The 49,327-nt window shown below is 65.0% G+C and carries 53 protein-coding genes and 2 pseudogenes; 32 read left to right on the top strand and 23 right to left on the bottom strand.

The genetic code is table 11. The annotated features are described in order from the left end of the window. A pseudogene (locus BRW65_RS27300) lies at positions 1 to 538 on the bottom strand (hypothetical protein); the annotation flags it as partial. 122 nt (positions 539 to 660) lie between these two features. Between BRW65_RS27300 and BRW65_RS33010 the strand changes: the two are divergent. After that, positions 661 to 888: a hypothetical protein gene (locus tag BRW65_RS33010; protein ID WP_432206460.1), complete on the top strand. Its 228-nt coding sequence runs from the start codon at positions 661 to 663 to the stop codon at positions 886 to 888. An 80-nt stretch (positions 889 to 968) separates the two neighbouring features. Here the strand turns inward: BRW65_RS33010 and BRW65_RS27290 are convergent, their stop codons facing one another. The 3 genes from BRW65_RS27290 to BRW65_RS27280 are packed head-to-tail and all read right to left on the bottom strand — an operon-like array spanning position 969 to position 3,111. Next, on the bottom strand, positions 969 to 1,808 hold the full coding sequence (locus BRW65_RS27290; protein WP_073880046.1) for a phosphoadenosine phosphosulfate reductase family protein: 840 nt from the start codon (positions 1,806 to 1,808) through the stop codon (positions 969 to 971). Next, positions 1,805 to 2,224 carry a hypothetical protein gene (locus BRW65_RS27285; RefSeq protein WP_073880044.1) on the bottom strand — a complete coding sequence of 140 codons (420 nt, stop codon included), beginning with the start codon at positions 2,222 to 2,224 and terminating at the stop codon, positions 1,805 to 1,807. The genes BRW65_RS27290 and BRW65_RS27285 overlap by 4 nt, the downstream gene beginning before the upstream one ends. Then, positions 2,224 to 3,111: a hypothetical protein gene (locus BRW65_RS27280; RefSeq protein ID WP_073880043.1), complete on the bottom strand. Its 888-nt coding sequence runs from the start codon at positions 3,109 to 3,111 to the stop codon at positions 2,224 to 2,226. Before BRW65_RS27280 ends, BRW65_RS27285 begins: the two co-directional genes overlap by 1 nt. 225 nt (positions 3,112 to 3,336) lie before the next feature. Here BRW65_RS27280 and BRW65_RS27275 point away from each other — a divergent pair, with 225 nt between their 5' ends. Genes BRW65_RS27275 through BRW65_RS27260 form a run of 4 tightly spaced genes read left to right on the top strand, consistent with a single transcriptional unit; the run spans position 3,337 to position 6,099 of the window. Then, the gene (locus BRW65_RS27275) at positions 3,337 to 3,984 is read left to right on the top strand and encodes a hypothetical protein (RefSeq protein ID WP_073880041.1); all 648 of its coding nucleotides are present in this window, start codon (positions 3,337 to 3,339) and stop codon (positions 3,982 to 3,984) included. A 55-nt stretch (positions 3,985 to 4,039) separates the two neighbouring features. After that, positions 4,040 to 4,507 carry a hypothetical protein gene (locus tag BRW65_RS27270; RefSeq protein WP_073880039.1) on the top strand — a complete coding sequence of 156 codons (468 nt, stop codon included), beginning with the start codon at positions 4,040 to 4,042 and terminating at the stop codon, positions 4,505 to 4,507. Beyond that, on the top strand, positions 4,504 to 5,370 hold the full coding sequence (locus tag BRW65_RS27265) for an RAMP superfamily CRISPR-associated protein (RefSeq protein ID WP_073880037.1): 867 nt from the start codon (positions 4,504 to 4,506) through the stop codon (positions 5,368 to 5,370). The genes BRW65_RS27270 and BRW65_RS27265 overlap by 4 nt, the downstream gene beginning before the upstream one ends. Before the next feature lie 9 nt (positions 5,371 to 5,379). Further along, the gene (locus BRW65_RS27260; RefSeq protein WP_073880035.1) at positions 5,380 to 6,099 is read left to right on the top strand and encodes a hypothetical protein; all 720 of its coding nucleotides are present in this window, start codon (positions 5,380 to 5,382) and stop codon (positions 6,097 to 6,099) included. Positions 6,100 to 6,752: 653 nt separating this feature from the next. On the opposite strand, the gene BRW65_RS27255 is transcribed toward BRW65_RS27260, so the two are convergent. The 3 genes from BRW65_RS27255 to BRW65_RS27245 all read right to left on the bottom strand — a co-directional run bounded on the left by BRW65_RS27255 (position 6,753) and on the right by BRW65_RS27245 (position 9,064). Beyond that, complete coding sequence (locus tag BRW65_RS27255) at positions 6,753 to 7,214, bottom strand: hypothetical protein (protein WP_139273260.1); 462 nt, start codon at positions 7,212 to 7,214, stop codon at positions 6,753 to 6,755. 259 nt (positions 7,215 to 7,473) lie between these two features. Continuing rightward, positions 7,474 to 7,713 (bottom strand): hypothetical protein, encoded by a 240-nt coding sequence (locus tag BRW65_RS27250; protein ID WP_073880070.1) that lies wholly within the window; start codon positions 7,711 to 7,713, stop codon positions 7,474 to 7,476. A gap of 352 nt (positions 7,714 to 8,065) precedes the next feature. Then, complete coding sequence (locus BRW65_RS27245) at positions 8,066 to 9,064, bottom strand: hypothetical protein (protein WP_139273258.1); 999 nt, start codon at positions 9,062 to 9,064, stop codon at positions 8,066 to 8,068. Positions 9,065 to 9,228: 164 nt separating this feature from the next. On the opposite strand from BRW65_RS27245, the gene BRW65_RS27240 reads away from it, so the two are divergent. The 3 genes and pseudogenes from BRW65_RS27240 to BRW65_RS32525 form a co-directional block, all read left to right on the top strand. Beyond that, positions 9,229 to 10,224 (top strand): hypothetical protein, encoded by a 996-nt coding sequence (locus BRW65_RS27240; protein WP_139273256.1) that lies wholly within the window; start codon positions 9,229 to 9,231, stop codon positions 10,222 to 10,224. A gap of 611 nt (positions 10,225 to 10,835) precedes the next feature. After that, positions 10,836 to 12,128: a hypothetical protein gene (locus BRW65_RS27235; protein WP_073880027.1), complete on the top strand. Its 1,293-nt coding sequence runs from the start codon at positions 10,836 to 10,838 to the stop codon at positions 12,126 to 12,128. A gap of 72 nt (positions 12,129 to 12,200) precedes the next feature. Continuing rightward, positions 12,201 to 12,449: pseudogene (locus BRW65_RS32525) on the top strand (YiaA/YiaB family inner membrane protein); the annotation flags it as partial. Here the strand turns inward: BRW65_RS32525 and BRW65_RS27225 are convergent. Together BRW65_RS27225 and BRW65_RS27220 are read right to left on the bottom strand one after the other, a co-directional pair. Further along, positions 12,421 to 12,849, bottom strand: a complete 429-nt coding sequence (locus tag BRW65_RS27225; RefSeq protein WP_073880025.1) for a type II toxin-antitoxin system VapC family toxin — start codon at positions 12,847 to 12,849, stop codon at positions 12,421 to 12,423. The pseudogene BRW65_RS32525 and the gene BRW65_RS27225 sit on opposite strands and share 29 nt — an antisense overlap. Positions 12,850 to 12,853: 4 nt before the next feature. Then, positions 12,854 to 13,126: a type II toxin-antitoxin system Phd/YefM family antitoxin gene (locus BRW65_RS27220; protein WP_073880068.1), complete on the bottom strand. Its 273-nt coding sequence runs from the start codon at positions 13,124 to 13,126 to the stop codon at positions 12,854 to 12,856. A gap of 69 nt (positions 13,127 to 13,195) precedes the next feature. On the opposite strand from BRW65_RS27220, the gene BRW65_RS27215 reads away from it, so the two are divergent. The 5 genes from BRW65_RS27215 (at position 13,196) to BRW65_RS27195 (ending at position 16,515) form a co-directional block, all read left to right on the top strand. Beyond that, on the top strand, positions 13,196 to 13,378 hold the full coding sequence (locus tag BRW65_RS27215; RefSeq protein ID WP_073880023.1) for a hypothetical protein: 183 nt from the start codon (positions 13,196 to 13,198) through the stop codon (positions 13,376 to 13,378). An 83-nt stretch (positions 13,379 to 13,461) separates the two neighbouring features. Next, positions 13,462 to 14,349 carry an NHL repeat-containing protein gene (locus tag BRW65_RS27210; RefSeq protein ID WP_167374105.1) on the top strand — a complete coding sequence of 296 codons (888 nt, stop codon included), beginning with the start codon at positions 13,462 to 13,464 and terminating at the stop codon, positions 14,347 to 14,349. Then, positions 14,342 to 14,785: a hypothetical protein gene (locus BRW65_RS27205; protein WP_073880019.1), complete on the top strand. Its 444-nt coding sequence runs from the start codon at positions 14,342 to 14,344 to the stop codon at positions 14,783 to 14,785. The genes BRW65_RS27210 and BRW65_RS27205 overlap by 8 nt, the downstream gene beginning before the upstream one ends. Before the next feature lie 184 nt (positions 14,786 to 14,969). Continuing rightward, positions 14,970 to 15,239, top strand: a complete 270-nt coding sequence (locus tag BRW65_RS27200; RefSeq protein ID WP_167374104.1) for a helix-turn-helix domain-containing protein — start codon at positions 14,970 to 14,972, stop codon at positions 15,237 to 15,239. A 10-nt stretch (positions 15,240 to 15,249) separates the two neighbouring features. After that, positions 15,250 to 16,515, top strand: a complete 1,266-nt coding sequence (locus BRW65_RS27195) for a type II toxin-antitoxin system HipA family toxin (protein WP_167374103.1) — start codon at positions 15,250 to 15,252, stop codon at positions 16,513 to 16,515. A 24-nt stretch (positions 16,516 to 16,539) separates the two neighbouring features. Here the strand turns inward: BRW65_RS27195 and BRW65_RS27190 are convergent, their stop codons facing one another. The 3 genes from BRW65_RS27190 to BRW65_RS27180 are packed head-to-tail and all read right to left on the bottom strand — an operon-like array spanning position 16,540 to position 18,666. Beyond that, positions 16,540 to 17,151, bottom strand: coding sequence for a hypothetical protein (locus BRW65_RS27190; protein ID WP_073880013.1), 612 nt, complete (start codon positions 17,149 to 17,151; stop codon positions 16,540 to 16,542). Positions 17,152 to 17,163: 12 nt separating this feature from the next. Then, positions 17,164 to 17,826, bottom strand: a complete 663-nt coding sequence (locus BRW65_RS27185; RefSeq protein WP_073880011.1) for a hypothetical protein — start codon at positions 17,824 to 17,826, stop codon at positions 17,164 to 17,166. 57 nt (positions 17,827 to 17,883) lie between these two features. Beyond that, on the bottom strand, positions 17,884 to 18,666 hold the full coding sequence (locus tag BRW65_RS27180) for a sensor domain-containing protein (protein ID WP_073880009.1): 783 nt from the start codon (positions 18,664 to 18,666) through the stop codon (positions 17,884 to 17,886). Positions 18,667 to 18,902: 236 nt separating this feature from the next. Here BRW65_RS27180 and BRW65_RS27175 point away from each other — a divergent pair, with 236 nt between their 5' ends. From BRW65_RS27175 to BRW65_RS27140, 8 genes are all read left to right on the top strand, one after another. Next, a complete protein-coding gene (locus BRW65_RS27175) occupies positions 18,903 to 19,922 on the top strand; it encodes a sensor domain-containing protein (RefSeq protein ID WP_073880007.1) in 1,020 nt (339 codons plus the stop codon). A gap of 94 nt (positions 19,923 to 20,016) precedes the next feature. Further along, a complete protein-coding gene (locus BRW65_RS27170; protein ID WP_167374102.1) occupies positions 20,017 to 20,718 on the top strand; it encodes a sensor domain-containing protein in 702 nt (233 codons plus the stop codon). Between the two features lie 88 nt (positions 20,719 to 20,806). Next, positions 20,807 to 21,214 (top strand): hypothetical protein, encoded by a 408-nt coding sequence (locus BRW65_RS27165; RefSeq protein WP_073880005.1) that lies wholly within the window; start codon positions 20,807 to 20,809, stop codon positions 21,212 to 21,214. Next, complete coding sequence (locus tag BRW65_RS27160) at positions 21,211 to 22,488, top strand: DUF7373 family lipoprotein (protein ID WP_244168235.1); 1,278 nt, start codon at positions 21,211 to 21,213, stop codon at positions 22,486 to 22,488. The genes BRW65_RS27165 and BRW65_RS27160 overlap by 4 nt, the downstream gene beginning before the upstream one ends. Further along, positions 22,485 to 23,696, top strand: coding sequence for a DUF7373 family lipoprotein (locus BRW65_RS27155; protein ID WP_073880003.1), 1,212 nt, complete (start codon positions 22,485 to 22,487; stop codon positions 23,694 to 23,696). Before BRW65_RS27160 ends, BRW65_RS27155 begins: the two co-directional genes overlap by 4 nt. Before the next feature lie 8 nt (positions 23,697 to 23,704). Continuing rightward, positions 23,705 to 25,735, top strand: coding sequence for a serine/threonine-protein kinase (locus BRW65_RS27150; RefSeq protein WP_073880001.1), 2,031 nt, complete (start codon positions 23,705 to 23,707; stop codon positions 25,733 to 25,735). A 104-nt stretch (positions 25,736 to 25,839) separates the two neighbouring features. Next, a complete protein-coding gene (locus BRW65_RS27145) occupies positions 25,840 to 26,634 on the top strand; it encodes an SseB family protein (protein WP_244168234.1) in 795 nt (264 codons plus the stop codon). 3 nt (positions 26,635 to 26,637) lie between these two features. Then, positions 26,638 to 27,249, top strand: a complete 612-nt coding sequence (locus BRW65_RS27140) for a hypothetical protein (protein ID WP_244168233.1) — start codon at positions 26,638 to 26,640, stop codon at positions 27,247 to 27,249. 67 nt (positions 27,250 to 27,316) lie between these two features. On the opposite strand, the gene BRW65_RS27135 is transcribed toward BRW65_RS27140, so the two are convergent. Continuing rightward, positions 27,317 to 28,405 carry an FHA domain-containing protein gene (locus BRW65_RS27135; protein WP_208611937.1) on the bottom strand — a complete coding sequence of 363 codons (1,089 nt, stop codon included), beginning with the start codon at positions 28,403 to 28,405 and terminating at the stop codon, positions 27,317 to 27,319. Positions 28,406 to 28,779: 374 nt separating this feature from the next. On the opposite strand from BRW65_RS27135, the gene BRW65_RS27130 reads away from it, so the two are divergent. Beyond that, positions 28,780 to 29,358, top strand: a complete 579-nt coding sequence (locus tag BRW65_RS27130; RefSeq protein WP_244168232.1) for a DUF4333 domain-containing protein — start codon at positions 28,780 to 28,782, stop codon at positions 29,356 to 29,358. A gap of 633 nt (positions 29,359 to 29,991) precedes the next feature. Here the strand turns inward: BRW65_RS27130 and BRW65_RS33005 are convergent. Together BRW65_RS33005 and BRW65_RS27125 are read right to left on the bottom strand one after the other, a co-directional pair. Then, entirely contained in the window at positions 29,992 to 30,192 is a 201-nt protein-coding gene (locus BRW65_RS33005) for a restriction endonuclease (RefSeq protein WP_432206459.1), read from the bottom strand. A 45-nt stretch (positions 30,193 to 30,237) separates the two neighbouring features. Next, on the bottom strand, positions 30,238 to 31,056 hold the full coding sequence (locus BRW65_RS27125; protein ID WP_244168231.1) for a hypothetical protein: 819 nt from the start codon (positions 31,054 to 31,056) through the stop codon (positions 30,238 to 30,240). 263 nt (positions 31,057 to 31,319) lie between these two features. Here BRW65_RS27125 and BRW65_RS31915 point away from each other — a divergent pair, with 263 nt between their 5' ends. Beyond that, a complete protein-coding gene (locus BRW65_RS31915; RefSeq protein WP_167374101.1) occupies positions 31,320 to 31,460 on the top strand; it encodes a hypothetical protein in 141 nt (46 codons plus the stop codon). Here the strand turns inward: BRW65_RS31915 and BRW65_RS27115 are convergent. Then, complete coding sequence (locus BRW65_RS27115; protein ID WP_279627704.1) at positions 31,457 to 32,023, bottom strand: sensor domain-containing protein; 567 nt, start codon at positions 32,021 to 32,023, stop codon at positions 31,457 to 31,459. The two genes, BRW65_RS31915 and BRW65_RS27115, sit on opposite strands and share 4 nt — an antisense overlap. A 7-nt stretch (positions 32,024 to 32,030) precedes the next feature. Between BRW65_RS27115 and BRW65_RS32520 the strand changes: the two genes are divergently transcribed. After that, positions 32,031 to 32,291, top strand: a complete 261-nt coding sequence (locus BRW65_RS32520) for a hypothetical protein (RefSeq protein ID WP_244168238.1) — start codon at positions 32,031 to 32,033, stop codon at positions 32,289 to 32,291. A gap of 316 nt (positions 32,292 to 32,607) precedes the next feature. Here the strand turns inward: BRW65_RS32520 and BRW65_RS27110 are convergent, their stop codons facing one another. Next, positions 32,608 to 34,029, bottom strand: coding sequence for a peptidase (locus BRW65_RS27110; RefSeq protein ID WP_073880054.1), 1,422 nt, complete (start codon positions 34,027 to 34,029; stop codon positions 32,608 to 32,610). Positions 34,030 to 34,183: 154 nt separating this feature from the next. Here BRW65_RS27110 and BRW65_RS27105 point away from each other — a divergent pair, with 154 nt between their 5' ends. From BRW65_RS27105 to BRW65_RS27095, 3 genes are read left to right on the top strand one after another with little or no spacing between them, the layout of a single operon-like run. Beyond that, a complete protein-coding gene (locus tag BRW65_RS27105; protein ID WP_073879993.1) occupies positions 34,184 to 34,771 on the top strand; it encodes a helix-turn-helix domain-containing protein in 588 nt (195 codons plus the stop codon). Further along, on the top strand, positions 34,768 to 35,400 hold the full coding sequence (locus BRW65_RS27100) for an RES family NAD+ phosphorylase (protein WP_073879991.1): 633 nt from the start codon (positions 34,768 to 34,770) through the stop codon (positions 35,398 to 35,400). Before BRW65_RS27105 ends, BRW65_RS27100 begins: the two co-directional genes overlap by 4 nt. A gap of 2 nt (positions 35,401 to 35,402) precedes the next feature. Then, positions 35,403 to 37,259: a hypothetical protein gene (locus BRW65_RS27095; RefSeq protein ID WP_073879989.1), complete on the top strand. Its 1,857-nt coding sequence runs from the start codon at positions 35,403 to 35,405 to the stop codon at positions 37,257 to 37,259. A 300-nt stretch (positions 37,260 to 37,559) separates the two neighbouring features. On the opposite strand, the gene BRW65_RS27090 is transcribed toward BRW65_RS27095, so the two are convergent. From BRW65_RS27090 to BRW65_RS32515, 4 genes are all read right to left on the bottom strand, one after another. Beyond that, positions 37,560 to 37,835, bottom strand: a complete 276-nt coding sequence (locus tag BRW65_RS27090; protein WP_073879987.1) for a hypothetical protein — start codon at positions 37,833 to 37,835, stop codon at positions 37,560 to 37,562. Positions 37,836 to 38,054: 219 nt separating this feature from the next. Continuing rightward, positions 38,055 to 39,515, bottom strand: coding sequence for an IS607 family element RNA-guided endonuclease TnpB (gene tnpB / locus BRW65_RS27085; protein ID WP_073879985.1), 1,461 nt, complete (start codon positions 39,513 to 39,515; stop codon positions 38,055 to 38,057). After that, the gene (locus tag BRW65_RS27080) at positions 39,508 to 40,092 is read right to left on the bottom strand and encodes an IS607 family transposase (protein WP_073879983.1); all 585 of its coding nucleotides are present in this window, start codon (positions 40,090 to 40,092) and stop codon (positions 39,508 to 39,510) included. Before BRW65_RS27080 ends, tnpB begins: the two co-directional genes overlap by 8 nt. A 241-nt stretch (positions 40,093 to 40,333) precedes the next feature. Further along, the gene (locus BRW65_RS32515) at positions 40,334 to 41,251 is read right to left on the bottom strand and encodes a DUF4333 domain-containing protein (RefSeq protein ID WP_244168230.1); all 918 of its coding nucleotides are present in this window, start codon (positions 41,249 to 41,251) and stop codon (positions 40,334 to 40,336) included. Between the two features lie 54 nt (positions 41,252 to 41,305). Here BRW65_RS32515 and BRW65_RS31070 point away from each other — a divergent pair, with 54 nt between their 5' ends. Continuing rightward, entirely contained in the window at positions 41,306 to 41,902 is a 597-nt protein-coding gene (locus tag BRW65_RS31070; protein WP_139273250.1) for a hypothetical protein, read from the top strand. Between the two features lie 105 nt (positions 41,903 to 42,007). Here the strand turns inward: BRW65_RS31070 and BRW65_RS32510 are convergent, their stop codons facing one another. Further along, positions 42,008 to 44,092, bottom strand: coding sequence for a serine/threonine-protein kinase PknH/PknJ (locus tag BRW65_RS32510; protein ID WP_244168229.1), 2,085 nt, complete (start codon positions 44,090 to 44,092; stop codon positions 42,008 to 42,010). 189 nt (positions 44,093 to 44,281) lie between these two features. Beyond that, on the bottom strand, positions 44,282 to 44,764 hold the full coding sequence (locus BRW65_RS27055) for a hypothetical protein (RefSeq protein WP_073879981.1): 483 nt from the start codon (positions 44,762 to 44,764) through the stop codon (positions 44,282 to 44,284). Between the two features lie 130 nt (positions 44,765 to 44,894). Between BRW65_RS27055 and BRW65_RS27050 the strand changes: the two genes are divergently transcribed. The 4 genes from BRW65_RS27050 (at position 44,895) to BRW65_RS27040 (ending at position 48,875) form a co-directional block, all read left to right on the top strand. Further along, a complete protein-coding gene (locus tag BRW65_RS27050) occupies positions 44,895 to 46,454 on the top strand; it encodes a hypothetical protein (protein WP_073879979.1) in 1,560 nt (519 codons plus the stop codon). Between the two features lie 110 nt (positions 46,455 to 46,564). Continuing rightward, entirely contained in the window at positions 46,565 to 46,978 is a 414-nt protein-coding gene (locus BRW65_RS27045; RefSeq protein ID WP_244168228.1) for a DIP1984 family protein, read from the top strand. Positions 46,979 to 48,022: 1,044 nt separating this feature from the next. After that, positions 48,023 to 48,172: a hypothetical protein gene (locus tag BRW65_RS31910; protein WP_167374100.1), complete on the top strand. Its 150-nt coding sequence runs from the start codon at positions 48,023 to 48,025 to the stop codon at positions 48,170 to 48,172. A 244-nt stretch (positions 48,173 to 48,416) separates the two neighbouring features. After that, positions 48,417 to 48,875 (top strand): hypothetical protein, encoded by a 459-nt coding sequence (locus tag BRW65_RS27040; RefSeq protein WP_139273249.1) that lies wholly within the window; start codon positions 48,417 to 48,419, stop codon positions 48,873 to 48,875. The last annotated feature ends 452 nt before the right edge of the window (positions 48,876 to 49,327 follow it).

Here is a 49,327-nt window from a genome sequence, read left to right as displayed (position 1 = left end):
CATCCACACCGAGTAACCGAGCGGTCTCCTCCTTGAGCAGGCCCGCCGCCAGCCGGCGCACGGTGAGGTCACCGCGCTGCTCACCGCGGTACACCTCAACGACGCAGCCGTGCCGGCTCAACTGCCCGGCGGCCCGCCCCACGGCCACATGCTGCAGCGACAGCGGGTAGGCCGCCAGATCCCGCAGAGTGCGCGCGTCGGGATGGGCGTCTTCAAATTCGGCCTGGTCGACCACAGCCCTCAGCACCACGGTGCCTTCAGCCGGCGCCGCGGCGATAATGCGCGCGGCCTCGCCGGCGACAAACTCCTCCATCGCGATCAGCTCGTCGACGAGCTCGGGACCGACCTCCAAGGCACCAGTCTCCCGCGAACGGTATTTGCGCAGATCGACACGCAGCACCGGCACGAGGTCCTCAACGCGCAGACTCAACGCGTTGCGACGAGCGATCAAGTCTGACCACAGGTACGGCGGCTCGTCGATGTCGTCCTCCCGGATGCAGACAGCGGCGGGCGACACACCCGCCAAATCCACTTTCATGATTCCCTCTCCCCTCCGGAGATCTCGGGCCGGCCCCTTGCTGGCCTGCCCTTCCACGCCGATGCTACCAACGCCATGCGACGCTGGCGGTTATCCACCTCGCGCCTACTGCAGACTGGATGATGACTGGCATGCTCAACCCAGGCACGCCAACGGAGAGGAGGACGCGGGTGAAGAGGGACCGCCTGAACAGCTCAGTCTTCTTCGCAGTGATGGCTGCGCTACTTCTGGCACTCTTCGTGGTAAACGTCATCCATGGCACGTGGCTGGGCTTGATCAGTACCGGAGGCCTGGCCGTGTTGATGGGGTACCGGGCATGGTCGGACAAGCGCCGCACGAACCAGCAATAGACCCACAACGCAACACCGACCGGTGCTCAACCCAGTGGACTTCCCCCCGCGGCGCCAATAGCGCAGTCCGACAGCGGCTTTCACGTCCATTCAGTCAGCCGCGGTAGGGCACGACTGAGCCGGTCATATAGATCTGGCCAGCCTTTTTGCAGCCAGGCGATGTGTCCGTTGGACAGCTTGGAGGCGTCGATGATCGAGTCGACGCGGATTTGCTGTTCAGGGACTCCGAGTTCGGCGAGCTTGCGGTAGAGCGGGTTGGGCTCGATGTCGCGGCCGGCCAGGTACTCGAAGACATGCGAGCGTTGCCAGTCCCAGATCGGGCCATAGGTAACGGTGCCGTCCGCTCGGCGCACCACTCCGCCAAATTGCGCGCGTACATCTGACTGCGAACTGTGCTGTCGAGCCCGCGTTTCGGCACCCAGCCCGCGCCGGTACAGCATCCGTCGGCCGCGGGACTCCTCAGCGCGCACTCCCCACAGCGATCCGCGGCCGTAGCGGCGGTGCGCCTCGGCCGCGGGCCCGGTGATCATGATGTCGGCGAGCTGTCCGCGCAACCGACGATCGACTGCGTGATGGTCGAAGCCACCGCCGGCGATCAGCACCGTCAGCAAATCTGGGTCAGCGGTGATCACGTGGTAGTTCAGCTGCCATTCCTGCGCCAGGTCCTCCAGATAACGCAGCGTCTCGGGGAACTGCAGCCCGCTGTCGAAGAACACCACTGGGATGTGCGGGTCGACCTGTCGAGCGAGGTCGACTACGACGGTGGAATCCTTACCGCCGCTCCATGATACGAACCCGTCGTGCTCGTCGAGGTGTTCGGCGATGCGGTCGAGCAGATGCTGGTGGCCCTGGGCGCCGCGCCGGCGGGCGGCGATGCCGCGTAGCGTGTGTAGGTCTAGTCCGGCTGGCGTCGTTGTCATCGTGTGTCGCTGAGTGTGACGGTGCACCTCGGGAACAGCCGAGCGAGGTATTCGCGGACGTAGTCGATGCCCTCTGGGCCCTCGAGGATCGATTCCTCGCTGGTGGTGTCGTCCCACCACCACCACTGTCCGTTGCGCTTGAATCCAAACGGCGGCGGCACGTTTGAGTCGATGTGGGTGCGGGCGAAGGTCCGGGCCGCGCCGACGACGAACCACCAGTCGTTCCCGCCGAAGGTGATGGTGCCGTCGGCGTCGGCGACGTCGGATAGTCTGCGCGGCAGCCTTACTCGGGCCAGGCACGGTTCGATGGCCGGCTTCCGCGGCCGGGTGAGCGAGCGGTAGTGGCCGTTCTGGCCGGGCTCGTCGGATCCAATGTCGGATCGGTTGGGGTGCACGATCCATTCGGTGGGGGTCATCACCGCTCCCTCAGTTGCAAGACGACGCGTTCGTTGAAGCCTCCGGAGCGGGTTGCATAGGCGACGTGTTCGGCGGACGCCACGTCGAACTGCATTCCTCTCGGGAGGATGTGGGTGGTGTCTTCCACGCTGTCGGAGCGGCCCAAATACATCCCGCGGCTCGTCACAACCTCGAAGACCACATGTCGGGAGCTGTCGTGGCCCGGTGTCTCATGCAGGTTGTGTCGAGTGAGGGTGAACTGGTCGAACGCGACGCTCGCACCCGGCCGCAGGCTTGGCGGCAGGTCGGAGGGCTTGGTGATGTCGCCATGGTTGTCGGGCAGCTTCACTGCGACATAGACGCGGTGGGTGCGGTCGTTGAGGCGTTCATAGGACTGGATGGCCCGGTCGAGGCGCTGCACCTTCGCCCGATCGGTGTCCGCTAGTTGTTGGACGTCACCCGCCGAGTGGTGCAGCTTTTCGTTGATGCGCCGCCACTCGGTGGGGTCTTCGCTGGTCAGCATGCTCGCGATCGCGGCCTGCTGTGATGCCGGCGCCGCGGCCATCACCTGGTTTTTGACCGCCGAGCGGAGTTTGCGCTGGCGCCCGCTCAGGCTTTCCCGGAACTCCTCGCGGGCCGGCAGCTCGCCGCGCAGGCGCACGGACTCGATATGGCTCCTATCTCGAGGCGTGGCGCGATCACGGTCGCGGGCCGCCCGGGTCAGTGAGGTGTCCGTGTCGCGCAGTTCGTCGGTGATCTGGTTGGCAAGGCGCTGGAAAGCGCGCTCCGTCATCGCGTCCTCGGCCACCTCGCGGGCCGCCTTCACGTCGCGCGCGGAAATGACGCCGCCTTCGACGTCCATGACGACGGGTTGTTCCCGGTTCGGTCTGGCGGTCTTGGCACCCACGCGGTTCAAACTTCCCTAGCTCGACGATCACCCGCAGTGTATGGGCCAACCTGGACACCAAGCGGGATTGCTGCCGGCGCCGGGCCGAGGAAAAGAGGGAGGCGGCCCCGGACGGACTGAGTAACAGCCTTCCGGAGCCGCCTCAGGTGAAACCCTCACCCGACCCCTGTGTGCGTTTCGTGTCGGTCACGATACCAACCGATCCGGCCGTATCGTGGCGCCTGCATGCTTTCTGATCCCGCCGCCGCGGCATGGGTTGCTGCCGGTCGACCCGCCGTGGACGCGCCTTCGCCGGTAGATGGTCGCTGCGGCCGGTGCGGCGAGGAGGGGCCGACCGTGCTGAGCTCACGCATCATTTCTGAGAAGTTCACCGGTTTCGACGCCTGGCCGTTCGGATCGCGCCGGCTCTGTGTGCCATGCGCCTGGGCCTACAGCGCTCCTCCCACCACACAACTGGCTTTACTGGTCACTGCGACGACCGTGACGGAGTACTCCACCGGTGCCGCATTGGCTGACGCGCTCTCTGCTGGCGCCTTGCCGACCTCTCAAGCCGCGATCCTGCCGACCGCTCGACGCCGCCACATCCTGCCGACCGCCCAATGGGGACATCTCGCCACCGATGGTCTCGTCGTGCCCTGGGATGCCGGGGCGGCCACCCGGCTGACCGACCTGATCTGGCTGCGCACCACCGTGGGCGCGACCTGGACCCAGCTGAGCCATCCGGCGCCTCCCTCGCGGTTACTGAGCGCTCAGCCGGCCACCCATTGGCGGCGCATCCTGGCTGCCTGGACGGCACTGCAGACGTGGCGCACCATCCCGCCCCTGTGGGCAGCAGCTCGCGCCCTCACCACCATGCCGACGCCTCAGCCCTAGCCCGCGCGCCGAGCGATCACCACCCGATGGCAGCCTGGCCCTTTACGCTTCACCCATGACGGCAGCTCCCACCCCCACCCAGGCGTGGCGTGCCCTGGTCCCCGAACTGCCCCCTTTCGACGAACCCGCCCCGGACGCCGACACGAAAGAACCAGCCCGGACCAGTCCCGCCGACACCGCTGAACGGCTGCTGCTGCTACTGCACTACAGCATCGACTGGGAAAGAAGCTGGCTCGCCGACCCGCGATACCGCAAAACCTACTGGGACGAGCTGCTGCCCGGTCGAGTTCGCCGTGCCGCCTACCGCGCCGACACCCTGGATCGCTGGTGGTCTGATGTGTCCATACAGCTCGAGGTCTGCGCGCCCCGGCAGCGGGATCGACGCCTCGAGCTAGCCATGCTGCTACGCCAACCGTCGCTACCCGTCATCGCCGTGCTACGTGACAGTCTGCCGGCACTGCTGCTGCGGGTGCGCATCATCGCCGAAGCTGTTGCCGAACAACGGAAAGCGGCCCGCGGGTGAGCTTGATCAGCGTTCACTTCGACATCGACGTCTTGGCCCGCTCCTCGATCGTGCACCGCGAGGACTACAGCGCCATCGGCACCGACAACTTCGCCTTGTTCCGACGAGAAAAGATCCTCACCCCCACCGGTGAAGTGATACTTGTCCCGATCGTGTCGGGCAGCGGTTTCCGCGGAATCTTGCGCCGCATCGGAGAGTCATTGACCGCCGCCGTGCTCAACTACGAAGACACCGCCCTGCCCATCCCGGCAGCACACCTACTCACCAACGGCGGCCGGCTGGCCAAATCCGCGCGACCCCTTACCGACGAGCAAGAACGCCGCCTCAAGGCTCTACTGCCCCAGATCGCGGTATTCGGCGGGGCGGCGTCGGGCCGCATTATGTCGGGGCTACTGGACGTCGGCAAGGTGCTGCCCGAGATCGCCGAACTCTCCCACATCCTGCCCCGCCCACCGCGATCCAAAGCCTTGCCTGCCGTGCTTGGCGTCGCCGAAGAATCGTTTAGCCACCTTTCCGATCACCGCACGACCACCGCCCGGCCTCCCACCACGGACTCGGATGAAAACAGCAGTCCGCTCGGACGATTCGGGGTCGAGACGCTGCCGGCGGGAACCCGACTGCAGACCTGGGTTCGACTCACCAACGCCACCCCCATCCAAGCAGCATTCCTGCTTTCCGTCCTGGACGAATTCGCCACCCGAGGACACCTCGGCGGCCGTATCGCCGCCGGCCACGGCCAGGTCACCGCCACCGTCACCGGCACCACGCTTCGCGGAAATCTGCCCGGCGACACTATTGACTGGGTAGCGGACCTGACCGCTCACCGCGACGAGGCGATCGCCACGCTATCGCAACTGAGTTGACACACACGCATGATTGCTCTGCAGATCACCGCCACCACACCACACGGTGTCGTGCTGTCCCGACCCTGGGGCGTGGCTTTGGATGGATTGCTCGCCTCAGTACTGTGGCACCGCCGTAAGTGGGCCGCCCGAACAGCCGGGGAAGAGTTCACCTATCAGCACACCAAAGACCCTGAGACGCTTGCCCTTCCACTCGCCAAATGCGGCGATCCCACCTCTGACGCCGACTGGCACTGGATGGCCACCTTCGCCGACCTCCACCCCCATCACGTCACCGACCCCGATATGCGCTGGCGCACCTCACGCACGAATCGGGGCCGGCTTCAGCAGCTGACCCCCGTCATTGGAAGCCAAGCAGTTTCCGACGCCCAGGGCCGCTATCAGAAGCGCATCGTCCCTGTCATGGCGCATCCCGCCGCGACCTTGACCTGGCGCGCCGTCGGCGACGCCGACCTCATCCGTGAGCTGCTCACCGATCTGTTCTCGATCGGCAAGCACCGCGGGGTCGGAGAAGGACTCGTCACACGATGGGAAGTTACCGAAACCCCTGATGTCTCAAGCTGGGCGGCCGGCCACGAACACGAGCCTGGCGTACTGGGCCGCACAGCACCGGTGCGCTGCCTCACCCACACCCCCGGTGTCCAGACAGGACAGCTGGGCACTGCGGCCGTCCGGCCCCCGTACCTGCATCCGGCGAGCCGCGCCAACGCCTACCAACCAGCCCGCTAGCAGGCTCGCATCACGGCCACGAATGGACATTATGCGCTTGTATGGTCCGAGACCAATAACACGTTAGCGGGACGCTTGAACCCGGCGGCGTGGGCAGTGGAAAGCCTTGCTCGACAAGGGCTAACGCCGCACGAAACGCCGCCTGCCACTCGAGATATTTCAGATCTATCCCTTCGTGCACGGCGTCATTTCGCCTGTCCACTAGATCAGTTTTGAAACCCTCCGGAGGGCCCTGCCCCAATTCCCTCAGCAGTACAGCCTTCCCTCCAAGTCCCTGATGGCTTCGGTCGCGGAGGAGCCTTGCTCGCTCCCCCGATTCGGTTCCCACTAGCAAATCGTCAACCAGCTTGGTCGCAGCCAGCTCTGCTGCAGTGGCTGCATCGATGACCGAGCGGCGGTACTGATCGGCGTTTTGCAGGGCGCGCGCGTCCCGCAACAGAGTCCATGCCAGTGGCGGCTCAATGTGTGCGAGCGCCAAGCAATCCTGCAGGATCGTTGCGGTCACACCGAGGACTCGCTCAGGGCCCTGAACAACAGTGCCGCCGGCCCTCAACGGCTTCCTTTCCCCGCTTTCGTCGACCGTCCATATCGACGTCCGCGTATTCGGGTTTAACCAATCGCTGGCCTCGTGCCCGACTTGTGCGAGGCGTTGGTTAGTTGCGACCTCGAAGCCATGTCCTGACGTTCTCCCACCAGGTATCAACGGTGTTGAGAATCTCCAACGCTAGAAGGTCCTGCCCCCACTCCGAACGTATCGCGGGCTCCACGAGCTCCGGCCCGGCCTGAATGCTGAAGGCAAGACGTTTGATGGCAACACCTTTGAAGCCCAGCGTATGGTCCTTGTAGTGGATTCCCCATTCTTCATCGGGCGTGGGTAGCGTTGCCGCCCAATCACGCGGAGGCGCCAGATAATCCGCAAGCCCGCTCTCAGCGTCGGGCGTCCGTGGCAGACGTACAGTCGCGGCGAAGACGCCGTCCTCTGTAACGAACGACGTCGAGTAGCTTGACCTGGCGGCAAGCAAGTCCACTTCGGCTAGAATTGGCCGGTCCAGGTCGTACCACCATTCCAGATGCACGCCGTGCTCCGATGCGGCCATTTCATCTTCTTCAGACACTCGACCACGGTACCTACGAAGCCATGCGCGCACTGAGCGTCGAGTTCGCCTTCATACTGATGATTGGACCCACGGCGAGCGCTTCGCGTGGAGATGTACGCGCCGCGTTGGCAGCCGCGTGCAAGACCCGATGGCTTTGGCGGGCAATCGTGACGTCGGTTCGCGAATTCTGGTGCCGCTGCGGTTGCCGCCGGTTTGACTCTGTTGGTCAATATTGACAGCAGGCTCGTCAGCACCGCCACGAACGGATTCTGATCCCTCACCAGCCCATGTCGCGCGACACTTCTGCTTGGGCCGCCGCGACCTCGTCAGCAGTCGCCGCGGTCACATCCGCATCGGCCGCCCATTCGAACCGGGTCAAAAGATCAGCCAGCGCCTGCTTTTGCGCCGGATGCGTGATCGGCACGGTGTTCAGATCGGTATGGGCCAACCAGTCGAACAGGACGATCGCGTCGGCACGCCACAAACGCAGGCTGACCGTAGGCAGCTCTTCCTCCATGCCGGCCATCGTGCCACGGCTTCTGAGATCGCCTATCTGACGAGCACACCCTCAAGCCTGCCAGGCTGGGTGTCTAGGTGAACCGGTCGACCAGCTAGTCGAAAGCGCGCCGCCTCGAGAGTGGATCCCGCGAGGAGTCCTGCGTCGAAGGCTTGTCTGTCACGGGACCTGTTCGCACGCTGAAGCCGGGGTGGAGAAGGGCCTATCTGATGGGCCCAGGCGTGGCGCGGAAATCGTTGAAAGAGTGCGACTTCGAGCACTTCCAGCCGTCTCGAGGTGATGCAGCAACAGCCCCGGTGAGAATCGGGCCGGGTGCGGGGCCGGCTATCACGATGAATGGGGAGGACCCGGGTCAGGAACGGTGGCAGGTTGAGATGAGGGCTTGCTGTTCGTCGAGCAGCTCGCTGATCGTGCTCAGATATACGGATTGGTCGCTGTGGATAACATCATTTGAGCGTCCGGCTATTTCCTCGTTGTTGATAGCTTGTCGCTGCGCCACCGCCTGCACGGATAGGTCGGCGATCCGGTGAAGGCGGCGAGCAATATCGGGGGTGGATGCTTGTTGTGCGTAGGTTTGCAGCTGGTTGGACCAATCCCGGTAGCTTGCCAGATCCACGTCGGTCGCTGTCAGCTGCGCTGTGAGCACGCTACTGGTTTTGAAGTTGAAGTTGGCGACCGAGTCAACGGTCCGGCAGTCCGGGTTGGGGCGATCCGATAGGTATGCGATTGTCACAGTGGCGATTCCAGCCACGATGAACAGCGGGATCGACATCTTTAGTCGCTGCGGCGGCGCAGCATAGTCGACGTCTACCGGCGTGTTGTCAGCTTCTGCGCTGGCGCGCAACGATTCCACGTGCGTGGTCAGCTGATCCTTGCGGTACCCAAGCCACGCGTAGTAGGCCGCAAAGTACAGAGCGAACCCGACGAAGAACACTCCGCGCCGAATATCGTTGGCCAGAAAGGACAAGACTCCGGCGAGGCTGAGGAAGGCCGGCGTCAGCCATATCAACGCTCTCGATCCGCGCAGGGCCCGACGCGTGTGTGCCAGCCGCAAAGTGCCCACCTTGACGGCAGCCACCAGCACGCGCGGTTCAGAAGGGTTCTCTCCGCGGCGCAATGCCCTGCTGATTTGGGCCCGCTGCTGGCGGCTAAGTCCAGTGAGGGCTGCAGAATAAGCCTGGCGGAACGGGCGCTGGACGAAAAATAGGCACGCTGATATGAGCAGAGCGAACCCAGCCACGGTGAGCGGTCCCCACAACCATCCGGTGACGACGAAAAAATGCGGGTACAGCAACGCCGCGACTGCGCCAAGAGTGATCGCGCCGAACGCGGCGTTCGCCAGCCAGCTCACCCACCAGGGCGCAACAACGATTCGAGCCCACACAGGTTCTAAGTGTCCCAGAAGGGAGGCGACGACGTCACCGCCCAGGGCACCAGCCTCGTGTCGACGGGCTGCAAAGCGGTCTAGGGTTACGCAGAGTTGCGATATTGGGATGTAAAGGTGAGGCACGCAGGGTGCTTGGCTATGTGATCAGTGCAGTGTCGCGGCGTGTCACGCGCCGGCTCCCGGCGCAGGTGAAGCGGTTATGTGTGGCGGCCGTGGCATGGCTAGCCTTGGTCGTGGCTGCGTGCACGCCTCCTGATCGCAGCGCCGAGGTGCGCCACCTTCAGGCGGAGATCGCCACAATGCCGGGCGTTGATGACGTTAATCCACTATATACCAACGATTTTGAGAACGGCGCGCAGTTGAGCCTGGTAGTCGCGATGCCGAAGGCAAGCGAGGAACAGATCGCGGCGGTGGCCTCACGTATCACCCGCATCGAAGGCGGGGATTTCAACGGCTGCCGTCAGTCCACCACCTTCGTCGTTGGCGACCGACTCGAGGTAAAACGTGGCGCAGAGCTCAACCCCGCCCAGATCGCCGGTGACACACATCGCTTGCGGGAACTCAGGACGCGTGTGCCGCAGGCGTCGATCCTGTGGTCACGTGACGGTGCCACGGTGCGCCTTGAAGTATCGGATATCGACCACACCAGCGATGTCTTGAGCGCAGTGTTGGCCACTGTGCAGCCCGAACCGATGACCGTCTATGTCCGTTCGGCCGAGCCGACCAAGTTCCCCACCTGGGAAGTCGGTATTCCAATCACCGTCGAGCAGCGCGCAAACATCGACGCCCTGATATCGCGGCTGGCGCTGCCGATCTATTACGTGCGCGTCGACGACGCCAGAATCACTGCACTCTCGGTTTACATCACAGACCCTGCTACGGCCTACCGCGACCTCAAATCAGTCATTTCCACCATCGCGCCCACCAAACAGCACCCGCTGCAACTGCAATGGCACCTCATGGTAGAGCCCGATAATTTCCACCAGTTCACCGGAGATCTTCAAGTGCCTGACTGCCGCGACGACAGTGGATCGCCGAAACCCCAACCCCCTCAGGGCAATCAGACGGCTGATGCGGCTGAATTGCAGCGGCAACTAGCCAGCGACTTTCACGACTGTAGATAGGCACCAGCGTGTCGTCTCATGAGGTTGGTTCACACGCCGGAGGGTCGTTGTGACCGATCCTGACTTCGACGGGCCACACCCCGCGGCCCCCGGGCGCACCATAGGGGCGGTTTTCTGGCACGTCGTGGGCCGCCTCGCGGTCGGCGCCCTTGGCCTGATGTTCATCGCACTATTGTTCGGGGCAGGCTTAGTCGCCTACCAAGAGCTGGCTGGGCCGCACTGCGACGGACACCGGATGGGCCCGGCCGACACCTGCTCGGTGCTGACCTCCCGCGGGTACCGGTCGGTAAGAACGATCGAGAAGTTGAACCCGGCAGGCACCGATCCAGCGGTGCTGACGGCGCCGGTGAACTGGCATGCAACACAGGACAATATCCACCAGGGCGTGTACTCGCCGGCGGGCATGCGGGATTTTCACCGCACGACCGGCTACGCCATGTTGGGGGCGCGTTACTCATCGCACTGGCATTGGGCTCGTGGGCCTACAAGGCCGTCAAAGCTAGGTCAGCGGCACCACGACAGCTCTGACGAGCGCTATCACGACGAGCGAGGCCTTGGGCTGAGGTCGGGCGCTGCGGCAATAATGAGTAGGCGTAAGTCATGCTTGAGTCATGCCGAAGAAATCGCTAGGGGCACAAGCCCAGCCAGGAACCGGCTCCGGTGAGCGCGTCCTCGGAACGTGGCAAGCCGCCGGGCTGAGCATGGCGGTGATTGTGTCTGCGGCGCAGTACGGACTGGGAGCGCTTCTTGGGGCGGCGGTCGTGGTCCCGGTGATCTACGCCTTGGCGCGGCTGCGCCGCTATGCTCCCCATGCGCGCAGCACCGCCGAATTGGTGGGCGCCACCCTGGGCCCGAAGGCAGGGACCGCAGCCGGCATCGTCCAGCTGCTCGCCTATGTGGTGCTGGCAGCGAAGTTCGCCACCGCCCTCGGATCGCTGCTGCTGCTGCAGTTTTCATCCGGCGAGGACCCGGTCGAGATTTTTTCGTGGTTACCGGTCGCCGCGGCGGGGGCGGCGATTGTCGTTGGTGCCATTGTCTGTTGGGCGTCGACTCGGGTCATCGCGTCGCTGGTGGCGCTGCTGGTGATCGCGGGGTTGCTCATCTCCGTCTACCTTGCGGTGGCAGTCACTGCGCGCGTCGCGGCGGGCAGTGACCCCGTTGTCATCGGGACGGCCGCAACGCCGGGCCAGCTGTCTGGCCAGTTGGTCGGCTTCGGTCTGGGGATGGTGGGCGTTGAACTCATCACGGTCCGGGCCGCGCGTATAGCCAGGCCGGGGCGATCGATGTCGCTGGCGGTCGCGGTGGTGGCTGTGGCTGCGGTGGTGTTGTGGGTGGGTGATCACCGGGGTGTGGCGGGCCCGTGGCGCTGGAGTGCCAGACTCCTGGGCGAAGCGGTGCCGGAGTTCTATGCCGAGGCGGGTCGGACGTGGATGACTATCGCCGGCGTCGTTGTGGGGGTGGCCGCTGCGTTGGCCTCAGGGTGGGCGGTGGTGCGCGTCGCCGCGGACCTGGCGGTAACACGCCAGGCGAGGCCGAACACCATCGCACGAGTGGTGGTGATGGCGCTTGTCGCGGTGACGGCTGCCGTCTTGTCGGCCCACGGCGCGCGCTGGATCGCCACAGTCATCCTCGGCGCGGCCTTCCTGCTGTTGATGGCGCTGTATGTCTTTGTTACCGAAGCCAATTCACGCGTTCCCGGTGATAGCGTAGTGGCGTGGTGGGTGCGGCTGGTGATGCCCGCGGTGGCCGTGGTGGCAGTGGTCAAACCGGTCGCCGACGCCCAATTCGCGTCGCTGCAGTTGGCGACGGTGATCGCCGCGGCGCTGGGGGTGTGCGCCGCGGCAGCGGCCGCAGCGGCGCTACTGTACCCGGCCCGGGGTTGGCACGCCGACGACGAAATCTGAGTAGTGTTGTCCCGGCCAACGGTGTAGTGCCGCAGTCTTATTGGCATGACCGTTTCCTAACGGCACACGTGAAAGACGACCGCGGCCTTCCTCGTTCGGGCCGCCGTCGCGTTCGCGATCAGCTTCGTGGCCGCGCTCGGCGGAATCTATTTCCTGCCGCTTGACCCGCGGCCGCGATTGTTCCTCGGTGTCACGTTCCTCTTTCTGGTGTCGAGCGTGTTTACTTTGGCCAAGGTGGTCCGCGATCAGCAGGGTGTCGCGACGATGTTCCCGCGGCGGATCGGCACGCCGGCTAAGAGATACCAGCCCCTCCAGCGCTGATCCCTGGGGCAACAGCCTGTATTCCCAGCTTGTGGGTAGCCTCAGCCAGGGCCTGGTCGTAGGTGACGAACGCCTCAAGTGAGGCCAGCGACCCTGCGATGCTCGCGGTGGCGAGGTGTATCGCATCGAGTGAGCGCAGCGCGGGATCTTGGAAGGCCGCTGCAGTGCTGCGCACCACTGGGTCGATCTCGAACCGGTCGAGCCGGTCCAGCACGGCAGGCAGCGCCGCCAATGCGTCGAGCTGCCCGACTCGGATAATCACTCGCGGTAGCTCTACTTCGGCCACCGCGGAAGTGATCCAACGTATTTCGCTTCGCGCGTCGAGCCAATCGGCTAGGTCTTCGGACTCCGGCTCGAGGCGGACCAGTTTCACCAGGGCTGAGGTATCGAGGTAGATCATGGCGTCAGAAGCGTTCTTCGTCGCGCATGCCGCGCACCAGGGCGCCGGCATCGGGACCGTCCCCGGCCGCAGTCGTGGGTCGTGGTGCGGGGCCGCGCATGGTCGCGGGGCGGACCCGGCCGGCGGCGACCAGCTCGTCGAGCGGGCCGGCGGATGTAGGCACGATCCGGGCGATCGCCGCGCCGCGCTCGGTTACGGTGATTTCTTCGCCGGACTTGACTCTGGCCAAGACTTTTGAGGTCTCCTGGTTGAGTGTGCGGATGGAGATTTCATTCACCCAACTAATGTAGAACATAACGTTCTACATGTGCTAGCTTTGTTCACGTCGAAGACCGAAAGGTAAGACATGGCCGGAGCGTATTGCCGCTACTGCGACCACCGCTGCTTCGTATACCGGGAGGTGATCGTCGGCGGCGAAATTGCCTGGGCCGGGCACATGGCCACCTGCAGCAAGGGCGCCGCCCACGACAAGCGCAGCCTGGGCGTCGATTTCAGCGAGGCCCACAACCCGTACGCGACCACAGCATGACGACCGCGACCCGCCGTCCCGCTGAGGGATCCGTGCGCCCGCCTCGGCGGCTCCGCGGCGTTGTCGTCCTCGCGGTCACCGGCGTGGTGGCGCTGGTGGGCTGTAGCCATGAAAGCGCACCGCCGCAACACCATCCGACGACCACACCCTCCGCACACGCGATGCCCAATCCATCGCAGACGCCGCCCCGCACCCATCAGCAAAGCGATCTGCCATTCACCGGCCTGAAAGATCCGACCGCCGTCGCAGTGGACACAGCGGGCAGCGTCTACGTCACCGACGCGGGTAACCACCGGGTTCTGAAACTTGCGGCCGGCTCCGGCGACCAAACGGAGCTATCCTTCAGCGGTCTGCAAAACCTCACCGGTGTCGCGGTCGATGCGACGGGCAACGTCTACGTGAGCGAGTTCAGCGACGGCTACCCGGGGATCGGCAGCGTGGTCAAACTCGCGTCCGGCGCCAATAGCCAAATCGCCGTGCCGCTAGCCGATCTCGCCGATCCCCAAGGTATTGCGGTGGACTCGGCAGGCGGTATCTATGTCGCTGACCGACGCAACAAGCAGGTGGTGAGCCTGCCGGCAGGCTCGGCGAGTCAAAGCGTGTTGCCCTTCAGCGGGCTGGAATCGCCAGGTGGTGTTGCCGTCGACGCGGCGGGCAACGTTTATGTCACGGACTCTGGCGCCAGTCGCAGCAGGGTGCTCAAGTTGCCGGCGGGCTCGACGAAGCAAATCGAGCTGCCGTTCACCGGTCTCAATCAGCCGCATGGGGTCGCCGTCGACCACCAGGGTGCTGTGTACCTTGCCGACTACAACAATCGCCAGGCCCTTGAGCTCGCGGCGGGTTCGACGAGCCAAGCCGAGCTCCCCTGCAAGGGCCTGAGCGCCCCAGCAGGCTTGGCGGTGGACTCCGGTGGCAACGTCTACATCGCCGATTCGATGCGGGCGCGCGTCGTCAAACTCGCGAATGGCTAAGCGGTTCAACGGCGATCCGGTACGTCGATTCGGTTTGGTTGTGTTCGGGGTGGTTTGGATGCTCAGCGGCGCGTTGATGGCGTTCAACCCGCCGCCACATGACTTTCGTCGCGCTGCAGCGCTGCCTGCCGTGGGTTGGATCACGATGGTGTTCGGCGGCTACGTCGGGTTCAAAGCTCTGCACAGTTCGGGGTCTACCGATCGCCGCGGGCCGCGACACGCCAGCGGCGAAGAGACCAGCGTGCGCGACTCGGCCAAGTTCGTGGTCATCTTCCCGCTGCTCCTGGCGTGTGGCATCTGGGCTGTCTTGGACGGCTGTCATCGGGGGCTGCTTTCGTTGGTGGGGCTCGGCTTCGCGAGTCTTGCGATGAGCCTCTTGGGGTTGCCGCTCGCTGTTTCGCTGTCGAAGTGGCTCTTGCGGCGAGGTCGCCGCTGAGCGCGGCGCCCGCTTCCTTCGCCACGCCGGGCCAAAGGCTCCCGGATTTGATTCTTACCCGAGTTGGGCTCGGCCGTTGATGCGGACTGCCCCTGCTTCGCTCCGGTCATGTCATCGTTCGACGACATGTCATTAATGTATCTGGTCGATGACATTTTCTTCATGTCCGCGTACGATGACATGCGTGTATGAGATCCGCGAGCCTCGGCGGCTTGGCCGCGCGCTGCGCGAGGAACGCCGCAAGCAAGGACTCACACAGAGTGAACTTGCAAGCCGCGCACAGGTGTCGCGCGGCTGGTTGGTTCGGCTTGAGGCCGGGCATGGATCAGCGGAGATGGATACGGTGTTCCGTGTCATCGCGGCGCTGGGCCTGACGGTGACGTTGGCCCGCAGCCAGGACACGCCTGAGGACCGCGCGGCGCAGTCGGCATTCGAGTCGATCTTCGATGACTGATCAACTGACTGTGCTGTTGCGGGGCCAGGTCGTCGGTGATTGGTCTCGAAACCGTTTGGGCCAGTATAGCTTTGCTTATCGCGAAAGCTACCGCAGCACCGGCCGGGTCCCGCTGTCGCCAGCGCTACCGATCAGCGACATCCGCTTCGGACATCAGGCTATTGCGGCCTACGTCGAAGGCCTGCTTCCGGAAAGCCCAGCGGTACGGGCGGCGTGGGCCGCGGAACTGCAGACCGGCGACACTGCATTCGACCTGCTTGCGGCGATGGGCCGGGACTGCGTCGGCGCCGTCCAGTTCGTCGACGAAGACGCACTCGATGCACTGAGCCAGCGGCCAGTCGATTACCGGCGAGTCAGCGACGCCAAGATCGGCAAACGCCTTGCCGCGCTGCGGGCCACCGGCGCGTCCTGGACTCTGCCCGACGAGCACTGGAGCCTGCCGGGTGCCCAGGAGAAATTCACCCTGGCCCGGCTGGCAGGGCGTTGGCATGAGGTGCACGGAGCCGGCGCATCCACCCACATCGTGAAACCGGGCGTCACCCGACTCATGCACCAAGCGGTACTGGAATACGCCACCATGCAGGTCGCTGCACAGCTCGGGTTGACCGTGGCCGCAACAGAACTGGTTGACTTCGCTGGCGAAACGGCGATCGTTATCAGTCGGTTCGACCGCTACCTCGATCAGGCCAACGGGGTGCATCGCCTCCACCAGGTCGACTTCTGCCAAGCGATGGGGCGGATGCCGGCAAACAAGTACGAAGAGCGCAACGGGCCACGCACCGCGGAGCTGGCCGCGATGCTGCGGCGTGAATCTTCACGCCCCGAGCAGGATGTTGTTCGCTTCTCCGACGCGGTGCTGTTCAACTACATCGTCGGGGCTCCCGACGCGCACGCAAAGAATTTCGCGCTGCTCTATTCACCTCGAGGTGAGGCCCGCATGGCTCCGTTGTACGACTTGTCTTCGGCGCTGGCCTACGAGCCACGTGCAGGCGGTTACGACCTGTCCTCTGTCGCAATGTCGATCGGTGGGCGCCGCAAGTTCGGGCAGGTGCTCAAGAAGAACTTTGAACGTCACGCCGTGGAGATGAAGCTTGATTGCACCGAACGGCTCGCCCGCGTCGCAGACATGGCGGCCGCAGCACCGGATGCGTTCCGGTCCGTCCTGGCCGGGATCGACCGTCCCGCCGCTCGTGAGGTGGCCGATCGGCTGCTTCCGCGCCTGGAGCGTCACACCCAGGACATCACAGGTCGCGTCGCGACCAGCAAACATCGCTGACGTTTAGGCAGCGGTTCGTTGGTGTCAGTCGATCGCTGTGTCGGTGGGGGTCGATGTGAAGCTCTTGGTGGTGCTGGTGCCGTCGCTGTGGTTGCTGGTGACGGTGCAGCGGGTGCTGGCGGTGTCGACGGCGCAGGTGCCGGACCAGACGCTGCTGGTGTAGGTCAGGCTGCTGCCTGCGGGCAGCGGGATGAACCCGGCGGCACCGGTGGGTTCGCGGGTGACGCCGTCGGGTCCTACGCGCTGGGTGCTGAGGAACTCTTCGCGTGTGGTCTTCGAAAAGCCACTTGGGGCCGTGGTCGTGATCCGCACGAGGTTGTTGCCTTCGGCGGAGCCATGTAGCTCGCCTAGGCATTCGATGTAGGCGAACATGCCGCGGGAGATGACCACGATGCGGCACAGTTGGCCGCTGGGCGAGGTGAACTGTGCGCCGCCGCCGCCGTAGGTGTTGAAGGTCTGGAAGGGTTTCGGGTCGACGGCGTGGTAGCCGGTGTAGTTGGGTGGGTCTGCGGCAGCGGGAGGGGCTGTTAGGCCGGCGAGCGCGGTGGCCACGCCGGCGCAGAGTATGGCGCCCCGCAAGCCGATCAGGTTGCTGTTGTTGTTGCGCGGTTCGCGCTCGGTGATCTGTTTAGCCACAACATCGTCCAATCAGTAGGTCTGGCTGCCTTGGGGCAGGATCCGGAAGCCGTGTGCGCCGGCGTGATCGAGGTTCTGGATTTCGCAGGTGATCGAGTCGTCGGTGACGACGGCGCAGATTGATGTGTTGAGGTCGTCGTCGCCGGGGTGTCCTCCGGGGACGACGATCTTCTGCCCAGGATTGAGTAGGTGGTAGCTGGCGGGGTCGACGGTTCTTTTCTCGGTCGGGCCGGCGTGGTAGGTCTCTTGCTCGTTGAGGTCGGTGTGGCTGAATAGGGAGAAGACTTCAGTGTGCCCTGGGGGCGCGGGTCCCCGGGTGATCGGCGTCAAGGTGTCTTTGTCGTAGGGCCACTCGGATACCTTTGCGTAGTTCACCCCAGATGCCACGCCGGGAAGTGGGCCCCAGCAGTCGATCGCGGCGGCGTACTGGAACGAGTGTGGGCCGTCATAGATTCGGCAGCGGATTCCGGCGCGGGTGCTGAACTGAATTCCGTTCCAGCCGTAGGTCGAATAGGTGTGGTAGTCGTCGGTGTTGACAGACCGGTAGTCGTTGAAATTGATCGGCGGGGGTGGCGGCGGGGCGGCGCAACATGCCGGCTTTTGGTGGCATGCCACGCTCGCGGCGCCGATGAGTATCGCTGAGACGGGGACGGCAAGCGCGCGCACTGCCGGCACCTCCTCTCTTTGTCATGTGACCCATCAAGTCGACGATGGACTGGCGGGCTCGCTGGGTCAGGCCTGCGAGATGGCGCCGGTGGTCTTGGCGACGATGTCGCTGGCTTGGCTGGTGGTGTCGAAGCCGCACCACAGGGTGTCGACGATGACGTTGTTGGCCAGCCCCAGGGCGCGTTGGCAGGTGAAACCTTCACCGCTGGCTTGGGTTTGGGTGTTGGTCAGGGTGGTGTCGGTGGCACGCAGCTCGCCGAAGTTCCATGTCACCGGAGCGTGGCTGTGCAGGACGACGGTGAGCGAGTGGTTTGCGCAGCCCGACCAGCGTGTTTTGGCCTGGCTGAAGAATTGTTGGGCTGAGTCGGCGTCGCGGAAGCTGATGAGGGCCTGGACCAGTGCGTGGCGGGCGCTCCCCGGTGTGGTTGCGTCGTCGAGGATTTGGCCTTGCATGGCGGTCCAGTTGGTGCCTTGGTAGGCGTTGGCTTCGGCTGGGAAGTAGGTGTCGAGGCAAGCCGGGTTGGAGATGGTGTCCTCGTCGTGCCACATGTGCGTGATCGGTGTGCGCACGGCCATGCCTGTGGTGTGCGCAGCGCTGTTGATGTCGTTTTCGCTGAGCAACAGGTCTGGCAGGTGTTGGGGCAGGATTGCCGGCGGTTGCCAGCGGCCGAGGTCTGCGGCGGCTGCGGGGCGGCCGGTGGTGGTAGCGGTGCAGCCGGTGAGCAGCAGGCATAGGGCGGTGGCGGCGAGGATTGCCCAGCGGCCGGTGGCGGTCAGCCGCGATGTACGGATGCTGTGTTTTGGTGCGCTGTTTTCTGGCGTCTTCGCGGGTGGTCTTGAGGCGCTCATTCGGGCGGTCTCCTTGCCTGGGCCTGGTGGATACGGATGCAGACGCTACCAACAAAACCACAGTGGTGCAATGTTTTGAAACATTGCGCTATGTTTTCCGCTGTGGTCTAATCCAAAGCATGCATGACAGCGCGGCAGCGTCCGAGGGCTTCACCCCTCGGCTTGGACACACCCCGGCCGCGACAAAGCGACCCACTTCACACCCCGCAACCTCGCCTATCCCCGAAGGACAGCAAATGCCCCACCACGCGAACCCGCCGCTCAGCACCGCCCAGACCGCCCCGCCATCGGGCAATGCCGCGATGCGCAACGGCTGCCAGCCTGCTGCGATGCCGCCCATGGGCCCCGGGCCCGGCGAGGAAGCCACCGTGGTGCTGCCGCGGCGGCCACTCGGATTCGCAGGCGGCCCTCCCCCGGTCCGGCCCCTGCCGCCAGCGCCGCCCTGGGGAGCCGGCCCGGGCTACCCTGCTGCGATCGCGGCGCCGCGCCACCAGCGGTTCCCCCTGTGGGCCCGGATCGGCGCCGCCGCCGCGGTCATAGTCGCCACAGTGGCCGCCGGAATCGTGATCAACGTCGCCAGCAGCCCCGATGACATGGGCAGCGTGGCAGTGACTCGCTCCCCCCGCCCGTCCTCGACGCAGGCCAGCCCGAGCCCAACGCCGCAAGCGGCGGCAACGGTGCCGTTGTCGGCGCTTCCCGGGCTGCTGCTGGATGTGGCGACCATCAGCAGCATCGAGGGCGCGACGAACATCGCGCCAACACCGGACGCCGGTAGCGACGACGTGGCCTACAGCGGCGTGAATACCGACCGGCCCGAATGCGGCGAGATCCAAATCCCCGCGCTCGAGTCCGAACTTGAGGGCACCGGTTGGGTAGGGATACGCACCCAGTCGCTGCAGGACCCGAAAGTCGTTGAGCACCTGGACAACAGCGCCGCGATCTACTTCACGACCGCCACGGCGGCCAGCGACTTCGTGGCCAAGCAGGCTGCGGCCTGGCCGAAATGCAACGGCGCCACCTTGCGCCTGCTCGAGCGGGGTCAACCAGACAGCATCTGGATGGCCAGCACGGTCGCCAACCGTGACGGCATGCTCAGCATCGTCAACACCCAGGAAGGTGCGGGGGGCTGGCAGTGCCAACGGGCCATGACCGCCCGCAACAACATCGTCATCGATGTGCGCAGCTGCGGTAATAACCGCACCGATCAAGGCCTCAAGATCGCGACCCGGATGGCCGATCGTGTCAACCCCCGCTGACCAGACCCACCGTTGCTACTCGCGTGAGAAGAGAGAAGCGCCCATGGCTTGGATGCGCTTGGCACCCAATGTCGTTCGGCCGATCCTGGTGCTGGTGTCCTCGGCGTTGATCACGCTGGTGGCCGGTTGCGCTGATGTCGTCAGCGGCACGGTGCGCGCGGCGCCGGACCTCAAACCGCGCCCGCTGGTCGGCGAAGTCATCAAGCAGGCGATGCTGACCGATGCTGAGTTGTCCCACGTGTTCGGTCAATCGTTCAAACTCGATGACAGTATGCCGCCGAAGTTCGGCGGCCCAGCAGAGATGTACTGGGACTGGCCAGGCGCTTCACGCAGCGATTGCGCCTCGCTGGCGCACATCCTGATGGGCGAGGCCTACCGTAATGCGCAGGTGGTCAACGTTGCTCACGAACAGTGGTGGGCCGCCGATGTCGGCGAATTTCCCACGGTGATCGATCTCGTCGAGGGTGTGGTCGCGTTACCGAACACGGCGGCGGCCAATGCGTTGTTTGAGAAATTCGGTTCGCAGTGGTCGCGATGCGCCGGTCAGCGCCTCGACAGCGGCCTGGGATTTCAGAGTGAGATCACCGAGGTGCACGCCGGTGCTTCAGTCGTGGAAGCCACCGTGGAAGAGGTAGACCGGCACACGAAACTGCGGCGGGTGCGCGCGCTCGGTGCGCGGGGCAATTGCCTGGTGGAGGTCGAGGCGGTCTATTTCCGCGACGCGGCGCCCGCGCCGGGCAAGGACGCCAGCGATGTGGCAAGGGCGATGATGGGCAAAATCAGCGATCGAAGCTGACGCCCTGGTAGTAGCGGCTACCATTCTCCCCATCGTTGCCGGCGCACACAGGCCGGCCGCGGGACCTGAGAAAAGGAGGGATCGGGACGTGCGCGACGAATCGGCGGCTGAGCCGATGGCGACGCTGCTCAACAGCGCGCGCGCCCGCCAGCTGGATGCCGCGGCGCGGACCCGCCTGCACCGCGTCGCGCGCGAGGCCGCACTGTTGTATCCAGACAACCCCGACTTACAGCAGTGTGCGGTCGACGCGGCGCTCGACTATCTCAACGACAATGCTGACCTGGACGCTGACGGTGCCGAATGGCACCGCATTCGCGACCAGGAGAAGCGACTCGGTGCCCGAGTGCGCCAACTCGCGGTGATGGCGGTGGCCGACAAGGCTGTCTCAGAACGTCGGGCGGCCAGCGCCATCTTCATCGACCGCATGGCGTTGCGGCGCTGGTCGGGCAAACGGCCCAACAGGCGCCGGAGCGGATCAGCGAAAGCCTCCCGGTGAAGATCCGACACACAAACATCGTCGCCGCACGCCGGGGCTTATCGCCGCTGCTGCTCAGCCTCGCCGTGGTGGTCGCCGTGGGCAGCGGCTGCTCGAACCAGGTGACGGGGGTAGCCGTCAAGTCCGGCGGCCCGGCGCCCGCGGCGGCCAACACGGCCCTGCTCGACCCCGGTAACTATCCGCGCCGGCCCCGGCCCCCCTTGGGCAACGTCGCCGATGACGCCGCCGGGCGCCGCGTCGAGGCCCAGCGGATGGCCGACATGGTGGCCGGACCGTGGCAGATCGACGCCACGTTGATCAGCCCGACGAACGCCGAAATCGCGCCCACCACAGCGGTTCCCGAGCCCACACGGCTGTCGGCGCTGGTGCGTGGGGATTCGATCGCCGCGATCGCCGCCGCGCATCATTTCGTGGCCGGTTTCGTCAGTGGGCGCGCCACCCCGCCACCGCCACAGGGGCAGGCCGGCGCTGACAAGCCCAAGATCCTGGACAACGGGGTGTTTCGCTTCCCCAGCCCCCAAGACGCGGCGGATGCGGCCGCGGCGATGGCCGCCGCCGATGTGGGCACCATCCGCCCGGGCAATATCCCAGCGACCCGGCTGGCGATCCCCAACTATCCCAACACGCAGGCCTACGTGGCCCCGCTGTCAGGAGGTTTTGAAGCCTCAGCGTTCAGCGCGCACGGCCCGTACGTGTTTTTCCAGTTCGCCGGATCCAAGGAAAGCTCCGCGGCGGTCGCCGACATGATCGCCAAAACACTGGATTTGCAAGGCCCGGCCGCTGACCACTTTCAAGCCACCCCGGTCGATCAGCTAGCCAGCTTGCCGGCCGACCCGACCAGTCTGCTGGCCCGCACCGTGCCGGCCACCGACCGCAACGTCAACCAGGGTGGGGTCTACTCCGCGCACGGCTCACTACATTTCCGATCCGACCCGGTGGCCACCCAGGCGATGTACAACGACGCCGGCATCACCCACGTCGCCGTCGACCGCACCACCATCTACGAGGCCGTCGATACCACCGGCGCCCAGCGCGCCGCTGATGGGCTCGCCCGCATCGACGTGCCATTCCTGGGCTATCACTCCGCCCCCGGCATCAACGGTCTACCCTCGGCGCGCTGCTTTGACCGCGGCCCCGACATCACCGACCTGGGGGCGGTGCGGTTTTTGTGCATCGCCACCGCGGCGCGCTACGCGTTCAAAGCCACTGCGGCTCAAGAGGTTGAGGCCCATCAGATCATAGCTGCCCAATACCTGATGCTGACCGCGCCATGACCGGGCGCATCCGTTCGTGGGGGCGCGCCGCGGCCGTCGGGATCGCGGCGCTGACGGTGGCATGCAGTACCACGATCGCCGGGAGCGCGGTCAAAGCCCCCGGGGAGGCCAGCCCCGACGGTGTGAATCTGGCGTTGCTGGATGCTGGGAACTTCCCCACCACCCCCCGCGCCCCGTTGGGGGTGGCCGGCGACGCGCTGCGCGGCGGCTGGGCCGAAGGGCGCCGTCTGGCCAGCGTGGTGGTGGGCCCGTGGGAGGTCGACGCCGACCTGATCGACTATGCGCAAATCGAATCCGGCGTGGTCAAAGACGTCGATGCGGTCAACGCGCTGCTCGGGGCCCCCCTGGGGGAGGCACTTAACGGCCACAACTTGCTGGCCGGGTTTTCCAGCGCCCGTCACACCGACAAGGGCCCCTACAAGGACCTGCTGACAACCGTGTTGGAACTGGCCAGCCCGGCTGATGCGAGCGCCACGATCACCGAGATGGCAGCCAAAGGCGCTGCCCTGACGATGCCCTTTGACACCAAACCCATCCCGACGCAACCGTTTTCGATCCCCCGATACCCCGCTACGACGGCACTGACCTACCAGTGGACAGCGCAATACCCCGACCCCGGCCCGCGGTTCTCGGTGACCGCGTTGACCGCACACGGCCAATACGTGCTGGCGCAAACAGCGACGTCGACCGACAAACCCGATACGGCTGCCGGGTTGATCGCCACCACACTGGATTTGCAGCAGCCCCTGGTCGACAAATTCAAGCCGACCCCGCCGGATCAGATGGCTCAACTGCCGCTGGACCCCGATGGGTTGATGGCCCACACGGTGGCCCCCCGCCAAGAAAACGAGTCGATCAGCGACGGGATCTATGACGCCCATGGCGCGCTGCACCTGGCCACCGGCGACCCCGTCCACTTGGCGGCGCTGTTCAAATCCGCTGGCGTGCAACAGGTCTCCTACGTCCTTGAAACCCGCGTCTACCAAACCCCCGACACGGCCTCCGCGGCGCGCCTCGTCGCCGATGAGACCGGGCCCAACCAGGTCGGCGGGATCAGCGGCATGCCCAAGGCGAAATGCTTCAACGAAACCCTGGGCTACTGGTGCGTGGCCCGCGCCGACCGCTACGCCTTCGAGATGCAGAACGAACAAGAGCACGCTCTGCACCAGATGATGGCCGCCCAATACCGCATGCTGACAGGGAAATGAGCCGCTGAATGCCCCTTGATGTAGGAACGATCATCGCCGGCTACCGCATCGAAGGCGTGCTGGGCCAGGGCGGAATGGGCACGGTGTATCTGGCACGCCACCCGACGCTGCCCCGCAGCGAGGCGCTGAAAATCTTGTCCGGCGAACTGTCCGGAGACCGCCAATTCAGGGAGCGCTTCATCCGCGAAGCCAACCTGGCCGCGAGCCTGGACCACCCGAACATCGTGCGGGTCTACAACCGAGGCGAAACCGACGGGCACCTGTGGATCGCCATGGAATACGTCAAAGGAACCGCCGCCAACGATTTGGACCGCGCCAACCTCACCCCGGCCCGTATCGTGCGCATCATCACCGACGTCGCCGCCGCACTCGACTACGCCCACTCGCAGCACGTCTTACACCGCGATATCAAACCCGGCAACTTCCTCGTCGCAGCGCCCGGCAGTGAGCGTGAACGAGTGTTATTGGCGGACTTCGGCATTGCGCGCGCTCTCGACGATGCCACCTCCCTGACCGCGACGGGCTCGATGGTCGGCACCGCGGCCTACGCCGCGCCGGAGACCATCGAAGGCCGACCCGCCGATCACCGCACCGACATTTACTCGCTGGGGTGTGCCCTGTTTCGGCTGCTGACCAGCCGCACCCCGTATGAGGACCCCTCCAACAAGTCCCTTGAGGCCATATTGGTCGGACACCTGATGCGGCCTGTTCCGCACCCCAGCGACATCAACCCCACGCTGCCACCGCAGATCGACGAGGTGATGGCTCGCGCGCTGGCCAAAAATCCTGCTGATCGTTTCCAGACCGCTGGCGAACTGGCTGCGGCGACTACCGCGGCGCTGACTAACAATCCGGCACCGCCAACCATCACCGGGCCTCGTCCCTCCCAGCCGACCAATCCCACCCTGACCTACCCACCCACCGGACCTTCCCTACCGGCGGGCTCCGCACCGGTGTGGCCGGCCTATGATTCCCGCGCAGCATCCGCGAATGGGGCGGCGCCGCAGCCGTTCATGGGCGCGCCGCCCCCCTCAACCCCGACCGGTCGCCCAACCGAGCCCGGTCCTAAACCCAAGCACCACAGCCGCACCCGGCTGATCGTGGGAGCAACCATCGTGGTTGCCGCGTTGGTCGCAGCGACAATGGTGGGCATTCACCTGTTCGGCACCACCAGCACCGGATTGGGCCCATACCAACCGCAGACCCTGAACACCAAGTTCGGCACCTTCAAACTCGAGCACCGCCCGATGGCCATCGCCGCGCTCGGAGCTGGCGACCCCGATGCCGTGCTCTCACTCGGCGCCCCTGTAGTGGTGATGAACGCGCCCGGCGCGACCACACCGAGCTGGCTGCAGCCGCTCATCCATTCCACCCCACCGGTATTCGCCGCCGCCGACACCGCCGCCATCACCGCTGCCAAACCCGACCTCATCATCGACACCGACAACATCGACCAGACCACCTACAACTCGCTGGCCGCGATCGCCCCCACGCTGACCCAACCCGCCGACAACACCCAAGACTGGACCTGGCAGGCCCAACTGAACTGGATCGCCACCGCGCTGGGCCGCACCGACACCGCCAAAACCTTGGTCGACAAGGCGCAGTCCGAGCAGAACCAGATCCGCTCAGAGCATCGAAGTTTCGGCGGCAAATCCATCGTCGCGGTCAACTACACCGGGACCAACACCACCGCGGCGGCGGTCCCATCATCGCCGAGCAGCTACCTGGAAAGCATCGGCTTCACCTACAACACCCACTACAAACGCGCCCCCGGCGGCCCACCAACCGTCCCGTTCAACATCGACGACGTCGACTACATCGCTCAGCGCAGCGACGTCATGCTGCTGCTGCGCACCGACCCGGGCGCCGGCGGCGGCGGATACGGCGGCCTGCCCGCCAAATACAGCAGTTTCGGCGGCACGCTCGTCATCGTCGATGACCCCGCCACCATCGCCGCCCTCAACGCCGGCGGTCCAGCAGCCACCACCTATCTCAACACCGCGCTGGTCACCAAACTTGGCAACCAAATCCACTAAACCGCCAACGAGACACCGCGCGCCGCGTTCAGGCTGCAGCGCACGCGCGTTTAAGAACCAGGCCATCGTTGAATCACGCTATCTGTGCAGTCAGGGGAATCCGTATGGCAATGGCAACCGAGGACAACGGAAACCGCGCAACCCTGGTCGACAATGTGGCGCTGCGACAAGCCGTCGCCGCCTTCGCCGCACAACCCAACCAGCGCGGGGCGCTCGAGGTGCTCCGTTTGTGCATGTTCGGTGAGGTGCTTTTCGACATCACCGGATCCGATGCGTTTACCGGCCAAACACCGTTCGCGGCCGGGTCTCGCCTCCAAATCCGCGGCGGCACAGGCCCTCACGGCAAAGGGTCGGCGCTGTTCGCTTATACCCGTCATGAGGAGATCGCCCGCCTGCACCCGCCGGGTACGCGCACGCAGTCATTGGTGCAGTCGGCTACCGGGGCCCTGCAGCTGGCTCAAAGCCAAGGCAACGACTGGCTCTATATCGACCCCGCCGGCCCCACCTGTGCATTGTCGGCCGCCGAAATCGATTTCGCCTTGCGCAATCCGAATAACGAGCCGCTCAAACGGGCGCTGGCCGATCACGCTGCCGGCAAGATCGACAGGCACACCGTCGTCGACGTGGTGCGCCAGAACGGACCGTTGGCGATCGCCGCCGACGATTCCCAAGGCGACGGGCACATCGCCGTTCGCAACACCACACATCCCGACGGCAGCTCCAGCATCTTCGGCTTCACCAGCGGCCCAGAAGTTCTGGCTTGGAGCCCCGCTGATGCGGCAGGGCCCCTCACGGTCGAAGAAGTGGTGAACATGGCTCGCGCGCAAGGCCACAGCGGGATCGTCATCAACCCGGCCGGCCCATACCTGTGGGTCTCGCTGGCCGAAATAACCCAATAAAAAATGAAGAACGCCAACATCTTTCACGCGCCGAGAACCCGATTCAAGGATGTTGCTGCGAAACGATCGTTCATATTGATCGGGCTGGCGCTTGCCTGGCCGGCGTTGGTCGGTCTGCCCCTGCATGCGACCGCAGCGCCCGATGACATTGATGCACTGATCGACGACAGCGGGCCACTGCCCAAACAGACCCGCGACCTCACGGCACTACCTGATCTGCTGTTCACCACCCCTAGTGGCCTGCTATGCAAAAAGACCGTGGTCAAGGTGATGCACGACGTGACGTGCGCGGGTGATCTGCCCGGGGCGCCGGCGGGGACCCGGGTGGTGACACTGCCCACGGTCTACGCCCAGGCCAACGGGCCGGCGCGGTTTCTGCCCACCCCGCCCGAACGATTCTTCGGCGACACCACGGGCCAGGCACCGGTCCTGCTGCCAGCGGGGCACAAAATCGTGTTCTGGGCGTTCTCGAACACCCAGTCGCTGGTCTGCGGGGTGCCGCGATCGGCGGATCTGGTGTGCAGGCTCAACGCGCCGAAGGCCATCGGTGCCGACAACAGCGGTCCACAAACCCACGGCTTCGTGATCGCGGCTCCCCATAGTCACGTCTTCTGACGACAGCCAAGACGCGCGCGGCTCCCCGTCAGCGGAGCCATCGATCGTTCGCTCACATCGTGATCGGTTATTTGTCTATCAGGTCGGCGATGAGGAGCTCGATTGCGTCGGCGACATCGGGCGTTACGGGGCGTTCGGCTTCGGCGTCTTCAAGGGCTGAGGCGGGCAGCCCGGAGCCGATGGCCGCCTCTTCCAGGCTCAGCTCCGCCCGGTGGCGGGCCCCGTAAAGCCGCTGCCCCAACGTCGCCGACGGCGAGGCGGCGGCGCGCATCATCACATCGTTGTAGGTGCGCCGCACACGGCTCAACGTCTTCATGGCCGCAGCGCCCCCTGTGGGCTGGCGCGCCGCAGTCAACGCCAAGCCCTCGAGCCTTTGCAGATCAGCCAGGATCGCAGTGGTTTTGGCGGTGAAGTCCGGGGCGTTCGGTTCAGGCAAGTCCGCGATGGTCACGCTGACGGCTTGCAGGGCGAGCTCGACCGTGCGCGAAATAGTCGGCGCGTGAATGGAGTCGGTCAACACCTCGGTCGCCTCGTCGCTACCAGCCTCAGGGACGGCCGCTGCTGCTAGCTCGCCCTCGCGTCGCTGCGCCTCGATGTACCCGGCGGGCAAGTCCAAGGCCTTTTCTAGTTTCGCCAGCGTGCTTGGATGCGGCCAGCTGCGACCTAGCTCGAAATTGATGAGGGCGGACTGGTTGTAGATCCCGTCGTTGTCCAGGCCCCGCTGGGAGATCTTCAACTGCTCACGACGCGCACGGACCGCTTGGCCAGCGCGCAGACGCCCCGCCGCGTCGATTTGCTCGGCGCGCGATGGGTGCTCGGTTTGAGCTGACCTCGGTGCCTGGGTCGCCTCATCCTGAGCCACATCGGTGGTAAGGGTCACGGCCACCCCATCTGGGGCCCCGAGGTGCAGGGTCGTGGTAGCGGTAATGGGTACCGGGGTGCGGCGTTTTCCGTCGACGAACATTCCGTTGGTGCTGACATCGACCGCGTACCAACCGTCGGGGTGGGGTTCGAGGACAACATGGCGCCGTGAGACCCGCTCGTCATCGATGTCGACCGCCGCCTCAGGATCTCTGCCGATGAATACCGCGCCCGCGGCGGCGTGAAGAGTGTGCGTCGCGCGACCGACCCGCACAATTAGCGCGGGCGTCGTCACTGGGCTGGCAGTCAATCGTCGCTCCCTTTCCCGGTTGAGGCACTCGCGCTCTGCTGTTAAACAAAGCGCTCGGCTAAATGCTACCTCATCCGAATCGTAAATTGGGCCGGAAAGCACAGCGTCGCTGAAGAGGGCTTGCGGCGTTCTGCGGTTCTCGCGTCGTGCGTACCCATGGGCGACTCACTACATTAATCCAGGTAGACAACCTATAGTGAGCTGCTGACACGGTTGCTTCACCGGGCCCATGACGCGCAAGTGGGACGGCCCCACAACTGTGCTGTGGTTTACAAACCATTGCGCTATGGGTACTGCTTGGGTTACTGTTCGGGCACGACGCCATGCGGCCCTCGGCCACGCACAGAGAAAGGTCGCCGATGCAACACCCACAGCAGCCGCCCCTGGCGCCACCGCACCACCCGTACGCGCCGGGCATGCCGCCGGTCGCTCCCCAAGGCTTCTACGAACCGCCGACCCAGCCACTGCCCCGCCCACAAGCCTTCCCGATGACGCCCCAGGCCGGACCCTTCCCCTACCCGCATCCTCATCTACCACCAGGCGCGAACCCCTGGGCACCAACCGCCTTCAGAGCACGTGGCCCCCGAGTTGGCCTGCGCGGCAAACACCTTCCGCTCTACCTGGGTGGCGCGTTCACCGCGATCACCGCGGCGGTGCTCTTCGCGGGATTCTTGGCACCCGGCTTTCTCGTCACCAAACAACTCGACGTCCGCGCTGTCGCAGCCGGCGTCACGCACGTCTTGTCCGATCCGAACGGTTATGCCGCCAAGAACGTCAGCGACGTCACCTGCAACGACGGCCACAACCCCACCGTCCTCAAGGGAGCCACCTTCACTTGCCAGGCCACCATTGACCACATCAAACACCAGTTCACGGTCACGTTCACCGACGACGCGGGTGGCTACGAGGTTAGCGCCCCGAAGGGAACAAAAATCTGACCATGCGCTTTGACGACATGGGTCAGCCGGCGCGAATCTACCGCGGCCCCGCGCCAAAGCCGCCTAACCGCAACCTATTAGGGGTGTGCCTGGCCCTGCTGGCGATGGTGGTGCTGGCGCTGGTGATCCTGCTGTTGTTCAAAGAGTTGAGCAGCCCGGTGTTCGGGGTCAAGCTTGAGGAGGGCTACTACCCGGACAATTCCGCGGCGATCGTGCAATTCAGCTCGAATCGGCGTCCTCGCTTCGACCTGGTTGATCGTCGTCGCGACTGGCCTGGCCGCGAGTGCCGTTGCGGTACGCCCACACCCCTTCCTCCAAGTAATGGGCGTGCTCACGCTGGTGTCCCTCATCCCGGTGCTACTGCTGCTCTTGTTCTGCTACGCCCTGGCGTTTTAAGAACGGCGGTCATCAGGCGAGGCATGCCGCTTGCAGCGGCACTAGCGCCCAGACGGGTTGGAGCGGGAGTCCCGACCGTACGCTCGCCAGCAGGCGATCGTACACAGAGAACAAGGCTGTCAGCAGATCCTCTGTGTCCTGTCGCCGTTGACATGTCCCATATCCGTATCGTGAAATAGTCCTGCTTAACCTCGGCACGGCTGTTCCCTTGAAGCCGCGCCACGCAACAAGCAGGCCTTAATCGGCCCCGATCGAGGTAATAAGTCCGCGCAGTGATCTGAACTCGCCGATCCCAGATTGGCCGGTCTTGGCTTGGACAACTACGCGCGGACTATCGAGTCCGATAGGGCCACAGCCCGCCAATATGTCCACGCCATGGTCGGCTCCGGGTGGACTGAGCGCCGTCATGAACCTTTGCCCTTTCAGCATCGCGGCGATGACTCGGCAGGTTCGTGGCCAACAACGTTTGATGCCAGAACGTCATCATGCCGGGCTTGGAGCCGGCCACCCTGGCGACGGCGGCTGGGTAGCGAAGTGGGGGCGAGGATACCGGCCTCCGCGTTTGAGGTCGCGGTGTTCGGGCGCTTTAGCGAGACAGCTGTCTCTGTCCTCGAGGGCATTTGGCCATTCATCGCCGACTCCGGACTGGGCGAAGTAACCACCTTGATGGCTGGTGATCCGCCAGCCGTTGAAGACGTCGACGGACGGTGAGCGGGCCGGTCCCTGCTGAGGGATCTGCGGTCCCAGCTTGGCGGGGGCCGTCATCGTGATCCGCATGGAGTCGATGCCTGAATACGGTGGCGGCTCACCGATATTGGGTTCGTAACCGTTGCGGGTTGGTTGGGCTGTGCCGAATGTGTACTCACAGGCCACCACCGTCACATCGCGACCGGAAGTCGACACAGACGAGATGTGAACCTCGTCGGTCCCCACCCACGCGGGTTCGGGCGCATCGGTCTTGGGCCACAGAAATTGGGTTCCGGTGGGATGGTCGATGGACTGGTTGGGATCGACCGACTGCTGGAACCCGGGATACAGGTACTTGTTGTCACCTGTGATGGAGACGAGCACGTAGGACTCGAAGTAGGCCCGCACCGCCACGGCTGGCCAAGCGGTGATGTCGATGCCAGGCTCGGCGGTCCAGACCATCGTGAAATCGTTGAGGGTCGACGGCCAACCGGCTGGCACCGCGGGCGATGTGGGTGAGCCGGCCCGGTGGACGCCCGAGACGCAGCCGGTAACCATCGAGACCGTGATGGCCGTCGCCGTCGCGAACGCGCGCGATGCGCGCCGGATCCGCATCAAATTCTTCCCATGGGTTTCGGTAGATCGATAACAGGTTACGGCCCGTGCTCGGTATCGACCTCGATGCGCAAGACGAGGTGGCCTGATCATTCTGGTCTCCTCACCAACCCATATCGCGGGCCACTTCTGCTGCGCCGCTGCGATCTCGTCGGCAGTCGCCGAGGTCACATCCGCGTCGGCCGCCCATTCGAAGCGGCTCAAAAGTTCTGCCAGCGTTTGCTTTTGCGCCGGATGGTGCTCGGCAACGTGTTCAGATCGGTATGGGCCAACCAGTCGAACAGACGATCGCGTCGGCACGCCACAACCGCACGCTGACAGTGACCACCTCTTCCTCCATGGTCATGACGCTGACCCCTCCCCGGAAACTCTCGTCGCGCGAACCCGCGCTGCTGGCCAGCTAGTGACGGGCGATGTTCTCATTGATCGCGCGGACCAGAAACGTGCCCGTGGTAATGGTGTTTTGCCCGCACGCGCGCACATCCACAACGACGTTGCGCCGCACACCCATCGCGCGCTCGCACTCACTGCCTTGGTGTTCGCTCGCCCTGACGGGCAGCAACACCGTGCTGGCGATACCGTCGGTCTCGCTGATGATCGTGATCGTGGCGTGGTCGGCGGGTTGGCCGTCGGTGAAAGAAACCGTGACTTCGGTAAGTCGGCACCCTCGCCACGCCGATAGCTGCTGGGTGTAAAACTGCTGCGCGGCAGCCTCATCGGAGAACGCCGCCACCGCCTGAATGACCTTGTGGCGTCCCGGACTGGCCTCCATCAGTCCTTGAACTGCCACGCCGGTATACCCCGAGCCCGTGTAGGTGCTTGCCAACGCCGGGGCCACCGCGCTGGCGCACTTGGCCGGGTCTATCGACACGTCTGAGGCAAGCGACGTCGCCACCTCACGCGGTCGCATCTGCACGTCGTGGAGTACATTGCCGACCTGGTCGGCAGATGCCAGCAGGCTCGGCAGCGCTGCGATGTCTAGCGCCGGCGCCGCCGGCGAAGCGCTCGGTGACGGTGCCGGCGGCGCGGGCCTACTCGAGGCAGGTGCCCGCGTCGATGACGGCGCCGCCGAGTTCGACGTCGTCGTCGAATCGTTGCCGCCCACCACCACCAGCGTGATCACCACTACCGTGATCACGGCGGTGATCGCACCGGCAACCCACCAGGGCCAACGCCGGCGCCGCCGCGGCGGCGGGTATCCGATGGGCGGCATGCCCGGACCGCCCACGGGGTAGGGATACGGCGGCCCACCCGGTGGCCCCTGCCAGTGTGGTGGGGCTTGAGGCGGCTGCCAGGCCGGGCCGGGTTGCGGGAAAGATCCTCCCCCCGGCGTCGGTGGCGGCGCTGGCGGGTGCTGCGAGAGGTTCATCGTCGGCTCATCGCCCTGCCCGGGCCCCCAATCGGTGCTCATTGCTCTAACCCTGCCTCAATACGGTGAAATCCTCAGTGGGATTGCGGATCCAATGCCTCGAAGGCGAGCGGCTGTCGTCGCACCGTGTTGCTGCTCGCTTACCGCGCCCGCATTGATCCAGCACCTGCGTGCGGCTCTTTTCAGGCGTCGGTGAAACGTTGGTAGCACAGGTCGTCGTTGGTGTTGACGACCCCGGAGCGAAACGCGGTGATCCGGGTAAACCCCGCCGGCACGGTCTGCCCGTTGACGTCGCTGGCCACTAGGTGGTTGGTCAACAGTCCGGCAACAGCTTTGTCGAGGTCCCCGGCAGTCAGGGTCAGCGCATTGCCCGACGGCACCGACACCGGGCCTGCCATTTTGCGGTGTGCCAGGCCGGTAAGGCAGGCGGTCCGCAATGCGCTCACCGGTGAATCGAGCTTGAGGCCGCGTTCGTGTTGCACCGCAAGGACATACCGCGACATCACCACCGACATCGCGGTGTCATCACCCTGGATCAGCACATGACCGGACTGCTCATTACCGGGCGCACCCATCTTTTGGAGCTGGGCGAGATCGACAGCGATGGTGTTGGTGGCCGGGCAGTATGAGGCAGGCGGGCTGGCTTGGGCGTCAGCGCAGCCGGCGGCGGTATAGGACAGCTGCGGGGGGCTTTTCAGGGCGAAGATCGCCCCGAGGGTGTCCATCAGCGACGACAGGGTTTGCTCGGTGATCGGCACTTCCCCGGTCTCTAAGCGACCGGACTGGTCGTAGGTCAACGCGATCGGCAAGTCCCCGCGACGCTGCTTGACCTCGTTGTCGTCGATCGCGGCACAGGCCGAGGCGCCTGAGACAAACCCCATCTGGAAAGCGCTTACACGGTCGAGCGCGGTGCCGTGGCCTTCTTCGATCAGCTCCCGATCGTCGGGGGTAAGGATAGGGTCACGCAGGGTGATCAGGCCGGCCAGTACATGGTCGAGCCCGTCACCGGTACTGAGGGTGAAGCGCGTCGACTTGCCTTCGGCAACCCAGCGCATGTAGACACCGCCGAAGCAGTCCGCCTGCTGTTCTAGCACGATCGTCGATGTGCCGCGAGGGGCGATGTTGGCCATGTCCTGAATGGCGTGACCATACTCGTGAGCGAAGATGCCTGTGACCGGCATCGATCCGAAATATGTTTTGCCGGTGGGGATTAGCACCCCGCGGTCCCAGGCGATCAGGTTGCAGCGCGGCGAGAACAACGCGTTGATCAGTTTGTAGGTTCGGTGGTGGCATACGGCAGGGCTGGCCGGATCCTCGGAGTCGTAGGAGACGAGTTCGTCGACGGGCTTGAAGTCGCCTTTGAAAAATTTGCTGTAGTTGGAGCGCCAGAAACTTTGAATGTCGTTGACCGACAACAGCACCAAGTTGTCGTCGTCACCATGGTCGGTGTTTTCCACTGTGCCGGTGGGTTGGGGTGCGTCGCTGCGAGGTCCGCTTGGGCCGTCGACCGCCAGCAGGCCCCCGACGTGGAAAGGATCGTAGAGCATCGAGGCGCCGCGTCCTTTGATGACGGTGGTGCACCCCGCGGCGGCAACGGCGATCATCGCGACGACGCTGACCGCCGTCGCCGCAGCGACCACACCGCGCAGTCGGCTAGTCACGAGGCAACCTTATCGTCGCAAGATCCGTGCGCGCCCCGTTCTGCGCGGCCCACGCGTCGGGCCGCACAGATCAGCACATGCGTGCTAGTATGTGCGTATGAACGGTTCGGCGGCGCCCGCGTTGGGTGCCCTATTGGCCAAGCACCGGATTGACCTCTCGGTGGAGGATGTTCTCAACGAGCTAGATTCCGCGTTTGCGGCGATCCCGGGAGCAACCACGCTGTCGAAGACGGAGGTGGACTTTCTTCGCACCCACGCCGAACCTAGCGCCGAGGCAGTCATCGAGACATGGTCGGCCGACGATGAGCGCCAGGCCCGCGCCCGTGTTGCGTTGCGGCAACTCACCGGCGCGCTTTCTGGATCGGTCAGCATCAAAGAAGCCGCCGCGATCTTGGGTGTCGATCGGTCGCGCGTGTCACGACGGATCACCGGAAAAGCGCTATGGGCCTTCGATCTTCAGGGAAGCCGACGAATCCCCCGCTGGCAGTTCCTCGGGAAGGAGCTGCTTCCGGGCTTGGACGTAATCGTGCCTGCGATACCACGCGACGCTACCCCCGCGGTCCTGGATGCGTTCATGCACACCGCGCAGCCCGACTTTGACAACCGCACGCCGATCGAACATCTGGCCGCCGGCGGTGACCCCGAGTTGGTCGCCGGCTTCCTCGAGGATCTCGGACGCTGGTGAGCCCCCAGCCCAAACCGAAAGCGCCTCGAACACCCCCCGCGCAGCTCGTCCAAGAACCGCAAGACAGCATCGACTACACCGGCACGCTATGGCGGGTCCACCGCACCGCCGGCGAGCACGTGCTGCCGTGGAACCAACTGCGCACCTACGGGCCGCTGCCATCGATGCGGTGGGACCCCCACCCGGGCCCTTCACCTGGCGCACGCAGCGACGGTGTGCTGTATGCCGCAGGCGATCTCGCAACCAGCCTGGCCGAGGTCTACCAAACAACGCGCGTGATCGACACCCGCGCAGGCACTCCGACCCTGACCGCCTGGCACCCCCAGCGGCCACTGCACCTGCTCGACTTGTCCACAACTTGGCTGCTGCGCAACAGCGCCTCGACCGCACTACTGGCCGCGCCGCGCTCGGTATGCCGGCGCTGGGCCCGCGCTATCTACACGACTTGGCCTGACCTGGACGGGCTCTACGTCCCGTCGACGATGACCGGGCGGCCCAACATTGTGCTGTGGACCGCGGCCGCCGACTCGATCCCGATGATGCCGGAGTTCTCACGCCCGCTCGCGCACCCGCTCGTCTGGTCGATCACGCAAGCAGCCGCTGGCGAGATTGGCTACACGATCCTATGACCATGGCCTCCGATGATGAGCCCGTCCAGCCGGGGCCAATGACACCCGAGGGCGCTATCACCGTTCACACGATGGGCGTCCACTACCGGTGGCAAATTCCTGAGGTGGTCCGCCAGCAACTGCGGCTCGCACATAGCCTGCGCGAGGATCTGGTCACCTTGCAACTGGCCTACGACGAAGACATCAAGGCGATCTGGTCGTCGTATCCGACGGTAGCGGCCGCTGAAGCTCACGTCGCGGCGACCGAAGCGGAGGCCATCGCGGCCAATGAGGCACTGAAGGCTGCCCGCTCCGCAGCCAGAGGCAAACGCGTGAACACCGCGATCACCGAGCGACTACACGACGCCAGGACCGCACTCAAAGCCGCACGCCACGCCCGCCGGGAAGCGATCGCCGACGTGAGGCAAGACGCCGCGCAGCGCCGCCGCGACCGCGGCGCACAACTGGCGGCCGAGCAGAAAGCCCTCTACCGCACCTACTGCCAACACGGCGACCCGACGCTGTTCTGGGCGACGTTCAACAGCATCCTGGACGAACATAAGGCGGCGGTGCGCCGAATCCAGCAACAGCGCGCCCAAGGCCGCCCAGCTGCGCTGCGCCACCACGGCTTTGACGGCACCGGCACCCTCGCGGTCCAACTGCAGCGAACCGCCGGCGCGCCGCCACGGACTCCGATGCTGCTCGCCGATCCCGCCGGGCGCTACCATAACGTCCTGCACCTGCCGTGGGTTGACCCCGACCAGTGGGCATCCATGACCCGCGCCGAGCAGCGCCACGCAGGACGCATTACGGTGCGGATGCGATGCGGATCCCTTGGGGGCCAACCACAGTGGATTGACTTGCCGGTCCAAGCCCACCGCTGGCTGCCCCAAGACGCCGATATCACCCGCGCCAAACTCACCGTCACCCGACTCGGCGCCGATCTGCGGGCGCGGCTTTCGATCACCGCGCGGCTCCCCCATCCGACTGTCCCCCGCCACGACGATCTCCCCACCCTGGCAATACATTTGGGCTGGCATGCCATCGATGAGGGCGTCGTGGTCGCGCATTGGCGCTCAGACCGACCAGTGGCGATCCCACCCGAACTGGCCGACGTGATCGTGCCCACCGTCGAGGGAATCTCGGGCCGCATCATCGCGCCCGGCTCCATCGGGACCCGGCTAGAGCGCTACGCCGAGATCGCCTCGGCTCGCGATGCGGCATTGAACGACATCCGCGACCGGCTGAGCACGTGGCTTGCCGACCACGGGCCGCGGCCGCATCCGATCCGGCCCGACGAACAGATCACCGCCGCCGATGCTGCGCGGTGGCGCTCCCCCGCGCGATTCGCCGCCCTCGCGCTCGCGTGGCGCGGCTCCGACCTCGAGATCGCCCAACCGCTTGAAGCGTGGCGGCGGGCCGACAAACTGTTATGGCAACAGCAAGCGCACGGCCGTGCACGAGCCCTCGGCCACCGCACGGACTTGTGGCGGCGGGTTGCAAGCGCGCTCGTCAGCCAGTGCGGACGCCTGGTCGTCGATGACACCAATATCTCCGCCGTGATCCGAAACACCATGGAGCACACGAGGATTCCTGCCGATCTACAGCGCCAAATCGATCGCCGCCGCGATCATGCAGCGCCAGGCGCTCTGCGGTCGAGCATGGTCGCCGCAGCCACCCGCGACGGCGTCCCGGTGATAGTGGTGCCCGCTGCGGGGTTGAGCCGAATCCACGCCGGCTGTGGATATGAGAACCGGGTAGAGAGCCGACGGCGGCGCCGCAAAATCATTTGCGCCGGGTGCGGTCGCACCTATGACCCCGATCTTTCAGCGACGGCGCTGATGCTCGCTCGAGCGGCGCAACCACCGGTGCAGCCTTGACCCGCCGGCGGCGCAACGCGGCGCCGGGTACAATCTGAGATGAGTTCGCCCAGCGATCCGGGCTCGTAGGATCGACGGGTCATTCTAAGAGGCACGGACCCACTGCAACATAAGCCTCGCCCAGCGATCCGGGCCCAAAGGATCGACTCCTTCTCCGGTTGGCAGGCAACCTGCAACGGATATCCTCAAGCGACGCGCTGAGAGGCGCGGAGGATTCCTGCTGTCCCGCAGTCAGATTCGTGCCGGATAGCGACGGCTCTCATTGCTGCTGTCGGTACCGCTGATCGTCGCGGCGCTCGGCTACGAGAGGTAACGCCACATACCGCACGCTTCCAGCAGCGGCTTAACCATCTCCACAACCTCGCCGTAGCTCATGGAGACGTCTCGCATCGTGCGGTTGCCGCCCAACTGGGGCAGGTACGGCTGCGGCTCTGCGTCGTTGAGCCGGTCAAGCAGCGCATCGGCCATCTTTTCGACGACTGGCCAGGCTTGTTCTAGTTGGCCCGACCAGTACGGCTCGTTGTCGGGAATGCTTGGGACGACCTGGATTAGACCCGCATAGCGGGTCGCCGTCACTGTCAGCCCCGAAGTCGAATTTCTCAGCGACGATCTGGCGAAATGACTTACCGCCCTCCGCGTCGTCCACTGCATGCGCTGGCTTACCCCACTGCAAGCGGGCCTCTGCCCACGGGCCCGCGTAATAGATGAACGCGGCCTGCACCGGGTGATCGCCTTTATCAGTACCTTGCTGTTGCCGTTGCCTTTTGTTGAGCGAATGTGAGTCCGGCTCTCTCATCAGGCAGCCTCGCCTTGCGGTGAGGCGGTCCCCGTCTGATCCACTTGTGGGTGGTGCGGGGTTGACGCTTCGTCGCCTGCTGCGTCACCCGCTGGCGCGGGTTCGGTCTCACGCGTGGCTCCACGTCCTGCCACCGGGCCACTCCCGGCGGGACTCTGTTCACCCACGTGTGTGGGTACGCCGAGTCGGGCGAGGTTGATCGCAGCACCCAGATCACGGTCGACCCGGATACCGCATTCGTCACACTCGAAGACTCGATCGGCCAGGGTGAGGTTTGACTTTCGCCTCCCACAGCCTGTGCAGGTCTTCGATGACGGGTAGAACCGGTCGGCTTGCACCAATTGGCTCCCGTACCAACGACTTTTGTAACTCAGCATGCGCCGGATCTCAGCGAGGGCGGCATCAGCCAACGCACGATTGAGCCCGCGCTTGCGAGCTCCGCCGGCGGCGCGCATGCCCGCAGCGTTGAGCGTCTCGACCACCACAACATCGTGTCGTTGGGCCAAGGCGGTGGTGGCCTTGTGTAGGACGTCGCGGCGCACCGCCGCGGCATGGGCATGCTTGCGGCCAATGCGGGCCTGGGTGCGTCGCCACCGCTTCGAGGGCTGCTGGCGGGTCCGGGCGGCAGCGTCGCGCGGGCCGCGTCGGCGGGCGGCTTGGCGCTGTAGAGCCCGCACCCGCGATTGCGCCGTGCTCAGCGACTTCGGCGCGGGGATGCGATCGACTTCGGTCCCGTCGGGGGTTGCGATCACCAGCAGGCTGTCGGCCTTCACCCCGACATCGACACCGACCACCGCATGCACTGAGCGCGCTGCGTGCGCGGGCCGTGTCTTGGCCGCGACGATGGTCTGTAGAGAGCAGTACCAGCGTCCAGCACTGTCCTGACGCACGGTGGACGACAAGATCCGAGCAGTGCCGGCCTCGATCCGGCGGGCCAGCTTGCGGGTCGATTCATGGGTGCGGATCGCCCCCAACCGCGGCAACGTGACGTGCCGGCGGTCAGCTTCGATCCGGATGGCCCCGGTGGTGAACCGCACCGACTTCGGGGCTCGGGCGGACTTGAACCGGGGAAACCCGACCACCCGCCCAGCGCGCTGGCCACGTCGCGACGATAACCAGGCTTCCAGGGCGCGGGCCAACCCATCCAGGCCGGTGTTGTAGGCCTCTTTGGAGTTCTCGCCCCACCAGGGCGCACACGACGGCTTGCGTTGATTCCAGACCTTGCGCAGCGCCGGCAACGACCACCCCAACACCGGGGTCAACTGGTCCTCGCCGATGCTGTAACTGCGTTCGGCGGCCCGCTGATCCATCACCGCTTTGACCAAGGCCAGCATGTGGTTATGCGCGAACCGCGCCGCGCCAGCATGGGATGCCAACGCCTGCAACTGTGTTGGGGTCGGATCCAGGGCGAACCGGTAGGCCTGCGCCGTCCACCCCTGGGGGATCTCGAACCTAGCCATCCCCACCGGCCTCTACCTGCTTGGTTGCGGTCACCGCCCGCATCGCGCGGTTCCGCGCGCCGCGGCGGCCGTAGAGGCGAGCGCACATCGAAGTCAGCACCTCGATCATGTCGCGAACCAGATCGTCGGCCGTCTCGCCCCCCTCGGTGACGATGACCTTGCGGCCTTGCGCGGACAATGCGGCCTCGAGGTGCTCAACCCCGAAGCGCGCCAACCGATCACGGTGTTCCACGACAACTACCGAAGCAGACGGGTCCGACAGAATCCTTCGCAACTTCGGCCGTTTACCGTTCAACCCTGACCCGACCTCGGTGACAACTTCGCTGATCATATGACCGTTCGAGGTGGCCCAGGCGGTCAGTCGTGCGACCTGCCGCTGCAGATCCTGGCGCTGATCATGCGAGGACACCCGCGCGTACACAACTGCGCGACCGGCGTCCCCTGCCGCCGGTGCATCGACCCAGATCGTGCCCGACTCCAACCGACGAGCAGGCACCGGCATACGGTCCTCACGGAACCACCGGTACGCAGTCTGCGGATGCACACCATTGGCACGCGCCCACTCGGCCAACTTCATACACTCACTAAAACACACATTCGATCACAAATAATCACATTTCTTCGAACAGTTTCAGCCCCCGGACGGACCTCCGTCGATCGTGGCCATGGTGACGGCTATCCGGTCATCAAGTAGCCCGTTGTTCGCAAGTCATCAGCGCAGCGACGGTGTGGGCCGCCTCGTGGTGCGCGACCGCAATCTCATCGGCCATGCCGCGCAGACTACAGACACATACGGTCGGGCCCCGGGAGCCGATGGGTTAGTCGGGTCGGCCCACTTCGTAGTTGCCGTTGTTGTCCAAGAACGTCACGGTGACCTGGCGAGGCGTGCCGTCGACGCTAACGCGGCAGGTGAAACTGGCGCCCTGCTTCACAGGAACATTCGCGCCGTCATTGCATTTGACGTCGGAAACGTTCTTGTCGCCGTAGCCGGTGACCTCGTCGGTCAGTACGCGTTGGACCTCGGCTTCGGCAGCCCCGATGTCGAGTTTCTTGGTGGTTAGGAAGCTGGGCTTGGACAAACCGATAGCCACACCCGTCGCCAGGAGCGCGCCAGCCAGTCCCAGGCCACCCCACAACAGGGCCTTGGACCGCTGAGGGCGCCTGGGGCGTGCGGGCGCAACCGGGCCGTAGGGCGCGGCGTAAGACCCGGGCGGCGGGAAGCTGTACTGGCTGGCCGGCCCATAGTGCAGTGGTTGGGGAACGAAACCCGGCTGGGGAACCGCCGGTGCTGATGCGTTCTGGGGCGCAGCAGGCGGATAGCCCGGTGCAGGGGCAGGCCTCGGATGCTGCGGCGGCGCCGCCGTTGGCGGAGGCCCAGATGGCGGGCTGGCTTCCTGGTTCGGGGTCGGCTGCCAGGTCCCGCGTTGTCCGTACTGTCCATCGGAAGCGGCCTGGAAAGGCCTATCTTGTCGACTGTCATCTGCGACGTCGGCGTCTTCACTGCGTCGCGGCTCGAGCGACGGGGGCGCCACCATGGTGCGCTCAGGGTCGTCAACCAACTGCTGAGGGTTGGGCACCACGACGGTGCGTTCTTCGTCGTCGTGCGAGTGCCCGCGGGGCACGACCACCGTGCGCTCCGGATCATCATGCGGTGCGACCATGCGGGATTCTTCGCCGCCTTCTCGCGCCAATGACCCCGAGGCGCTGGTGGTCTCCCCGTCCTCCGGACTGTTCATCATCACTCCCTCGCCTGGCTCATGATGTTACGCAAAGGTGCGTCGCGCAGCTCCTTGCCGGGCAAGGTCGAGGAGAAGCGGGAGGTGCCGGGATCCGCGGCTGCCGTCCTCTCGCCGGTCGTCGCCGCATGCGGCGATCGCGCTCGCGCCCGCGTCGGGCCGCGGCCACCCCGACAAATGGCCGTCCCTGGTGTGCTCAAATACGGGTATGTGGGGACGATTCCACTGAGCAACGGCGACTCCATGGATCCCTACGAGCAGGCGCTACTTTGGACGCAGGCCCAGCTGGGCATCGTCGTCACTGCTGAGGAACGGATGCACCTGGTCGCGATCAGCGATCACGTCGTAACCGATTGCATCGGCAAGCAAGTCGAAACGCTCACCGCTCGTGGCGGCGTGGTGTTTTGGTTCGGCCATACCGGCCGAAATGCGCCGGTTAATCGCATGGCGACACTCAATCTCTTTGCAGCTGCGACGATGTCGGCATTCATCCTGCCCTTACTGCGTGGCCCCGTCTTGATCACGGGGGCCGATCCGCGCGGCAACCCGAGCGGGCTTTCAGGCTCTCAATTCCAGCTCCTGAAATCCGGGCCGGGCGCGAACTGGCGGCAAAGACTCATCCTCCGGCTTCGTGAGCGCCGAATGGATTGACCTATCCGCTCGGGCAAGGTCAGGGCGGGCTTTCGGCTGGTTGCCGATCGGGGCCCACGCACCGGCCGATTCCCAGATGAAGTTGCACTAGTACGGCTGCAGCAATTACGGCTTGACGTTTCCCAGCATTGCGGTGGCCACCCGTTTGGCATCGGGGACAGCCCATGCAGGATCCCGCGGCCATCCCTGAGCGGGGTCGTAGTTTGAAGCGATCTTCGGGACCTGGCAGCTGCGCGTTTCGACGATGACGTTCCCGTGGGCTCCCATTGCCTGCTGGCATGCATCTGGACCGTTCTCCCCACTATTTGTGGCCATGGAAACGGTGATGAGGTCTCCTTGCCGCTGCACTGGGCCCAAGACATAACCGGCGCCGTTCTCGAAGCCCAGGGAGGCATCGACTTCACTTTTCGCACAGGTATTCCATTGAGCCTGCGACGCATTCAAGAAGTCCTGGGCGTCTTTCGCGGAGGGATACACCGCTGCGGTTTGTTCGATGAGGTGCGGGCCCGGCGAACCGAGGTACACGTGGCCAATGGTTTGAGTTTTGATTTCGGTGGGCTGGGAGGGAGCATAGACGTCATGCTCACCGGTGAACACCACGCCAACACATGATCGCGGCGTGACTTGGCTTGAATGATCCGACATCCCGTACGACGACGATTCAATTGCGAGGCCGCCGCCCCCATCACCGGCGGGAGTGCCGGCGACGGTCACTCCGAGCACCTTGCTCAGCTGGTCAGCAGTCAGCAAGACTTGATCGATCGCCTTTGGCGAGAACAACGGCTGCGTTGGTGACGTCGGCGACCCACTGACTGATCCGACGCGATCAGATCCATCGAGGAGCATCACGCCGTTCACCAACACCACTTTGAGCCAACGGGTTTCGGTACTGGACGTACCGTCTGGTCGGACGTACTTGAGGTCAGCAACCACGCTGCTGGCGTCGCGCGGGCTGACCGAAAGAACCGTCACCGACGGTATTGTCGCCCAGAAGTCAACGAATTCACGTTGCCCTGTTTGGTTTTGATACTTGCTATCGAGTTTTGCCCACGCGTCTGTGGGATGAGCTGGGAGCTCCCCGTAATAGCTGGTGACGAAATCCCGCATGCTCTCGAACGTGACCGGTGACGCAGCCGGCGCCTCGGTAGTTGCGGTGCTCCGCGCCGATTGGTCGTGCGAGGACTGCCGCATCAGCAACGCGGCCGCGCTGATTGAAGCGCCCACAAGAACAGCGACGGTGACGGCTACGGCTACCCGCCGTCGCCGCGATGGCCCGGCCTCGGCATCGACCGAAGGGGTAGCCCGCGGCGCTGACACGGTAGGAGCCGACGGTGTTGAGGCACTGGCAGAATCGAGTTGTTCGGCCAGGGCGTTCACAAAATCGGAGCAACGTTCGAAGCGGTCTTCGGGACGTTTGGCGAGACCGACGGCCAGCACGGGGTCGAATCTGGCAAGTGCCGGTCGCACGTCAGCCAAAGCTGGTGGAGGCACATTGAGGTGACGGCTGATGACGACCGCGGGGTTTGAATTGTGGAAGAGCTGCGAGCCGCAGAACAAATGGTAAGCCGTGGCAGCCAGTGCGTATTGGTCCGCACGGCCATCGAGGTCTTCGCCGAGTAACTGCTCCGGTGCACAGTAGGCCACCGTGCCCACCGTCATGTTGGTCTTCGTCAGCCCGCTGATGTCGTTGATGTTACGAGCTATCCCGAAGTCGGTCAGCAGGATTCGTTGCTCACCCTTGTCGTCGAGATGGGTGAGCATGATGTTGGCTGGCTTGACGTCTCGGTGAAGCAAAGCTTGCTTGTGGGCGTGGTCTAGCGCGCTGGCAACGCCGCTGACGATGCGGACGACGTCTTCGGGGGGCATTCCAGCGGGGTATCGATCGGCCAGGAGCCGGGCAGCGTCCAGTCCGTCGACGAAGTCCATCGAGATCCAGAGTTGACCGTCTTCTTCCCCGCGGTCGTGGACACCGACGATGTGGGGGTGCCACAGCGTCGACGCGAGATCGGCTTCGCGGTTGAAGCGGGCCCGGAATTCGTCGTCGGCCGACCACTCGCGAGGTAGCAGCTTGAGGGCATCTCGGCGCGGTAACCGTGGGTGTTGGGCGAGATACACCTCGCCCATTCCGCCCGACCCAAGCAAGCGAATGATGGTATACCCGGCGAACGACTGGCCGGTCGTCAATGGCATAGCGTTGACGTCCTCCCCGCAGTCATTGCGGGCCGGCCAGCTGTGGTTTCACGGCTCCTGAGAGTAATGAGCCGCCATCGGTCCCGATGGGAAAATCCAAGAACTGAGCACGCGGGAACCCCAGGGCTCAGCTCGCGGCTGTCGGTGACCGAGGTCCGACCGCTGCGAAAAACGGTTCACGCCGGCGCGTCAGATGTCAGGGGCGGTCGTGCGGCTGTTGAGGTAAGTCGCGGTGGCCACCAGCATGGTGTAGCTGGCGATGTTCACCGAAACCAGCAACGCAACAGGGGCTCCGTGGAGCGCCGCCGTCAGCGCGAGAGTAAGGCCGTAGCTGGTGCCGCCGGATAGCGCCAGGCCGATCAGCCAGCCCAGTGCCTGATTTGAGGGGGATCCGACCGCCACCACTAGCAGTTCCGACAGGTGGGGGTGGCGGTCTAGGAAGGCTTGGGCCGCACCAGTTCTGCGCCCATTTTGGACTGCGGTTCGTCGTTGCCGTTCCCAGGAGGCGGCCAGGTGTATGCCGGCGGCGAAAAACAGCAGGGCCCCGGCGCCGGCTGCGATTACCGCTGCTGTCGGTACAGAGGCGTGCTGGCGATGGGGGCCGAAGAGGGCATCGAGGGCCGTGAACGCGAGCACGTAGAGCGGCATCAACCAGATCAGCGCGCGGGTCATGACCAGGTAACGGCAAGAGCCGTGGCTTGAGTTCTGGTCTGCATTCGTCCACATCTAACACAGTTGTGTGCCATTTCAGCGCGCCTTAGCCTTGCGCCAATGACAGCCGAGGCGTGTCAGAATCCGGGCTGTGCCGGATTGGACTTATGTGCCGCTTCGTCGGCCTGCGGCGTTGTTGCTCGGTGACCGCCGCAGCCAGGTTTGGGCACTGCGGTTGCTCGCTGCATTGATCCGCTACACCGGCGGGCGACGCTGGATTCCTCTGGTGTTCGATCACCCAGCTGTGCCGGCGCGCTGGGCCGGCCGGTTCGGCGCCTCGGTCCCACCCCGGATCGCGTGGGAGGCCATCGCGGTTCTTCCTGTGCAGGGCGCCTCAATAATCGAGATCAACCCGGTCGGTGTCGATGACGTCGCGACCGTGCGTCGCGCGGCGGCCGACCGCCGGTGCCGGGTCACCGCGGTGGCCGACAACGCGCAAACATGTGCAGCGATCGCCGGCGACGTCGACGCCGTCAGCGTCGGCGATCCGGACGGCCCCATTGTGCGGCTCAGCGCCGCGGATCTGGCGCCGGCGGTGTCTGCGCTCACCGATGCGTCGACGACGGTGCTGGCCCGGCCCTTCGTGCTACTCGAGGCGGGGCCGGGCTGGTTCAACCGGGTAATTGAAGCGGCCACCCCCACCTCGCCGATGCCGTCGTCGCGCTGCAGCCTCGCCGCCGGTCCGCGCCGCTGGCCCAATTGGTTCTGGGCCTCGCTGACCGGGCTGGGGTTGATCGTGGCCGGCTTGGGTGCGGGCGTGATCGCGTTGGGCCCAGTGCTACTGGGCTATGACCGCGCCTATCTGGGTGCAACGGTTGCCGATCTGCATCGGCTCAACCCACATCTGGTCGGCTTTTTGCAACATGATCGAATCACCATGGCCGCCAACATGATCGGCATCGGGATCCTCTATCTCGGCGCGGCTGCGGCGATGCGCCAAGGTCACCGGTGGGCGCGTCGTGTACTGCTGATTTCGGGTGTAGTCGTCTTCGGCAGCTACTTCTATTTCCTTGGCACCGGCGGGTTCGTGGAACCGTTGCACACGGTGGTCGTCGTCGTGTTGTTTCCGACTCTGGTGATGGCGGTGTGTCGGCGGCCGACCGGGGTGCATTGGGCGCCGGTGGTCGAAGGGCCTGAGGCGCAGCGCCGCCGGGCGCTATTCGGGCAGCTGTTGATGGTCGGCGTCGGCGCGGGCCTAACGGTGGCCGGCGTGGTCATCTCCGTCGTCGGATTCACCTCTGTGTTCGTGCCCACCGACCTCGGCTTCATGGGCAGCTGCGCCCATCGTCTGCAGGCGGCTGACGTGCATCTGCTGCCGTTCATCGCCCATGATCGGGCGGGCTTCGGCGGCGCCCTGATCGGGGCGGGGCTGGCGGTCCTATTGATCAGCATGTGGGGTTGGCGCCGGGGTCAGCGCGCGGTGTGGTGGACTCTGCTGTTGGGCTGTGCGTGCGCGACCGCGCCGGTCCTTATCGTCCACTTCGCCATCGGCTACACCGATTTCATCCACCTGCTGCCGGTCTACGTTCTCGTCGCCGCGGCTAGCGTGGCGCTCGCCTTGTCGAAGAGCTACCTGACCGCGCGGCAGGATCTCGAATCGTCCAATCCGGTCGAGGGCACCGCGCGCAGCCGAAAAGGCGTTGCCGGCTAACCGGTGCTGGACCATCATGGTTGGGCAAACTGTGAAGGAGTAGCTGTGAAATTGGCAGAGGCGTTGTCGCTGCGGGCATTGCTCACGATGCGGTCCGCAAGATCGAACAGTTGCGCACCCGCATCGTGAGCAATGCCCGCTACCAGGAGGGCGAAGAACCAGCCGAGGATGCTGCCGCCTTGCTCGCCGAAGTCGACGGCGTCATCGACGAGTACCAAATCCTCATCCAGCGGATCAACCGTACGAACGCCGCCACGACGATCGGCTCGGACGGCACGCTGACCGACGCGTTGGGCCGCCGCGACGCGCTGCGGTGGCGCCACCATGTTCTGACCAGCGCAGCGGACGCGGCCGCCGGGAAGAATCAGCAGGGCTACACGCGGCAATTGCGCTCAGAGCTCAAGATGCTGTCTGCGGTGGCGGTCGCTGATCTGCGGGCCCGGGCCGATCAGGTTGCCCGCGACCTCCGTGAGCTCGACGTGCGGATCCAACGATCGAACTGGGAGGTCGACCTACAGGAGTGACAGGACCCCGAGGTGTAGCAGGTAGTCGTCGCGGAGGCGTGCACAAGCCTTGACCGGCGGGCCAAGCCGGGTCTCTGCTGGCGCACGAAGGGCAGTGCGGGGGATTCGATTTCCCCTTTCACATCGCAGTCCAGCATCGCGCACAGGTGACAGGGCACAGCGCACAGCACATCACCACGTGCAGATCCGGGACGATGAGGGTGGGCATGGGGCATACACCTCGCGGTAGGCCGCCACCAGGGTCTCGCAGAACACTCTCGTCGAGGCGCAGAACACGCCAGCCGCTCGTGGCATGTCGTGCCCGCGAACAGGATTCGGCCTGCCGTGGCCTCAGTTCTTAGTGAGGGTTGCTGGGACCACGGCGACACCCGGAGGCTGCGCGCACGGTAAGGAGTTGGTGGCGGTCCCCGTCAATGTTTGGGCGTCAAGCGAGTAGCTGATGATGGAGGGCTCCGCGGCGCAGTCGGCGGGCAGTTTCCGCGTTGCGTGCCATGTGTGTTCGACAAGGTGTAACTCAGCCGTCCAGCCCAGTGAGGACTGCACATGAGCGCAACCAGGCCCGCATGCATTGATCTCCCAGACCGTCTTGGACACGACGCCTCCAGCGAGTGGCTGACCGTCAACGGTGAGTCGCGCGCCGTCAGTGGTGAACGTGTAGCTTCCGTTCAGCGCTGGTATGGGCTCCTTGGTGGATGGCGCCAGGGTCGACGCCGACGACGAAGGCTGGGACGAACATGCGGTCAAGCAGACCGCGGCGAATGCGGCCCACCCCCACCGTGGCCCGCTGGCAATGCGCATCGAAAGCTCTTTCAGGGCAGGGAGTTTGACCGACGAGCCGAGTTTATCGCAAAGCTGTTGGGTCGGAAGGGTCATGCACCATCCTGATCGGGTCAAACCCTGAGACGCTTGCCCGCTCAGGGACCCAACCATGCGGATCACGACCACGAGCCCAAGTGGCTTTTCGAAGACCACACGCGAAAAAATTTCTCAGCGCGCAGCGCGTGGGATCCGACGGCGTCACCACGAACCCACCGGTTCCGCCGGATGCATCCCGCTGCCCACGGGCAACAGCCGGACCTACACCAACAAGGTCTGGTCCAGCACCTGCGCGTCGATACCGCCAGCACGCGCTGCACCGTCACCAGCAACCACAGCGACGGCACCAGCACCACCAAGAGCTTCGTGTCGTCATGAAACTCGGCTACTTTGATTGCTGCAAGATTCACGCGTCTTGAGAGATCGAGGTCGAAGGGTGTCGCAGCCGAACCCGCAGCCACTACCGGGCGGTTATCCTCCTAGCGCCGGGGGCGCGAGACCAAATTATCTGCCGCCAGCGTCGCCGCGTTATCCAGCGCCCTCAAGCTCGGCTCCGGCGGCATATCCACCGCCGCCAGTGGAGCCGACGTTTCAGGTGCGCACGTTCAAACACACTGGCGCTGTGATGTTGTGGCTGAATCAGCCGTGCATCACCACCGGTAGCTATGCGCAATGCGAGGCCGCGATCGATGCTGCTCAACAGCACTGCATGCTGGCCGGTTGGTGGAGCATGGGCTCGCTGGTGTGGAATCCGATCTCGTTGGCGCGAAACGCGCGCGCCCGCACGGTGCTGCGCGGCCAAGCCCGGCAAGTTCACGACTACGCGCTATGGTGGGCGACTTACCAAGCGGGCGGCCGCCACATCCATGTATGGACGCCTCCACCCACCCGTCCGGCACACACCAAATGGTGGATGTGGCTGCCGCTCATTCTGATTCCACTGATTGTGGCACTGATTGTGGCAATAGCCGCAAGCAGCGAAAAAAGCCACCACCGCCCTACCACGCCCACGCAGAATCCTTTGACAACAATCACTTTGCCCACGTTGGCGCCCAAAGCTACGCAGTCCGCTTCGCGCTGACCTCCGGGCGAGCAAGACACCGGTTCAGGCTGCGCCCACTCGTCGTCGACGGCGTCGCTAGCTGTGTTGGGTTACGCCTGTGGGGCAGGGCAGCTGGGTACCACTGCGTCGACCGCGGCGTTACTCGCAAAGCTTCCAAGATGATTGGCGCTTAACGGTCGTGCGGGCCGCGTGGGCCGGGCCGTCGTGATGGATCGGTATGGGCGTCGTGATGGATCGGTATGGGTCGACGTAGAAAGTAGCCCGGCGGCCGTGCCCGGCCAAGCCCGAGTTCACGCGCTCAGAATACTCCGACTTGACCGATTTCCCCTGGCAGCGGCGGTTCGGGAACGTCCCCGGGTGTGGTGTAAGTAGCGGCGTGTCGGTGCCGATGTAGAGGGGCCATCGCGTGAGTCTCTGTGGTGAAACGACCAAGGATCACTACCGAGAGGAACATCGCGATGGCCCTGGAT

Source organism: Mycobacterium paraffinicum (assembly GCF_001907675.1).
Taxonomy (GTDB): domain Bacteria; phylum Actinomycetota; class Actinomycetes; order Mycobacteriales; family Mycobacteriaceae; genus Mycobacterium; species Mycobacterium paraffinicum_A.
The sequence above is the reverse complement of the archived record's forward strand: the minus strand, read 5'-3'. Positions and strand labels throughout refer to the sequence as shown.

Bases quoted from the DNA above. Each gene is read 5' to 3' on its own strand.
- BRW65_RS33010 (WP_432206460.1), top strand. From the start codon at position 661: ATGACTGGCATGCTCAACCCAGGCACGCCAACGGAGAGGAGGACGCGG.
- BRW65_RS27290 (WP_073880046.1), bottom strand. From the start codon at position 1,808: ATGACAACGACGCCAGCCGGACTAGACCTACACACGCTACGCGGCATC.
- BRW65_RS27285 (WP_073880044.1), bottom strand. From the start codon at position 2,224: ATGACCCCCACCGAATGGATCGTGCACCCCAACCGATCCGACATTGGA.
- BRW65_RS27275 (WP_073880041.1), top strand. From the start codon at position 3,337: ATGCTTTCTGATCCCGCCGCCGCGGCATGGGTTGCTGCCGGTCGACCC.
- BRW65_RS27270 (WP_073880039.1), top strand. From the start codon at position 4,040: ATGACGGCAGCTCCCACCCCCACCCAGGCGTGGCGTGCCCTGGTCCCC.
- BRW65_RS27260 (WP_073880035.1), top strand. From the start codon at position 5,380: ATGATTGCTCTGCAGATCACCGCCACCACACCACACGGTGTCGTGCTG.
- BRW65_RS27250 (WP_073880070.1), bottom strand. From the start codon at position 7,713: ATGGAGGAAGAGCTGCCTACGGTCAGCCTGCGTTTGTGGCGTGCCGAC.
- BRW65_RS27235 (WP_073880027.1), top strand. From the start codon at position 10,836: ATGCCGAAGAAATCGCTAGGGGCACAAGCCCAGCCAGGAACCGGCTCC.
- BRW65_RS27225 (WP_073880025.1), bottom strand. From the start codon at position 12,849: ATGATCTACCTCGATACCTCAGCCCTGGTGAAACTGGTCCGCCTCGAG.
- BRW65_RS27215 (WP_073880023.1), top strand. From the start codon at position 13,196: ATGGCCGGAGCGTATTGCCGCTACTGCGACCACCGCTGCTTCGTATAC.
- BRW65_RS27205 (WP_073880019.1), top strand. From the start codon at position 14,342: ATGGCTAAGCGGTTCAACGGCGATCCGGTACGTCGATTCGGTTTGGTT.
- BRW65_RS27180 (WP_073880009.1), bottom strand. From the start codon at position 18,666: ATGAGCGCCTCAAGACCACCCGCGAAGACGCCAGAAAACAGCGCACCA.
- BRW65_RS27175 (WP_073880007.1), top strand. From the start codon at position 18,903: ATGCCCCACCACGCGAACCCGCCGCTCAGCACCGCCCAGACCGCCCCG.
- BRW65_RS27155 (WP_073880003.1), top strand. From the start codon at position 22,485: ATGACCGGGCGCATCCGTTCGTGGGGGCGCGCCGCGGCCGTCGGGATC.
- BRW65_RS27150 (WP_073880001.1), top strand. From the start codon at position 23,705: ATGCCCCTTGATGTAGGAACGATCATCGCCGGCTACCGCATCGAAGGC.
- BRW65_RS27145 (WP_244168234.1), top strand. From the start codon at position 25,840: ATGGCAATGGCAACCGAGGACAACGGAAACCGCGCAACCCTGGTCGAC.
- BRW65_RS27140 (WP_244168233.1), top strand. From the start codon at position 26,638: ATGAAGAACGCCAACATCTTTCACGCGCCGAGAACCCGATTCAAGGAT.
- BRW65_RS27130 (WP_244168232.1), top strand. From the start codon at position 28,780: ATGCAACACCCACAGCAGCCGCCCCTGGCGCCACCGCACCACCCGTAC.
- BRW65_RS27125 (WP_244168231.1), bottom strand. From the start codon at position 31,056: ATGCGGATCCGGCGCGCATCGCGCGCGTTCGCGACGGCGACGGCCATC.
- BRW65_RS31915 (WP_167374101.1), top strand. From the start codon at position 31,320: ATGGGCCAACCAGTCGAACAGACGATCGCGTCGGCACGCCACAACCGC.
- BRW65_RS32520 (WP_244168238.1), top strand. From the start codon at position 32,031: ATGTCTAGCGCCGGCGCCGCCGGCGAAGCGCTCGGTGACGGTGCCGGC.
- BRW65_RS27110 (WP_073880054.1), bottom strand. From the start codon at position 34,029: ATGATCGCCGTTGCCGCCGCGGGGTGCACCACCGTCATCAAAGGACGC.
- BRW65_RS27105 (WP_073879993.1), top strand. From the start codon at position 34,184: ATGAACGGTTCGGCGGCGCCCGCGTTGGGTGCCCTATTGGCCAAGCAC.
- BRW65_RS27095 (WP_073879989.1), top strand. From the start codon at position 35,403: ATGGCCTCCGATGATGAGCCCGTCCAGCCGGGGCCAATGACACCCGAG.
- tnpB (WP_073879985.1), bottom strand. From the start codon at position 39,515: ATGGCTAGGTTCGAGATCCCCCAGGGGTGGACGGCGCAGGCCTACCGG.
- BRW65_RS27080 (WP_073879983.1), bottom strand. From the start codon at position 40,092: ATGAAGTTGGCCGAGTGGGCGCGTGCCAATGGTGTGCATCCGCAGACT.
- BRW65_RS32515 (WP_244168230.1), bottom strand. From the start codon at position 41,251: ATGAACAGTCCGGAGGACGGGGAGACCACCAGCGCCTCGGGGTCATTG.
- BRW65_RS32510 (WP_244168229.1), bottom strand. From the start codon at position 44,092: ATGCCATTGACGACCGGCCAGTCGTTCGCCGGGTATACCATCATTCGC.
- BRW65_RS27055 (WP_073879981.1), bottom strand. From the start codon at position 44,764: ATGACCCGCGCGCTGATCTGGTTGATGCCGCTCTACGTGCTCGCGTTC.
- BRW65_RS31910 (WP_167374100.1), top strand. From the start codon at position 48,023: ATGCATCCCGCTGCCCACGGGCAACAGCCGGACCTACACCAACAAGGT.